Source organism: Enterococcus eurekensis (genome assembly GCF_042654605.1).
Taxonomy (GTDB): domain Bacteria; phylum Bacillota; class Bacilli; order Lactobacillales; family Enterococcaceae; genus Enterococcus_I; species Enterococcus_I eurekensis.
The window spans coordinates 1-57126 of the sequence record NZ_JBHSGT010000043.1; the positions used below are offsets into that span (position 1 = coordinate 1).

Annotated in this window: 64 protein-coding genes, 4 tRNA genes, 6 pseudogenes and 1 other annotated feature (1 of these 75 only partly in view); of the genes and pseudogenes, 53 read left to right on the forward strand and 21 right to left on the reverse strand. The window is 37.2% G+C overall.

The annotated features are described in order from the left end of the window. The first annotated feature begins 82 nt into the window (after positions 1-82). The 10 genes from ACFO3L_RS06440 to ACFO3L_RS06485 all read left to right on the forward strand — a co-directional run bounded on the left by ACFO3L_RS06440 (position 83) and on the right by ACFO3L_RS06485 (position 5745). Positions 83-154: transfer RNA gene (locus ACFO3L_RS06440), tRNA-Gly, on the forward strand. A 14-nt stretch (positions 155-168) separates the two neighbouring features. Further along, positions 169-254, forward strand: a tRNA-Leu gene (locus ACFO3L_RS06445). Positions 255-260: 6 nt separating this feature from the next. Next, positions 261-334 (forward strand) — tRNA-Arg (locus tag ACFO3L_RS06450). Between the two features lie 14 nt (positions 335-348). Next, positions 349-422 (forward strand) — tRNA-Pro (locus ACFO3L_RS06455). Positions 423-537: 115 nt separating this feature from the next. Further along, positions 538-1419, forward strand: a complete 882-nt coding sequence (gene rsgA / locus ACFO3L_RS06460; RefSeq protein WP_379965024.1) for a ribosome small subunit-dependent GTPase A — start codon at positions 538-540, stop codon at positions 1417-1419. Positions 1420-1434: 15 nt separating this feature from the next. Further along, the gene (gene rpe / locus ACFO3L_RS06465; RefSeq protein ID WP_379965026.1) at positions 1435-2088 is read left to right on the forward strand and encodes a ribulose-phosphate 3-epimerase; all 654 of its coding nucleotides are present in this window, start codon (positions 1435-1437) and stop codon (positions 2086-2088) included. After that, a complete protein-coding gene (locus ACFO3L_RS06470; protein ID WP_379965028.1) occupies positions 2085-2723 on the forward strand; it encodes a thiamine diphosphokinase in 639 nt (212 codons plus the stop codon). The genes rpe and ACFO3L_RS06470 overlap by 4 nt, the downstream gene beginning before the upstream one ends. 129 nt (positions 2724-2852) lie before the next feature. After that, positions 2853-3710: a rod shape-determining protein MreC gene (mreC, locus tag ACFO3L_RS06475; protein WP_379965030.1), complete on the forward strand. Its 858-nt coding sequence runs from the start codon at positions 2853-2855 to the stop codon at positions 3708-3710. Beyond that, positions 3711-4214, forward strand: a complete 504-nt coding sequence (gene mreD, locus ACFO3L_RS06480) for a rod shape-determining protein MreD (protein WP_379965032.1) — start codon at positions 3711-3713, stop codon at positions 4212-4214. It abuts the gene before it with no gap. 205 nt (positions 4215-4419) lie between these two features. Further along, complete coding sequence (locus tag ACFO3L_RS06485; protein WP_379965034.1) at positions 4420-5745, forward strand: C40 family peptidase; 1326 nt, start codon at positions 4420-4422, stop codon at positions 5743-5745. Positions 5746-5790: 45 nt separating this feature from the next. Here ACFO3L_RS06485 and ACFO3L_RS06490 read toward each other — a convergent pair whose 3' ends face one another. Continuing rightward, positions 5791-6474, reverse strand: a complete 684-nt coding sequence (locus tag ACFO3L_RS06490) for a prepilin peptidase (RefSeq protein WP_379965036.1) — start codon at positions 6472-6474, stop codon at positions 5791-5793. A gap of 113 nt (positions 6475-6587) precedes the next feature. Here ACFO3L_RS06490 and ACFO3L_RS06495 point away from each other — a divergent pair, with 113 nt between their 5' ends. The 4 genes from ACFO3L_RS06495 to rpsI all read left to right on the forward strand — a co-directional run bounded on the left by ACFO3L_RS06495 (position 6588) and on the right by rpsI (position 8883). Beyond that, complete coding sequence (locus ACFO3L_RS06495) at positions 6588-7310, forward strand: DUF5105 domain-containing protein (protein WP_379965038.1); 723 nt, start codon at positions 6588-6590, stop codon at positions 7308-7310. Positions 7311-7378: 68 nt separating this feature from the next. Then, positions 7379-7849 carry a Dps family protein gene (locus ACFO3L_RS06500; protein WP_379965040.1) on the forward strand — a complete coding sequence of 157 codons (471 nt, stop codon included), beginning with the start codon at positions 7379-7381 and terminating at the stop codon, positions 7847-7849. 179 nt (positions 7850-8028) lie between these two features. Further along, entirely contained in the window at positions 8029-8475 is a 447-nt protein-coding gene (rplM, locus tag ACFO3L_RS06505) for a 50S ribosomal protein L13 (protein ID WP_379965449.1), read from the forward strand. Between the two features lie 15 nt (positions 8476-8490). Continuing rightward, a complete protein-coding gene (gene rpsI, locus ACFO3L_RS06510) occupies positions 8491-8883 on the forward strand; it encodes a 30S ribosomal protein S9 (RefSeq protein WP_379965042.1) in 393 nt (130 codons plus the stop codon). A gap of 174 nt (positions 8884-9057) precedes the next feature. On the opposite strand, the gene ACFO3L_RS06515 is transcribed toward rpsI, so the two are convergent. The 6 genes and pseudogenes from ACFO3L_RS06515 to ACFO3L_RS06540 all read right to left on the reverse strand — a co-directional run. After that, a complete protein-coding gene (locus tag ACFO3L_RS06515; protein ID WP_379965044.1) occupies positions 9058-10293 on the reverse strand; it encodes a tyrosine-type recombinase/integrase in 1236 nt (411 codons plus the stop codon). A gap of 68 nt (positions 10294-10361) precedes the next feature. Beyond that, positions 10362-10637: a helix-turn-helix domain-containing protein gene (locus tag ACFO3L_RS06520; RefSeq protein ID WP_048603186.1), complete on the reverse strand. Its 276-nt coding sequence runs from the start codon at positions 10635-10637 to the stop codon at positions 10362-10364. Positions 10638-10653: 16 nt separating this feature from the next. Further along, entirely contained in the window at positions 10654-10809 is a 156-nt protein-coding gene (locus ACFO3L_RS06525; RefSeq protein WP_379965046.1) for a hypothetical protein, read from the reverse strand. 68 nt (positions 10810-10877) lie between these two features. Then, on the reverse strand, positions 10878-11684 hold the full coding sequence (locus ACFO3L_RS06530; protein ID WP_379965048.1) for a replication initiation factor domain-containing protein: 807 nt from the start codon (positions 11682-11684) through the stop codon (positions 10878-10880). Then, complete coding sequence (locus tag ACFO3L_RS06535; protein ID WP_048603188.1) at positions 11659-12171, reverse strand: hypothetical protein; 513 nt, start codon at positions 12169-12171, stop codon at positions 11659-11661. The genes ACFO3L_RS06530 and ACFO3L_RS06535 overlap by 26 nt, the downstream gene beginning before the upstream one ends. A 536-nt stretch (positions 12172-12707) precedes the next feature. Then, a pseudogene (locus ACFO3L_RS06540) lies at positions 12708-13235 on the reverse strand (NAD(P)/FAD-dependent oxidoreductase); the annotation flags it as partial. A gap of 208 nt (positions 13236-13443) precedes the next feature. Here ACFO3L_RS06540 and ACFO3L_RS06545 point away from each other — a divergent pair. Then, positions 13444-13776 (forward strand): annotated as a pseudogene (locus ACFO3L_RS06545) (DNA topoisomerase); the annotation flags it as partial. 69 nt (positions 13777-13845) lie between these two features. On the opposite strand, the gene ACFO3L_RS06550 reads toward ACFO3L_RS06545, so the two are convergent. Together ACFO3L_RS06550 and ACFO3L_RS06555 are read right to left on the reverse strand one after the other, a co-directional pair. Further along, the gene (locus ACFO3L_RS06550) at positions 13846-14040 is read right to left on the reverse strand and encodes a Tn3 family transposase (RefSeq protein ID WP_379965051.1); all 195 of its coding nucleotides are present in this window, start codon (positions 14038-14040) and stop codon (positions 13846-13848) included. Continuing rightward, on the reverse strand, positions 14010-14348 hold the full coding sequence (locus tag ACFO3L_RS06555) for a DUF4158 domain-containing protein (RefSeq protein WP_455293578.1): 339 nt from the start codon (positions 14346-14348) through the stop codon (positions 14010-14012). Before ACFO3L_RS06555 ends, ACFO3L_RS06550 begins: the two co-directional genes overlap by 31 nt. Positions 14349-14495: 147 nt before the next feature. On the opposite strand from ACFO3L_RS06555, the gene ACFO3L_RS06560 reads away from it, so the two are divergent. The 4 genes and pseudogenes from ACFO3L_RS06560 (at position 14496) to ACFO3L_RS06575 (ending at position 17518) form a co-directional block, all read left to right on the forward strand. After that, entirely contained in the window at positions 14496-15071 is a 576-nt protein-coding gene (locus ACFO3L_RS06560) for a recombinase family protein (protein WP_379965053.1), read from the forward strand. 114 nt (positions 15072-15185) lie between these two features. After that, positions 15186-16031, forward strand: a complete 846-nt coding sequence (locus ACFO3L_RS06565) for an AraC family transcriptional regulator (protein WP_010731423.1) — start codon at positions 15186-15188, stop codon at positions 16029-16031. A 138-nt stretch (positions 16032-16169) separates the two neighbouring features. Further along, positions 16170-16247: pseudogene (locus tag ACFO3L_RS06570) on the forward strand (topoisomerase DNA-binding C4 zinc finger domain-containing protein); the annotation flags it as partial. Between the two features lie 92 nt (positions 16248-16339). Continuing rightward, positions 16340-17518: pseudogene (locus ACFO3L_RS06575) on the forward strand (IS256-like element ISEfm2 family transposase). 142 nt (positions 17519-17660) lie between these two features. On the opposite strand, the gene ACFO3L_RS06580 reads toward ACFO3L_RS06575, so the two are convergent. From ACFO3L_RS06580 to istA, 4 genes and pseudogenes are all read right to left on the reverse strand, one after another. Beyond that, entirely contained in the window at positions 17661-18020 is a 360-nt protein-coding gene (locus ACFO3L_RS06580) for a DUF1304 domain-containing protein (RefSeq protein ID WP_033918653.1), read from the reverse strand. Positions 18021-18108: 88 nt separating this feature from the next. Then, positions 18109-18276 (reverse strand): annotated as a pseudogene (locus tag ACFO3L_RS06585) (site-specific integrase); the annotation flags it as partial. 121 nt (positions 18277-18397) lie between these two features. Further along, a complete protein-coding gene (locus ACFO3L_RS06590) occupies positions 18398-18586 on the reverse strand; it encodes a hypothetical protein (protein ID WP_048603197.1) in 189 nt (62 codons plus the stop codon). A 10-nt stretch (positions 18587-18596) separates the two neighbouring features. Then, positions 18597-19823, reverse strand: coding sequence for an IS21 family transposase (istA, locus tag ACFO3L_RS06595; protein WP_379965056.1), 1227 nt, complete (start codon positions 19821-19823; stop codon positions 18597-18599). A gap of 177 nt (positions 19824-20000) precedes the next feature. Here istA and ACFO3L_RS06600 point away from each other — a divergent pair, with 177 nt between their 5' ends. The 17 genes and pseudogenes from ACFO3L_RS06600 to ACFO3L_RS06680 all read left to right on the forward strand — a co-directional run bounded on the left by ACFO3L_RS06600 (position 20001) and on the right by ACFO3L_RS06680 (position 35334). Next, complete coding sequence (locus tag ACFO3L_RS06600; RefSeq protein ID WP_048603199.1) at positions 20001-20972, forward strand: helix-turn-helix domain-containing protein; 972 nt, start codon at positions 20001-20003, stop codon at positions 20970-20972. Between the two features lie 20 nt (positions 20973-20992). Beyond that, a complete protein-coding gene (locus ACFO3L_RS06605; RefSeq protein ID WP_379965058.1) occupies positions 20993-21340 on the forward strand; it encodes a TIGR04076 family protein in 348 nt (115 codons plus the stop codon). A gap of 338 nt (positions 21341-21678) precedes the next feature. Next, positions 21679-22368, forward strand: coding sequence for a hypothetical protein (locus ACFO3L_RS06610; RefSeq protein WP_379965060.1), 690 nt, complete (start codon positions 21679-21681; stop codon positions 22366-22368). A 133-nt stretch (positions 22369-22501) separates the two neighbouring features. Beyond that, on the forward strand, positions 22502-22714 hold the full coding sequence (locus ACFO3L_RS06615) for a hypothetical protein (protein WP_048603201.1): 213 nt from the start codon (positions 22502-22504) through the stop codon (positions 22712-22714). A 626-nt stretch (positions 22715-23340) separates the two neighbouring features. Further along, a pseudogene (locus tag ACFO3L_RS06620) lies at positions 23341-24534 on the forward strand (chloride channel protein). A 142-nt stretch (positions 24535-24676) separates the two neighbouring features. Next, a complete protein-coding gene (locus ACFO3L_RS06625; RefSeq protein WP_379965063.1) occupies positions 24677-26143 on the forward strand; it encodes a DUF3114 domain-containing protein in 1467 nt (488 codons plus the stop codon). Positions 26144-26586: 443 nt separating this feature from the next. Continuing rightward, positions 26587-27813, forward strand: a complete 1227-nt coding sequence (locus tag ACFO3L_RS06630; protein ID WP_379965065.1) for a hypothetical protein — start codon at positions 26587-26589, stop codon at positions 27811-27813. 251 nt (positions 27814-28064) lie between these two features. Beyond that, a complete protein-coding gene (locus tag ACFO3L_RS06635) occupies positions 28065-28736 on the forward strand; it encodes a glycerophosphodiester phosphodiesterase (RefSeq protein WP_379965067.1) in 672 nt (223 codons plus the stop codon). Further along, complete coding sequence (locus tag ACFO3L_RS06640) at positions 28702-29538, forward strand: ABC transporter permease (protein WP_379965069.1); 837 nt, start codon at positions 28702-28704, stop codon at positions 29536-29538. The genes ACFO3L_RS06635 and ACFO3L_RS06640 overlap by 35 nt, the downstream gene beginning before the upstream one ends. Before the next feature lie 17 nt (positions 29539-29555). Next, a complete protein-coding gene (locus ACFO3L_RS06645) occupies positions 29556-30515 on the forward strand; it encodes an ABC transporter ATP-binding protein (protein WP_379965071.1) in 960 nt (319 codons plus the stop codon). 10 nt (positions 30516-30525) lie between these two features. Beyond that, positions 30526-31689, forward strand: a complete 1164-nt coding sequence (locus tag ACFO3L_RS06650; protein ID WP_379965073.1) for an extracellular solute-binding protein — start codon at positions 30526-30528, stop codon at positions 31687-31689. After that, positions 31686-32597, forward strand: a complete 912-nt coding sequence (locus ACFO3L_RS06655; RefSeq protein WP_379965075.1) for an ABC transporter permease — start codon at positions 31686-31688, stop codon at positions 32595-32597. The genes ACFO3L_RS06650 and ACFO3L_RS06655 overlap by 4 nt, the downstream gene beginning before the upstream one ends. Positions 32598-32669: 72 nt before the next feature. Beyond that, complete coding sequence (locus ACFO3L_RS06660) at positions 32670-33125, forward strand: hypothetical protein (protein WP_379965077.1); 456 nt, start codon at positions 32670-32672, stop codon at positions 33123-33125. Next, positions 33122-34084: a CehA/McbA family metallohydrolase gene (locus tag ACFO3L_RS06665; protein WP_379965079.1), complete on the forward strand. Its 963-nt coding sequence runs from the start codon at positions 33122-33124 to the stop codon at positions 34082-34084. Before ACFO3L_RS06660 ends, ACFO3L_RS06665 begins: the two co-directional genes overlap by 4 nt. A 355-nt stretch (positions 34085-34439) precedes the next feature. Continuing rightward, on the forward strand, positions 34440-34598 hold the full coding sequence (locus ACFO3L_RS06670; RefSeq protein WP_379965081.1) for a hypothetical protein: 159 nt from the start codon (positions 34440-34442) through the stop codon (positions 34596-34598). Between the two features lie 27 nt (positions 34599-34625). Further along, entirely contained in the window at positions 34626-35153 is a 528-nt protein-coding gene (locus ACFO3L_RS06675) for an ROK family protein (RefSeq protein ID WP_379965452.1), read from the forward strand. After that, a complete protein-coding gene (locus tag ACFO3L_RS06680; RefSeq protein WP_379965083.1) occupies positions 35098-35334 on the forward strand; it encodes an ROK family protein in 237 nt (78 codons plus the stop codon). The genes ACFO3L_RS06675 and ACFO3L_RS06680 overlap by 56 nt, the downstream gene beginning before the upstream one ends. Positions 35335-35385: 51 nt before the next feature. Here ACFO3L_RS06680 and ACFO3L_RS06685 read toward each other — a convergent pair whose 3' ends face one another. Beyond that, positions 35386-36600, reverse strand: a complete 1215-nt coding sequence (locus ACFO3L_RS06685) for an NAD(P)/FAD-dependent oxidoreductase (protein ID WP_379965085.1) — start codon at positions 36598-36600, stop codon at positions 35386-35388. Between the two features lie 190 nt (positions 36601-36790). Between ACFO3L_RS06685 and folE the strand changes: the two genes are divergently transcribed. The 6 genes from folE to ACFO3L_RS06715 all read left to right on the forward strand — a co-directional run bounded on the left by folE (position 36791) and on the right by ACFO3L_RS06715 (position 41521). After that, the gene (folE, locus tag ACFO3L_RS06690; protein ID WP_455293575.1) at positions 36791-37354 is read left to right on the forward strand and encodes a GTP cyclohydrolase I FolE; all 564 of its coding nucleotides are present in this window, start codon (positions 36791-36793) and stop codon (positions 37352-37354) included. Between the two features lie 104 nt (positions 37355-37458). After that, entirely contained in the window at positions 37459-37593 is a 135-nt protein-coding gene (locus ACFO3L_RS06695) for an SDR family NAD(P)-dependent oxidoreductase (protein ID WP_379965087.1), read from the forward strand. Positions 37594-38091: 498 nt separating this feature from the next. Then, positions 38092-38493, forward strand: coding sequence for an IS200/IS605 family transposase (gene tnpA, locus ACFO3L_RS06700; RefSeq protein ID WP_379965089.1), 402 nt, complete (start codon positions 38092-38094; stop codon positions 38491-38493). A 23-nt stretch (positions 38494-38516) separates the two neighbouring features. Continuing rightward, positions 38517-39635 carry an IS200/IS605 family element RNA-guided endonuclease TnpB gene (tnpB, locus tag ACFO3L_RS06705; RefSeq protein WP_379965091.1) on the forward strand — a complete coding sequence of 373 codons (1119 nt, stop codon included), beginning with the start codon at positions 38517-38519 and terminating at the stop codon, positions 39633-39635. A 65-nt stretch (positions 39636-39700) separates the two neighbouring features. After that, positions 39701-40369 carry an SDR family oxidoreductase gene (locus ACFO3L_RS06710; protein ID WP_379965093.1) on the forward strand — a complete coding sequence of 223 codons (669 nt, stop codon included), beginning with the start codon at positions 39701-39703 and terminating at the stop codon, positions 40367-40369. A gap of 120 nt (positions 40370-40489) precedes the next feature. Continuing rightward, positions 40490-41521, forward strand: coding sequence for a M42 family metallopeptidase (locus ACFO3L_RS06715; RefSeq protein WP_379965095.1), 1032 nt, complete (start codon positions 40490-40492; stop codon positions 41519-41521). 181 nt (positions 41522-41702) lie between these two features. On the opposite strand, the gene ACFO3L_RS06720 is transcribed toward ACFO3L_RS06715, so the two are convergent. After that, positions 41703-42668: a phosphoglycerate dehydrogenase gene (locus ACFO3L_RS06720; RefSeq protein WP_379965096.1), complete on the reverse strand. Its 966-nt coding sequence runs from the start codon at positions 42666-42668 to the stop codon at positions 41703-41705. 138 nt (positions 42669-42806) lie between these two features. Here ACFO3L_RS06720 and ACFO3L_RS06725 point away from each other — a divergent pair, with 138 nt between their 5' ends. After that, a complete protein-coding gene (locus ACFO3L_RS06725) occupies positions 42807-43325 on the forward strand; it encodes a hypothetical protein (protein ID WP_379965097.1) in 519 nt (172 codons plus the stop codon). Positions 43326-43364: 39 nt separating this feature from the next. Here ACFO3L_RS06725 and ACFO3L_RS06730 read toward each other — a convergent pair whose 3' ends face one another. Next, entirely contained in the window at positions 43365-44216 is an 852-nt protein-coding gene (locus ACFO3L_RS06730) for a VOC family protein (protein WP_379965099.1), read from the reverse strand. Positions 44217-44359: 143 nt separating this feature from the next. On the opposite strand from ACFO3L_RS06730, the gene ACFO3L_RS06735 reads away from it, so the two are divergent. The 5 genes from ACFO3L_RS06735 (at position 44360) to ACFO3L_RS06755 (ending at position 48855) form a co-directional block, all read left to right on the forward strand. Continuing rightward, on the forward strand, positions 44360-45388 hold the full coding sequence (locus ACFO3L_RS06735) for an oxidoreductase (RefSeq protein WP_379965101.1): 1029 nt from the start codon (positions 44360-44362) through the stop codon (positions 45386-45388). A 164-nt stretch (positions 45389-45552) separates the two neighbouring features. Then, positions 45553-46149, forward strand: a complete 597-nt coding sequence (locus tag ACFO3L_RS06740) for a nitroreductase family protein (RefSeq protein WP_379965103.1) — start codon at positions 45553-45555, stop codon at positions 46147-46149. A 258-nt stretch (positions 46150-46407) separates the two neighbouring features. After that, positions 46408-46639: a binding site (T-box leader), on the forward strand. Positions 46640-46703: 64 nt separating this feature from the next. Beyond that, complete coding sequence (locus tag ACFO3L_RS06745) at positions 46704-47180, forward strand: S-ribosylhomocysteine lyase (RefSeq protein WP_379965105.1); 477 nt, start codon at positions 46704-46706, stop codon at positions 47178-47180. Continuing rightward, positions 47181-47954 (forward strand): SDR family NAD(P)-dependent oxidoreductase, encoded by a 774-nt coding sequence (locus ACFO3L_RS06750; RefSeq protein ID WP_379965107.1) that lies wholly within the window; start codon positions 47181-47183, stop codon positions 47952-47954. Between the two features lie 16 nt (positions 47955-47970). Then, positions 47971-48855, forward strand: coding sequence for a MetQ/NlpA family ABC transporter substrate-binding protein (locus ACFO3L_RS06755; protein ID WP_379965109.1), 885 nt, complete (start codon positions 47971-47973; stop codon positions 48853-48855). 59 nt (positions 48856-48914) lie between these two features. Here the strand turns inward: ACFO3L_RS06755 and ACFO3L_RS06760 are convergent, their stop codons facing one another. Then, on the reverse strand, positions 48915-49697 hold the full coding sequence (locus ACFO3L_RS06760; protein WP_379965111.1) for a PHP domain-containing protein: 783 nt from the start codon (positions 49695-49697) through the stop codon (positions 48915-48917). 164 nt (positions 49698-49861) lie between these two features. Between ACFO3L_RS06760 and mgrA the strand changes: the two genes are divergently transcribed. The 5 genes from mgrA to ACFO3L_RS06785 all read left to right on the forward strand — a co-directional run bounded on the left by mgrA (position 49862) and on the right by ACFO3L_RS06785 (position 54250). Continuing rightward, positions 49862-50851: an L-glyceraldehyde 3-phosphate reductase gene (gene mgrA / locus ACFO3L_RS06765; RefSeq protein ID WP_379965113.1), complete on the forward strand. Its 990-nt coding sequence runs from the start codon at positions 49862-49864 to the stop codon at positions 50849-50851. Between the two features lie 17 nt (positions 50852-50868). Then, positions 50869-51357, forward strand: coding sequence for a GNAT family N-acetyltransferase (locus ACFO3L_RS06770; RefSeq protein WP_379965455.1), 489 nt, complete (start codon positions 50869-50871; stop codon positions 51355-51357). Between the two features lie 90 nt (positions 51358-51447). Next, positions 51448-51930: an RNA polymerase sigma factor gene (locus ACFO3L_RS06775; RefSeq protein ID WP_379965115.1), complete on the forward strand. Its 483-nt coding sequence runs from the start codon at positions 51448-51450 to the stop codon at positions 51928-51930. After that, entirely contained in the window at positions 51923-53119 is a 1197-nt protein-coding gene (locus tag ACFO3L_RS06780; RefSeq protein WP_379965117.1) for an anti sigma factor C-terminal domain-containing protein, read from the forward strand. Before ACFO3L_RS06775 ends, ACFO3L_RS06780 begins: the two co-directional genes overlap by 8 nt. 81 nt (positions 53120-53200) lie before the next feature. Further along, the gene (locus tag ACFO3L_RS06785) at positions 53201-54250 is read left to right on the forward strand and encodes a DUF6933 domain-containing protein (protein WP_379965119.1); all 1050 of its coding nucleotides are present in this window, start codon (positions 53201-53203) and stop codon (positions 54248-54250) included. 53 nt (positions 54251-54303) lie between these two features. On the opposite strand, the gene ACFO3L_RS06790 is transcribed toward ACFO3L_RS06785, so the two are convergent. The 4 genes from ACFO3L_RS06790 to ACFO3L_RS06805 form a co-directional block, all read right to left on the reverse strand. Continuing rightward, on the reverse strand, positions 54304-54969 hold the full coding sequence (locus ACFO3L_RS06790) for an HI_0552 family protein (protein WP_379965121.1): 666 nt from the start codon (positions 54967-54969) through the stop codon (positions 54304-54306). A gap of 30 nt (positions 54970-54999) precedes the next feature. After that, positions 55000-55479 carry an AraC family ligand binding domain-containing protein gene (locus ACFO3L_RS06795; RefSeq protein WP_379965123.1) on the reverse strand — a complete coding sequence of 160 codons (480 nt, stop codon included), beginning with the start codon at positions 55477-55479 and terminating at the stop codon, positions 55000-55002. 251 nt (positions 55480-55730) lie between these two features. Then, complete coding sequence (locus tag ACFO3L_RS06800; RefSeq protein ID WP_379965125.1) at positions 55731-56888, reverse strand: Gfo/Idh/MocA family protein; 1158 nt, start codon at positions 56886-56888, stop codon at positions 55731-55733. Positions 56889-56906: 18 nt separating this feature from the next. Then, on the reverse strand, positions 56907-57126 hold the final stretch of the coding sequence (locus ACFO3L_RS06805; protein ID WP_379965458.1) for a Gfo/Idh/MocA family protein. It continues 641 nt past the right edge of the window; 220 of the gene's 861 nt are visible here — the last part of the coding sequence; the start codon falls outside the window, past its right edge; its stop codon occupies positions 56907-56909.

Below are 57126 nucleotides of genomic sequence, written 5' to 3' on the forward strand. Positions count from 1 at the left end.
GAGCATCTGATTTGTAATCAGAGGGTCGAGGGTTCAAGTCCTTTAGCCGGCATTTGAAAAATAAATAAATTTAATTAAATTTGCGGAAATAGCTCAGTGGTAGAGCACCACCTTGCCAAGGTGGGGGTCGCGGGTTCGAACCCCGTTTTCCGCTTAGCCAATTCTAACGCCGGGGTGGCGGAACTGGCAGACGCACAGGACTTAAAATCCTGCGGTGAGTGATCACCGTGCCGGTTCGATTCCGGCCCTCGGCATTATTTGCACCCATAGCTCAATTGGATAGAGTACTTGACTACGAATCAAGCGGTTAGAGGTTCGACTCCTCTTGGGTGCGTTTTTTTTTATTTACGGGAAGTAGCTCAGCTTGGTAGAGCACTTGGTTTGGGACCAAGGGGTCGCAGGTTCGAATCCTGTCTTCCCGATAATTAAAAATTGTTAACAGAATCGATTTGATGAAAATCAATCGATTCTGTTTTTTTGTTTACTTAGAAATATGATACAATACAAGAGGAAAGAAAAAACGAAGGAGGAATCCATTTGGAAGGAAAGATTACAAAGGCATTAAGTGGATTTTATTATGTTGAAAATAGTAGTGGGTTATACCAAACACGTGGCCGTGGTAATTTTCGAAAAAGAAAGATTACTCCTTTAGTTGGCGACAACGTTATTTTTGAAAGTAGTAATCAAACAGATGGTTATTTAATGGAAATCTTGCCACGAAGAAATCAACTCGTTCGACCAGCTGTTGCAAATGTTGATCAAGGCGTTGTTGTAACGAGCTTAGTTGAACCTAATTTTTCATATAATTTACTCGATCGTTTTTTAGTTACCCTCGAATACGAACTAATTGAGCCGATTATTTATTTGACGAAAGTAGATTTATTAGAAAATAAAACATTAATTGAAGAAATCCGAAGGACTTATGAAAAAGCGGGTTACCTTGTCATTGTTGCAACGGAGAATACGGACTCTTTAGAAGCCATTAAATCGACATTTAATCAGCATTTAACGGTCTTTATGGGTCAATCCGGTGCTGGAAAATCGACTTTATTGAATCGAATTGTACCAGGATTAGCTTTAGAAACTGCGAGTATTTCTGAGTCTTTAGGACGGGGAAAGCATACGACGCGCCACGTAGAGTTAATTGAGATTGCTGGCGGGTTAGTAGCAGATACCCCTGGATTTAGCTCAATTGACTTTATCACAATCGAAGCAAAAGAATTACCGAAGCAATTCCCTGAATTTTTAGAGGTCGCTCATGATTGCCGTTTTCGTGAATGTAGTCACGTCAATGAGCCAAATTGTGCGGTTAAAGCAGGGGTTGAAAAAGGACAAATCGCTTTAACTCGTTATGAAAATTATTTACAGTTTTTAGGAGAAATTGAAAACCGAAAACCAATTTACCGTAAGAAAAAATAGGAGATGACGTAAGAGATGAAAATAGCCCCATCAATTTTAAGCGCGGATTTTGCAAATTTACAAAGAGATGTAGCCTTAGTTGAAAAACATGGTGCGGATTACATTCATATTGACGTAATGGATGGCCAATTTGTCCCCAATATAACTTTTGGTTCCAATGTGGTGAAAGCATTACGCCCTCATACAAAGTTACCACTGGATGTTCATTTAATGGTCGCTAATCCAGAACGTTTGATTAATGGCTTTGCAGAAGCTGGCGCGGATATTATTGGAGTACACGTTGAAACAGATCCTCATATCCATCGAACCATTCAAGCGATTAAAGAAAAAAATGTTAAGGCAGAAGTTGTACTGAATCCTGGAACACCAATCAGTGCCATTCAGCATGTTTTAAGCATGGTCGATCAAGTGTTAGTGATGACGGTGAATCCAGGATTTGGTGGACAAATATTCATTAACGAAATGTTAGATAAGATTAAAGAACTTGCTGCAATTAAGGAAGAACGAGGTTATCAATTTGATATTCAAGTTGATGGAGGGATTGGACCTGATACAGCGAAACTATGTAAAGATGCCGGCGCAAACGTTTTTGTTGCAGGTAGTTATATTTATGATTCAGAAGATCCAGGTCAACAGATTGGCTATTTAAGAAAGGCGCTTAGCGAATGAATGTTTTATTAGTAGCAGGCGGTAAACCGGAGACATGGCCAATTTTTCATAAAGACTATGATGCCTATATTGGAATTGATCGTGGCAGTTTGCTAATACTCGAAAAAGGCTATCCCCTTGATTTAGCGGTGGGGGATTTTGATTCGCTGACTGAACCGGAAAAGAACCGAGTCTTTAAACAGGCTAAAACAATTGTCACTGCTCCTGCTGAAAAGGATGAGACAGATAGTCAAATGGGCCTTTCAGAAGCCTTGAGACACTATCCAACGGCTCAAATTGATATGATTGGGATGACAGGTGGTCGATTGGATCACTTTCTAGCCAATTTATGGATGGTCTTTGAACCTCGTTTTCAAGTCCACATTAGCCAACTTCGAATTTGTGATAATCAAAATACGATTGAATTCCTGCTTCCAGGTACGTATGTCATTCAAAAAGAACCACAAATGAACTATCTAGCCTATGCTTGTTTAACACCAGTCAGTAATTTGACACTGACTCGTAGTAAATATACGTTACAAAAAGCTAATTTCGCGTATCCCACATCATTAGCAAGCAATGAATTTCTGGAAGAAACAGCAGACATTACGTTTGAACAAGGAATTGTGGCTGTTATTCAATCAAAAGATGAATGATTAGATGAGACGAGCCTTTTTTTGGAAAAAAGTATTCAAAAAAAGCTTAAGAGTCTCGTCTTTTCTTTTGTTTCAAAGGAATTAGTGGTACAATTTAAGCTATCAGTCAAGAGATCCGAGGTGCCTTAGGTGAAAAAATTTAATCCAAATAAAAACATTATTATCATGCTCCTTCTTGTTATTATTGCTGTAACGACGCTTAGCGTGACCGTTGCTAGAAGAGCGGTATCAGATAAACCAATCTTTCCCCAAGCAGTTATGAATGATACCATTTCTTTTATTGATCGCACCCTATCTGCTCCGATTCGTTGGATTGAAAAAGGGGCAAGTGCTGTTGAAAACTTATTTGTAACCTATGAAGAAAATGAAAAGTTAAAATTAAAACTTGATACCTATGATGAAATGGTACAAGAAAATAAAAATAAAACACGTGAAATTGCAACACTAAAAGATGAACTTGAATTACAGTCCACACTGACTAATTTTGATAAGATTACAAGTAACGTGATTACCCGCTCTCCCGATACATGGCAAGAAATAATTGTTGTTGATCGTGGCAGTCAAGACGGAGTAGAAGAAAATATGGCTGTTTTAGCTAATCATGGCTTGATAGGCCGCGTTATTGAAGTTAATAATTTCTCTTCAAAAGTCGAATTATTGACGTCGAGTAATCAAAATAGTAATCAATTCCCGGTTCGTATTTCTGGAAAAAAAGGTGAAACTTTTGGTATCTTAAAAGGCTATGACCAAGAGAAAAACGTCTTAATCGTAGAACAATTAACTGGGGAAGCGACGATTGAAGAAGGTTCTGTAGTCCAAACATCGGGGCTAGGCGGAAGTTCACCGGCGGACTTACCAATTGGAATAGCTCTGAAAGAAAGTAAGGACCGTTTTGGTTTGACGCGACAAATTTATGTTAAACCGTATGCCCAAATGACTGATTTATCGGTTGTCACGATCATAAAACGTGGGGTAGGTGACGAATAGTTGAACCAGACATATACAAAATATTTCGCTCCAATTCTATTCTTTTTTTTGATGCTCCTTGATGCACAGTGGACTCACCGCTTACTAAATGAGGGAGTCGATCCTGTTATTTGGCGCGTCCATTTAATGTTAATATTTATGATGTTTGCCACACGTTATTTACCTAAAAAATATATGATCATTGTTTCGTTATGTCTTGGTATTGTCTTTGATTTGTATTACTTAGGCCTAATTGGCATTTATGCGGTCATTTTGCCACTAATCATTTGGATGATGTATCTTGTTCATAAATTTTTATTTGAAAACATCTTTAATTTATTTTTTGGGCTGATTATTTTTATCACTTCTTTTGAAATTTTAAACGTGGGCTTACAGCTAATGTTTAATTTAATTACGGTGAATCCTTTATATTTTGTTACTAAGGTCTTAGGACCAACCTTATTATTAAATATGGTCTTGTTTTGTGTGAGTTTTTTTCCGGCAAAAAAATTATTTTGGAACTAAAAAAAGTGACCTTCTATTGCGAATTATAGAAATAGAAGGTCTTTTTTCTATGAAAACACTTTAAATTGAAATGTATTTGTAACATTTGTTTTATGTAATTGTCATATCGCTATGTTACAATCTGATTGTTGACACAACAGTTATGAAAAAATTAAACTATCTAAAGAATTTATAAATAAAAAGAACCGAGTCGGAGGAATTGAACTTGAAAAAACGAATTTTATCGTCAATCTTAGCATGTTCATTATTATTTACCGCGGTGGGTACACCTGGAATTGCATTTGCAGATGATTTTGATAATCAAATTGAACAAAAAAATAAAGAAATTAATGAATTAAAAAGCCAACAAGCAGGTTTGCAATCACAAATCAGTGAATTAGAAGGCGAAGTAGCATCAATTAATGCAGAAGCAGAAGCATTATTTGCTAAATTACAAACACTAAACGAAGAAACAGAAGTTTTAAAACAAGAAATTGCTGATTTAGAAGTACGCATTGAACGTCGCGAAGAAGCAATCCGCAAACAAGCACGTGACGTACAAGTTAATGGTAATCAAGCAAACTTAATTGATGCTGTTTTAAACGCTGATTCATTAACAGATGCAATTGGCCGTGTACAAGCGATGTCAACAATTGTAAACGCGAATAACGACTTAGTTACACAACAAAAAGAAGATCAACAAGCAGTTAAAGATAAAAAAGCTGAAAATGATCAAAAAATGGTTGAAATTAATGAGAGCCAAGTAGCTTTGGAAGCTCAAAAAGGCGAATTAGTTCGTAGCCAGGCGGATTTAGCTGTTGCAAAAGCGGACTTAGCTATCCAGCAGTCATCGAAAGAAAGCGAAAAAGCAGATTTAGCTGATCGTAAAGCAAAAGCAGAAGCTGAGCGCGCACGTATCGCTGAAGAAGAACGTTTAATCGCTGAAGCGGCAGCAGAAGCTCGTCGCCAGGAACAAGCAGCAAACAGCAGTAACTCAAACACAAATGAGTCTACAAGTAATTCAACAATAAACAATAGTGGTAACACGAACACTAATACTGGTAACAGTAACAATAATAGCAACAATAACGTTGAAGCTCCTTCGACACCAGAAACACCGGTAACGCCGGCACCATCTGTTCCTGAGACACCAAGTGTCCCAGAAACACCAGCTCCAACGCCAGCACCAGCACCGTCAGGCAACTCAAGTGCCGTGATTGCAGAAGCATACAAACACTTAGGCAAGCCTTATGTATGGGGTGGAAAAGGACCAGATGTCTTTGACTGTTCAGGCTTTACAAGCTATGTTTACCGTAATGCAACAGGTCGTGAAATTGGTGGATGGACAGTTCCTCAAGAAAGCGCTGGAACAAGAATCTCTGTTGGCGAAGCACAAGCAGGCGATTTATACTTCTGGGGTTCTGCTGGAGGCACACACCACGTTGCGATTGCATTAGGTGGCGGACAATATATCCACGCACCATCACCAGGCCAAAGCGTATCTGTTAGTTCAGTTGGCGCATGGGCACCAAGCTTTGCAGTACGTATGTAATTGAATTTCAAGCTGACGAGTTCTCTCGTCAGCTTTTTGTTGTTTCTAAAAAAATAATAAAAAGAGCAAACCCAGTGAAAGAAAAGGAACAAAAGGTAAATGGTTAATACTTTGCTGTGTTAAACGACTATATAGGTAGCTAATGATTAAGCCCGAAAGACTAGCGACAAACAGTAAGATGAATAATTGATGAATAGTAAACCAAGGCCCCCAAAACAGTAGTAGTAACATATCACCAAAACCAAAGTAAGCTTGTAAAAAGAAATAAATCAAGAAGGCAACCAGTAATAAAAAAATTAGTGTTGCAGGGTAGAAGGACCAGTCAAATAAATAGAGCAGACTCCATAGTAAACAGCCAAAGGGATATAAAATTTTAGGCTCAACAATCCAGTAAAATAAATCAGTTAACGAAAGTAAAAAAGCCATCGTAATCCAGATAAAATAAACGAGCGCAATCGAACCAATAAGTGATTTAAAAACGATGAAAAAGAGAAAGCCGTAAAGACATTCAACTAAGAGATAAGTGATTGGAATCCTTTTTTGACAAGCCGAACAGCGAAATTTCATGAATAAAATTGAAAATAGAGGAATCAGTTCGTAAAAACGGAGTGTTTTTTGGCAATGGTGACAGTGAGAACGAGAAACTAAAAAATCCTCACCAATTGGCAAACGAGTAGCGACAACCATTAAAAAAGAGCCGAGACAACAACCAAAATAAAAGAGTAACATGATCCATCTCCTTAAGTATTTTTAATAAAGATACGCAAAAAAGGCGGAATACTAGACAAGGACTTGAAATTCTTCAATAATAAGAACGTAAGAAAATTAGAGGAGGAAATTCCGTGAAGAAAAAATGGCTAGCAATGGCTTTATTTATTTTGACGCCATTATTTATTGCAGGTTGTGCGAAAGCCATTCCTGCAAAAGAAGCTGCCCCGTTACTAATCGATGCAATGATTTACCAAAAAGAAGATGAATCATTTGAAACGAATTTTGCCAATAGTGAGACCCTAACAAGTGCTTTTGAGAAACACCGTTCTTCGTTTGAAGATAATTTTACAGCAGGTTTGTTGCAAAGCAATGACCAGATTGACGAAACCGTCGCCAAAAAGATTTCCGAGTTGTTAATGACGCAAGTACAAGAAGTGACGAGTTATGAAGTGAAGAAAATAACCGAAACAAAACCGATTCATCATGTGACCTATGAAATTAAAGGATTTGATTTAAGTGGCTTATTGACTCAAACAACGCAAGAGTTATTAGCTCGTATTCAAAAAGATAATCAAATTACTAAAGATGAAAAGAAAATAATCGAAATTACCATTGAGATTGTGGAAGCTCAAATTCCTCAAACTAAAGCGAAAGAAATAGCTACTGAAGTGACCTTACAATTAAAAGAAAATCGTGGAAAATGGGAAATCGTTGCTGGACAAGATGATGCTCTAGCTAGTCTATACCTATCTTTCTTTGCTGGAGTTCGCGATGAAGAATCTTTAACGAAAGAAATGGCAGGAGCCGTGACGAAAGTTGCTGTACCATCGATGGGAGAACCAGAGGAAAAATAGTAGATTATGATTGTACTTTATTGCACTTTGTATTATGCTAGTAGTATGGAAAGTGAGGAGAGATTTAGATGAAATATGGAAAAACAAAAGAAATTTTAAACCAATTGGTGGCGGATTTAAGTCAGTTTTCAGTTGTGATTCATCAAACGCATTGGTATATGCGCGGACCAGAATTTTTATCACTACACCCATTAATGGATGAATTCATGGATGAATTAAATGCGCAATTAGACGTGGTTTCAGAACGTTTAATTACATTGGATGGTGCCCCTTATTCAACCTTACAAGAATTTATCGACCATACGAAAATTGCCGATGAAGTAGGGACATACGAACGCACCATTCCTGAAAGAATGGCTGTATTAGTTAAAAACTATCGTTATTTGGCAGACCTATACAAAAAAGGGATTGAAGTTGCTGGTGAAGAAGGCGATGATAGCTCACAAGATATCTTCACAAGCTTCAATACAGATATTGAAAAGAAAATTTGGATGTTGCAAGCCAAATTAGGCTATGCACCAGAAATTGACCCAGCTTAGACCTGGAAATTTGAAACAAGAAAGATGGAAAATCTTTCTTGTTTTTTTATTTTACCAGAGAAAAAGATTGACATTAATGAATATTTTATGTATCATGTTAAATGGTATTGTTTGCCCCATGAGAGCCCCGGAAACTCAAGTGATTGTCAAACATTCGATATTGAAATTGGAGGAAAAAAATAGTGCGTACAACATATATGGCCAAAGCAGGCGAAGTAGAACGTAAATGGTACGTAGTTGATGCAACAGATGTACCAATGGGTCGTCTTTCAGCAGTAGTAGCATCAATCTTACGTGGAAAAAACAAACCAACATTCACTCCTCATGTGGATACAGGTGACTTTGTAATCGTAATTAATGCAGATAAAGTAAAATTAACAGGTAATAAAGCAAGTGATAAATTATATCACCGTCACTCAGGTTACATCGGTGGACTAAAAACAATCTCAGCTGGAGAATTACGTGAGAAAAATTCACGTCGTTTAATCGAGAATTCTGTTAAAGGTATGTTACCTAAGAACACTTTAGGCCGTGCTCAAGGAATGAAATTACACGTTTATGCTGAAGGAACTCATCCACATGCAGCACAACAACCAGAAGTACTAGATATCACAAACTTAATTTAATAGGAGGACATTTCATTGGCACAAGCACAATATATCGGCACAGGCCGTCGTAAAAATGCCGTTGCTCGCGTACGTTTAGTACCAGGAACTGGTAAAATTACTATTAACAAAAAAGAAATTGAAACTTATATTCCACATGCTGACCTACGTGAAGTTATCAACCAACCATTTGGCGTAACTGAAACAAGAGGTTCATATGACGTTTTCGTTAACGTTAACGGTGGTGGTTATGCAGGACAATCAGGTGCAATCCGTCACGGAATCGCACGTGCATTATTAACTGTAGATCCAGATTTCCGTACAGCTTTAAAACAAGCTGGCCTATTAACACGTGATGCTCGTATGGTAGAACGTAAAAAACCAGGTCTTAAAAAAGCTCGTAAAGCTTCTCAATTCTCTAAGCGTTAATATCCCTTATATATCAACGTTTCAGGCACTTTCCAATTTTTGGAGAGTGTCTTTTTTTGTACGCTTAGGTACGAAAAAATGTACGAGATTTTGAATTGGCTGTTTTTAAGACCTAGGTCAGACACTATATCATCGTTCTTTTTAGGTTGTATAATTGTTATTTTAAATAGTTATTTATTTTGCTTGTCGCGCTTCATCTAGGCGTTTCTCGAATTTCTCATAAGTGGAAAGATCGACAATATTTGGGGTATTGACGTATATTTCTGTCGTTTTGATATCCGAATGGGTTAGGGCTTGAGAAATTTGCGCCATTGTTGCACCACCTTCACGAGCCAACGTGCTAAAGGTATGTCGTAGCTTGTGTGGATTTATCTGGGTTAGTTCCTCATGTCTTCGGTGAATGGATTTTAGCCGATAATTTAAGTAATCCACATGAACCGGAATATTTACTTCGCCACTTCGATTGGCATAAGTGAAAAGAAATTGTTCTTTTATCTGCTTAATCCCAAGTTGTAAAAGTTCTTCCTTTTGTTTTTGCTTCCATTCTTTCAATAGTTTAATAAGGAATGTCGGAATCTTGAACTTCGTGGCTTTTCGACCTTTTGTGGATTTTAAATTACCAAATTTATCCTTACTTTGAATCAAACTGACATAACCATTTTCAAAATCAATATGCTTCCACTGAAGGGCATAGGATTCGCTCTTGCGGTCACCTAGGTTCAACGTTAGCATCAAGAGAACATAGTCTTGCATGATTAGTAAACCTTTGCTGTAATCCTCATTGACTGCGTCTAACCAAGCAATCAATTCTTCGGCTGTCAGTGCTTCACCGTTTAGCTGACGCTCCGCCTTTAGTTGTTGTTTCTTGGGATCACCCACGTACCGAATCACTTTTTCAATCCGATTGTATTCGATATACTCTAATAGCTCCGCAATATCAAAAATCTGATTGACGTAACTTTTGATGATTTTGATATTGGCGTAAGTTTGGGATTTTTTCATCAAAGCGCGAAGCACAAAGTCTTTATTGTCGTTTAAGAACTTGATGGAATATTCACCAAACATCGGTAGAATATGAAGACGGAAGACATCTTTCGTATTGCTAACGGTTGTGGCAGTTGGTATTTGCCTAGATCGTCCAGTAGAACCAGCAATATACATATCCAACCAAACTGTCTCATAAAACTCTTTGAATTTGATATGACCGCTTAATTCAAATGAACGAGCACTCTTTTCATTAAGCACACGTTGAATTTTTTGAGACAGGTCTTTTTCAGCCTGTTCCGCTTCTTTTTTCGTCCTAAATGTTTTGCGGTAGCGCTCGGTAGTGACACCGAGAATTTGTCGCACCCCCTTGGGGTAAAACACCTCCAATTTGTAGTGGTTGTTTTTCAGTTTAGTAATTGCCATGTTATTTCCTACTTTCTTATACGCAAACCAGAACGTAGGAATGACTACGTTCTGATTATAAACCGCTTCTAGCGAGTATAGCAATGGAGCCATTCGTCTATAGCTTGCCGATCAAACCGCACAACACCTTGAATCGTAATTTTTGGCAGGCCTTGTTCGACCCATTTGTCCAAAGTGTTGTTCGCAATATGGAGATACTGGCAAGTTTCTTTCTTGGTTAAATAGCGTTTGTCAATCGCAGTATCTTGTCGTACTTGATTCACATTGTTTAGAAGAAGTGTGTACACACTATTTCCTAGCTGTTTCATCTGCTCATCGTTCAGTAAAAATTGAACTTCGTGCATAGGCAACCTCCTTTCTCTAGTAAGAATCTTCATTTTCCAATTCCAGTATTTTTTGTTCGATAAAGGTCTGATCTGTTTCCGTGAATTTTTCTTTTCCTGTGGCTAGTAATTCTCTCAAATAAACTTCTGCTTGTTCTGGGCCATAGGCTTGTAGAAAAGCTTCATAAATCATGGCGAGCGATTTCGAAGTGGCATTTTCTAACCAAGCTTTCTTTTTGGAAAAGGTTGGCTTTTCACGAACTACACGTAAGGGGACTTTGGGAATGCCCCCACAAATTTATCCCACCATTTCATGTTCGACCAACGAGCTTTGTTGTGATAGTTGACGGGGCCTTTGGGTTTGGTCTTGAAGCTGTAGTGGGAAGCTAAAATGCCACGAATCACCGTATTGAGTGGGATTCCATGAGCAATCTTTTCTATTGCTTGCCGAGCTTTCTGATCGGTTAATTCCAGCTCCCAGCGAACCCACTCGTTGACTTGGGCAATTTCCCCCGTTTTATCGCGGATTTCTTGCTTTTTGTCATAAATCCGCAGTAGTTGCGGCTGAGCGCCAATATAAAGCGTATGGCCAGTTAGAATGCCTTTCTGTAGTTGCCCACTGTTTACTTCCCGAAAGTGGCGACTTTGAGAGCTGAGTTGGCCGTTCTTCACGTATTTTTGCAAGGTAGACACAGGAGGAGAGGAGCCGTCAAATAAATCCATTGCCAAGTCGGCACGAGTAATGGTTCCTTTGGCTTTTAGAATGGTGGCTAAGAATTTCTGCCAATGCCACCCCTCCACGCTAGACATATATTCTTCATATTGGCGACACCCTTTACCCGATAAGTTTACTAACAGATTATTGTGGTGATCACTCTGGTGAATGATAATATCTGCAAAGGAATAGTGAGAATCGTAAGTGGGAAAAGGACTCCCTTTCTTTTCCGAAGTGAAGTCAGAAAGGGCAATTCCCAATAAGTCCGCAACTTTTTCCATTGAAGAATCTGGTAATGAAAAACGTAGAAAATCGATTAGACATTCGTTACTTTGCCGGTGTGTTTGGTTCATTCACTTCTCCTAGTTGATAGGAGGTGGCACTGATTTTCAATGCTGCAAATTGCCAGGTATCAATCATTGGTTGACCTTCTCCCACAAATGATTTTTTCTGAATTTTTCGGGGATAGACATTTAAACCAGTAAAACGAATGGGAATCAACTCGCCGTCTTCATAGTTATCTAAAATGGGCAGTTCTTCTTGATGCTCGACCACAATGGTGATAGGGGAGCCGAGTTCTGTTCCGCCGTTATTCAGAACCAGTTCGACAAAAGCCCGATCATAGACTTTGAAGGTGAGGATCATTAGCCCGGTCTCTACACGTTCGCCAACATGATTCTGTTCACGTTCCATGCGCATTTGAATATCACTTTTGGCTACAACAAAACGTTGCGGGAGTTTGAATTGTTTGAGATCGAAACGTAGGCTGGCTAGATTGACAGTTTCTGAATCGTTTAGTGAGATGCTGGTTCCTTTTTGGATCATTAATTTATTTGACATGTGTATTTCTCCTTTGATTTTGAATTTAGTCTTTGTTTTAATTGGTTGAAACAAAGTAGAGTGGGTGCACGAATCAGTTGCATAAAATTTCCTCCTTTCACTAACAAGAACAATTTGGAACTCCCTATTTTCCAAAAAATGTGGAATTTCTCATAATTTTCTTTGTGAGTGATTTCCCTTCCATTACTACTACAATCTGAGGAGGGTAATTTTTCGAAACAACAGGCAATTGAATTAACGTGTAAGAGATTCTTAAACTATTTGCTTCTTAATCGCCTCATTTCGAAAAAGTTTTTTTGAGAAAACACAAAAAAGACGTGTAAACGAACTCGGCTCTGCCGCTGGCAACGGGTCCGTTCACACGTCTTTTGGTTTTTTATTTAGCTAATTTTGACAAAAATCGAATCTTTGAAGAATGCTCATGAGGCCTTTTGTAGCAACCTTCAGAGAGATTTCTAATGAGTTCGGTACCCCCGTGTTACGTACGGTGGTGTGAGAGGGGTGCGAACCTAAGCGTTCGGACCTCTACTCGATTGTTAATTTGCTTCATTCATTGCCTTTTGAGCTAAGAGATTTAAATAGTTCCAAGGGCGATCAAAATGTGGTTGGAAGAAGAAGTCGCTTATTGCTAAATCTTCAATCGTAATCTTATTTTGGATGGCCAATGACAAGGTGTTAGCAGATTGGGTAATATCATATTTTGACATTAACTGGCCGCCGACAATACGATGAGTCCCTTTTTCAAAGACTAATTTCATTTGGACATTTTCCGTTGTGGGCATAAATTCTGGACGGTAGTTATCTTCCAAATAAGTAGCCTGAACTTCTAATCCTAAATGAGGGGCACTTGCTTCTGTCACACCAGTGGAACCGATATTGTAACCAAACAAGTATAAACCTGAAGTTCCCTGAGTTCCACGGTAGGCTAGAGTCGGCTTGACAATATTTTTACCAACTAGCAGACCTTGGCGCACAGCGTTGGTGGCTAAGGGAATGTATGAATGTTCACTTGTAGGATTGTAGTGAACGACTGCGCTATCACCAGCGGCAAAAATATCTAAATTACAATATTTAGTGTTGGTGGGGAATCTACGGATTTTCCACCAACTCTTTTTTTGTAAAAAAAGATAGCCTAACTGGTAGAATTTAGTCGACTAAAACAAAACTACGCCAAGAAAGGACATCTCCATGGATCATTGTACTAGAAAATTGGCTGGTTCAAAAAGAAGCTCTCTTTTTTGAACCAGTATCGAACAGGAATTACTAACAGTGTTAATTATTGAAGCCTTGAAACAAAAAGAATATATCCAAGTCATTAAAAATAAACTTGTTGCGACTGAAAAAGGTAAATTATTGTGCCAGGAAGTCGAAAGTCAGCACCTTTTAACGAGTGCTGAAATGGCAGCTAAATGGGAAACGTATTTAAAGAAGATTGGTAAAAGAGAAGGCAATCAAGAAAACTTTATCAATAATATCAAGAAGTTTATCTTTCATTTATTGGAAAATGTACCTAACGATATAGAGAAATTAAGTTTTGCTGATTACCAGGTACAGAAAGAAAAAGAAGCAGAAAAGAATATTGTTGGAAAATGTCCTAAGTGGGGTACCGTCAGGAAAATGCGGATTTACAACGTTAAGCACATTTTCGGGAAGATTCCCCCATTTTTTACAACGTTAAGAAAGTTTCAATGGTCTTAAAGAATCTAACGAGACCACTTTCTCCAAATTAAAATGATATTCCCCTAGTAAATTAATATGTTCCCAACCTAGAGGCGACATATGGTGCAATAATTCTTCATTAAAACGACCAGACCGTTTTTGATATTCAACTGCTTTTGTTAGATGTAAAGTATTCCAAAATGATCCCAAAGTGTATTTTCTCTTTGAGGATAAAGACTAATCGAAGATGGAGTGGCACCGATTTGTTTCGATATATAATGTATGACTGATTCCGGGATGCTTTTGATATGAGTGTATGGCCAACCGGGATACCGAAGAACAGCTAATTGAACAGCAAACCCTAAACGGTTTTCTTCTCTCCTTCGCTTATTAACTATTTCTAAATCCCGTTTGGAAAAAGTGAAGTAGGTCCCCAATATCCATTCATCTTCAGGGATTTGCATAAAATCCTGCCTCTGTTCCAGTGTAAGCAATTCTCTACCTCTCGCAATTTTCATTCAGTATCATCCCATTTCCATAATTATTCAGTTAATTAGTCCAATTATATATCAATAGAGTGTACTCTATTGATACAAGTGTAGTAGACTGATAAAATCATAGTTAAGAGTGTCTCATAAGACTTGTCTCAAAAACGAGGTGATATTTTGCGAAAAATCGGTTATATACGTGTCAGTTCGACTAGCCAAAATCCTTCAAGACAATTTCAGCAATTAAACGAAATCGGTATGGATATTATTTTTGAAGAAAAAGTTTCTGGGGCAGCAAAGGATCGCGAGCAACTTCAAAAAATGTTAGAGGATTTACAGGAAGGAGACATTATTTATGTTACAGACTTAACTCGGATCACTCGGAGTACGCAGAACTTATTTGAATTGATTGATTTAATACGCAGGAAAAAGGCAAGCTTAAAATCACTCAAGGATACATGGCTAGATTTATCAGAGGATAATCCATACAGCCAATTCTTAATTACAGTAATGGCTGGTGTGAACCAATTAGAACGAGATCTTATCCGTATGCGTCAACGAGAAGGGATTGAGCTGGCTAAGAAAGAAGGGAAGTTTAAGGGTCGTTTAAAGAAATATCATAAAAAACACGCAGGAATGAAATATGCAGTAAAACTATATAAAGAAGGCGGTATGACTGTAAATCAAATTTGCGAAATTACTAATGTGTCTAGGGCTTCATTATATAGAAGGCTATCGGAAGGAAACAAATAGTTTGTCCTGATTCTATCAAAAGGTTTATTTTTTGATACCAACATTTTTAGGCATGAAATGTCGGCAATTATTATCTATTTTGTTTTAAAGTAAATATTGAAAGGGAGTAAACTTATGGATTGGCTAGAAAGAATGAACAATGCGTTAAACTACATTGAAAATAGCTTGAATGAAGAAATAGACTACAAAGAGATTGCAAAAGCAGCTAATTGTTCTGAGTTTCATTTTTCAAGAATGTTCTCTTCAATCTCAGGTATATCGCTATCAGAATATATTAGACGTAGACGGTTAACACTCGCAGCATTTGAAATTCAAAAAAGTGATATTCGGATCATTGATGTGGCAATTAAATATGGTTATGTTTCTTCTGATACTTTCTCACGTGCTTTTCAAAAAATGCATGGAGTAACCCCTTCCAATGCTCGTAATAGAGGGGTACAGTTAAAAGCCTTTCCCAGAATTTCCTTTCAAATTTCTATTAAAGGAGATACCGAGATGGAGTACAGAATTGAAAACCTTGATTTTGAATTAAGAATTGTTGGAAAAAGTAAGCCAGTAAAAACAAGCAGAGCATTTAAAACAATCCCTACGCTTTGGAACACTGCGAAAAAAGATGGATTTATGCAAGAACTAGTAGATATGTCATGGGAAAATCCAAAATGCACGCTTGAAAGCCTTCTGGGGGTTTGCGGAAAAGAAGCTGCCATAACAGATGAACAATTTTCCTATTTCATGGGCGTAAGATACGATGGGGAATCCCCAGAAAATATGGAGACGCTTATTATTCCCGCAAGTACATGGGCAGTTTTTCCGAACATAGTGGATGCATGGAAACGTTTATATTCCGAGTGGGTCCCTACCTCCGAGTATGAACTTGCAAATTTACCGTGTATAGAATGTTATTACGGTCCGAAGCATAAACCAAGACACGAACTCTGGGTCCCTGTTATCCCGAAGTAAATTACATATTCAGTAATAGAATGCTGTTTATGGAGTAACGAAAAAAGAGCCTAATTTCTCAATTTAGGTGATGGGAAATCAGGCTTTTTATATTGGAAATTCCTTATCGTTGTAAATCCGCATTTTCCTGACGCTACCCCTAAGTGTGGAAATAATATTGTATTAAAAAAATCGTTTTATGGTTGTTCTAATTATCCTGAATGCAAGTTTACTTGAGAGTGTAAAATATTTTGTGTAAATAGAAAAAAGGAAGTCCCTTCTGTAGAATAGAGTTACCACAACACATTCACAGAAAAGAGGACTTCCATATGAACGATTTTACTACAGAAATTCTAAAGACTCTAGCGAACAAAGGCGATTTGAATGAATTATTCCGTGTCCATTTGGAAAAAGCTGTCAATACGCTTCTCAAAACGGAGTTAACGGCTTTCCTCGATTACGAAAAGTACGATCGCATTGGTTTTAACACGGGTAATTCTCGTAACGGCTCCTATGACCGTACGGTCAAGACCGAGTACGGGGAACTTCATCTCCAGATTCCGCGCGACCGCAACGGCGAGTTCAAGCAACAGACTGTTCCTGCTTATAGACGGACGAATGATACCTTAGAGGAGACCGTCATTCACCTCTTCCGAAAAGGTATTACCATGTCGAAAATCGCAGACTTGATTGAGAAAATGTATGGGCATCACTACACGCCCCAAACCATGTCCAACATGACTAAAGTGCTGACTGAAGAAGTAAATGCATTTAAAGTTAGAACTCTAAATGATAAGTATGTCGCTATTTTCATGGATGCTACTTATATTCCTTTAAAACGGCAAACCGTCTCCAAAGAAGCAATCTATATTGCCATTGGTATACGAGAAGACGGCACTAAAGAAGTACTAAGTTATGCGATTGCTCCGACTGAATCGACCTACGTTTGGAATGAGTTGTTACAGGACATTTACTCCAGAGGGGTTCATGATGTCTTACTGTTTATTACCGATGGCTTAAAAGGCATGAAAGATACGATTCACCAGATTTATCCTAAAGCTAAATACCAACATTGCTGTGTTCACGTTTCCCGTAATATTGCTCATAAAGTACGTGTCAAAGATCGAAAAGAAATCTGTGATGATTTTAAGGCTGTTTATCAAGCTAGCTCAAAGGAAGAGGCAAATACCTTTTTAGGGAGTATGATTGAGAAGTGGCAGAAAACTTATCCTAAAGTGACGCAGTCACTGATAAAAAATCAAGATTTATTGACTTTTTATGAGTTTCTGCCTGGTATCCGCCGAAGCATTTACTCAACTAATTTAATCGAATCTTTCAATTAACAAATCAAGAAATACAGCCGCAGAAAAGAGCAGTTTTAAAATGAAGAATCATTAGAGCGTTTCCTAGTATCCATCTTTGATACATACAATCAAAAATTCTTAAATAGAAGCCATAAAGGCTTCCAACAAGTGACGGATACATTAGCTTCAATGTTTACTGAGTAACCCATTATTTTGCAGAAGGACGAGTTATTTACACAAAATTATTGACGCTCCCAAGTGATTCAAATAGACGGAAATATAATACGGTTCAGATAAAAAGAAACAAACAAAAAGCACACTCTTAATTGACTGTGCTTTTTATTGCTTAAAAGAATGTTGAAATAAGTGCTAAAATAGCTAAACCACCTTGGGTTAGAATAATTTTTTTATCACTTGTAATACTGCCATATAATGCCACTAAAATAATATAAATTAATAGTAATCTACTAATTTCGATTGGATTACTTGAAAGAAAAACACTATATAATAACCCAACACCAATCAAACCATTATAAATACCCTGATTTTTAAAAAGTGTGTTTAAAGCTTTGCTTTTTAACTCTTCTTTTGTCATGTTAAATACTCGACTTGTAGCGTCTGAAGTTGTAGCAAATGTTTCTAAATATAGGATATAGAAAAATTCCAAAGCTACTAAAACAATCAATACTGTTGATAATATTGACATTCTTTCTCCTTTCTTAACTATTTATTTTGATTACTATCCAACTATACGTTATTTTAAGTGAGTTGTAAAATATCTTGTAACCACCAATTTAATCTAAGGGATTGAACTTATCCAAGCTAGCTCGTATTTCTTCTTCTAATCCGATGTATCGGATAGTCACTGCTTGACTAGAATGATTCAAAATTTTCATCAATGTGGGAATATCCCTGAATTGTCGATAATACTTATATCCGAATGTTTTTCTCATGGTATGTGTGATGTTAGGATGATTTCATGGACACGATTTGGTAGAATCTAACTACTAAGAAAAGGACGTGTCCACGATGGCAAAAGCCAAGAAAAAATTTGATGAAGACTTTAAGAAGACGATCTTAGATTTAAACCAGTCTGGCCAATCGGTCGAGGAACTGGCAGAGCAATATTTCTTGATGTGTTAATTCAAATAAAGAATCAACTAGAGATTGTTCATTTTTAGCTACTTCATCTAAATGGGCAGGTAAAATTTCTTTGATACAGGTAAGATTTAAATCTGATAATTGATTTAATAACTGATGGTAATTTGACATATGAGCCTCCTTATAATTCATCGTAAGCATCTAAATTTTCTTCTGCAAAGCGCTCCAACTCTTCGTCTTCTAAGTATTTGAAGACATCAGATCGAAGAATCTCAAGAGAGTCATCACGTTGATAATTTAAGGTTTTTTTGCTTAATGGGTGCGAGCGAATACATTGATGGCCATACCAAATGAATAGACTGTCCTTACGGACATCTAAAGTTACCTCTTTACCAATATATTTCACGGGAACAGAATACTTTGAGTTTTGATATTGGACCATGGATTCAATGGAAACTTTTCTAATTACGTGTTGGGTTCTAGAAACATATCTGACTAATTCTAAACGATTGAAAGGACGCAACACCGATTGTTCATCTATAAGAAGCTTAGAGGGATGATTATTCACTGCTTGAGAACGTTCATTATTTAAGTCATTCATAAACTCATATACGATTCGTTTTAGCTCCTGCTCATTTTCAAACTCGTAGTTAAAGACCATTAAGCGGTTAACAGTACGAGCTAAAGCTTCAACTTTGCCTTTGGTTTGTGGACGAAAAGGGCGACAAGCAATCGGATTGAATCCAGCATCTTTAGCAAATTGACGAAATTTTTCGTTAAAAACGGTTTGACTAAATTGGCTTTTACTTCTGTCAACAACTGTTTTCATATTGTCAAACCAAATTTCTTGAGGAATACCATTCCCGCAGTACTCAAACGCATTGACCAAACAATTGAAGACATTCGCTTGGGTTCGATCAAAGGTTACCTCTAAGTATTTCATGCGAGAATAGCCTAGAATATATAGAAAAAGATTGAAGTAAAAGACTTCACCATGTTTACTCACCATCTTAATATTTTCTTTCCAATCGACTTGAGCAGAAAGACCTGGCGTCGTTTCAATTCGAATGGTTGCTTTTTTTACACGCTTTTCTCGATAGTTCCGACAATATCGTTTGACGGTGGTATAGCCACCTTGATATCCTTTTTTCTTAATAAAATAATAAATTGAAGAAGCGGAACAGCTTAACTCCATTTTATCTTTAATAATTTCTTCAAAACCGCTTAATAAAAGGGGAGCAGAAGATTGTCTCTTTTTGATCTGTTCTACTTCCCCTTTAGTTCCAGCTTCATAGTAACGCTTGACTGTTCGGTAATCACAATTATATTGCTTGGCCATGGCTGCATAGTTAGGTTGAATATCGTTCATAATGTGTCGTAAGACTCCTTCTAAGACATCTTTTCGCATGAGTCACTCTCCTTGAATGTTTCATGAAAAAGAATATCAGATTTTAAATCTAACCTACATTTTCGATGGCCCTTTTCCTACATTTTATCATGGCCCTTTACAAAATTAACAAATAAAGTCAAGTATTAAAGTTCTTTTCTTAGTATAATGAAAAGTATTAGAAAGAGGTGATGATGAGTGTATGAGTGGGAAAAATCATTTCAAATGATTATTAATGAGATTGATAAATCTATTTCAAATTATAGCAATGAATCTTTAACACTTCGATTTCTTTCCAAAAAATTAGGGTATTCTGAATTTTACACAACCAAAAAGTTTAAAGAGATTCTAGGGATGACATTTCGGGACTATCTTAGACAGAGAAAATTAGCTTTTGCTTTTAAGGAAGTTAGAGATAACAATAAATCTATTATAGAAATTGCTTTTGACTATGGTTTTTCGTCGCATGAAGCTTTTACTAGGGCTTTTAAATCAACTTTTGGAATAACTCCTAGCGATTATCGAAAAGACCCCATACCTATTGTACTTCGAACAAAGCTAACGCCATATGATCGTTATTTCTTAGGCTTAGAGGAAATTGGTAAAATTAAAAAATCAGATAACGTAAAGACTTATTTTGTTACAATTTCCGCACATAAATTTTTATACATTGAAAATAAAGAAAGTAATGGGTATTGGGATTTTTGGGATAAGCAAAAAGATATTAAAGGACAAGATTATGAAACTATTTGTGGATTGTTAGATAGTGTAAAGGGAAAGCTCGACGATTATAGTGGTGAAGAAGCAAATAGTGGAAGTGGACAACTCATGGCTTATATCAGTAATCCTGAGGGACGGTTGTGTGATTGGGGATTTTCTAGAACAGAGTGTTATGGTGCTCGACTCCCTTCTAATTATCAAAAGGCTATCCCTTCACAAATGAAATTAATGGATATTCCTGAATCAGAATATTTAGTCTTTGAACATGGCGAATTTGATTATGAACAAGAAAATAGAAGTGTTGAAGAAAAAATGGAAATAGCTATGGAGACATTTGATTTTAATGAAACAGGCTATACTTATGACACTTCTGTCGGACGAATTATGTATTTTTACTTTGACCCGAGTAAATACTGGAAATATATTCGTCCCGTAAAAAAAATAAAATGAGATTTCTAAAGGAGATAATAATGAAAAAATGGTACGAAGAAGAATATGAATTTAACATTGAAGTGACTGGATTTTTAAGAGGAAATCAAACGGAACGATATTGTAGAAATGGAGAAGAAATTGGAGATACCTATTCTTGCACATATGGATGTCCTGTTAATCAAGATGGCTATGGTATCTGTTCTAAAATGATGATGATTATGTTTCCAACTATGGAAGCTGTTAGAAGTGGCGGGAATTTAATAAATATTGGCGGTCAAGATGAGTTCTCTAAAAACCTTGTATGCCCTGATGGTTGTGTTATGTTTAAACTGACCGTTAAAAAACTAGGTAATGAAAATTTTTATACAGGTGATTTCTTTGATTGATATTCCATTATTAAATTTTTCAACTTATAAAAAAAATAGTTCTAAGTGAAATTTAGAATAAGCAAGGAGAAGGTATGAAGTGGATTTGAGTCAATACCTCGGACACGATTTGTGAGAATTTTTTCGAGATTCCAGCGGGTGAGTATCTCATCGTTTCGACCAGCCGTCAAACCAAAACCGTTTGACCGCTGATCGAAGCGATGAAGTTGAAGCCCTGTGGAAATCTCGCCAAAAAAATGTAGGTGGTAGCTAGGAACTAAGCTTGCAATGCCATCTTGCATGTCGCAAATAGTAACTGTGTGTTTCTAGAAGCCTTTAAAGATTATTCGGATCGTTATGTGATAATTGGTGGTACTGCTACATCACTTGTTTTACATCAAAACGGATTGAACAGTCATTCAACAAAAGATTATGACTTAGTGATTATCGAAGAAAAGAAAGATCGGTTGTTTCATCAGGCATTTGTTGACTTTATTCATGTAGGTGGGTACACACCAAATAAAATGGATGAAAAGGAAAAATTATATCGCTCTAAAACAGATAATCCAGATTATCCAGCAATTATAGAGCTATTTTGTGTAACACCAAATTGGTTTAGTAGTACATTAAGAACAGCCCCAGTACATTTTGATGAGGATACGAGTTTATCTGCGTTATTACTGGATGAAGACTATTATGATCTTCTCGTAAAAGGAAAAATTATTGTAGATGGCTATTCAGTGCTGGACAGTAAATATCTTATTGTGTTTAAAGCAAAAGCCTGGTTGGATTTAACTAAAAAACGTGAACAGGGAACCATGCGCGTGGATAGTAGAAACATCAAGAAGCATTTAAACGATATAGCAAGACTATTAGGTTCTTTGAAAAATCTCGATCCGTTGTCCGTTAATGAACATGTACAAGAAGACATGCTGGAGTTCTTAGATGAATTACAGACACGAATAAATGAAATTCCTCAAAATGAGGATATTCCTTTTGATAAAACGCAGACATACGAGATGCTAACAGTATTGCTGCAATCTAAATAATAATTCCATCCCTCAAAGGATCTGTTATGGTTTTAATGATTTTAAACTATTATGTAATCAAAAAGGAGTAGTTTAATACAGAAAAAATGTGTCAGCATTTTATTAGTAAGCAACCCATAAGGAGTCGTAGGGTATGACTGATGACGAACATAATGTAAGATACACCACGAAAATTGAGCGGCAAAAACTTCGAGATACTGCTTTGGCATACTCAGCATTAGATGCAGTAATGCCTTCCGAAGAGACGATGAAATTAGTAGAAGAATATGTAGATGGAAATATTGAAATTGTTGAGATTTTAAAAATAGTCATTGAGAAATATCACTCGTCTGAGTTAGAAAGCTGATGAGATATAATGTTGTTTAAGGCGGCTGTAGAGAATTAATCTTGAATATTTCTAGGTATGATATGTCAAACATAAATAATTATTAGTTCGTTATTTATGTTGAGTAGTCGTGTTCTGGTTTGCGTATTTTTTTGATGTACGTTGTGATGTACGAGTTGCTTGAAATCAGTTGAAACTGATTGATGTAAAGACTTTTAAAAATTTATAAAACCCTTGAAATTAAACAATAAACAATCTGTTTGCGTTATTTATAAGCGAAACCAGGTCTTAAAAAAGCTCGTAAAGCTTCACAATTCTCAAAACGTTAATATATTCTATATATCAACATTTCAAGACACTCTCCATTTATTTGGAAGGTGTCTTTTTTGATTTATTCCAAGCATCTTACTAGCTGAGTCGATCTTCATTTTTCCTGTAGTAAAATTTTCTAAATTTATCAAGTTGTCTGGCTAGTCCTACTAAAATTTCTATGGTAAATTATTTATGGGAATCATGAAGAGTCGCTATTTAGAGTGCTATTGGCTACGAATTTGCTGAATAAAATAAGTCGTAGTTTGATGAACAGGAAGTATTTTTTATGTCGATATCAATTCTCCAAGATACTAAATCGGTTAAAGGGGAAACGTATGAAATTCAATAGAATTTTTTTATTTTATATCACGGTTCTAAGCTTCTTTGTAGGGATAGTCTCTGCTTTGTTCTTAGTGCTGGTCAATTTTTTAATTCATAACTTATGGGAAACAATTCCTGCGACTTTACAGTTAGGCAATTATTATCCATTAATTTTAGGTTTGATTGGGGGAATTCTTGTTGGATTTTCACAACGCTTTCTCGGACCTTATCCGCATACGCTAGAGGAAACTCTCCAAGAGTTTAAAGCAACGAATGCGGTAGCGTACAAACATGCAGTTACTCGAAATTTCTTTGCAGCAACAATCGTTTTAGCTTTTGGTGCGAGTCTTGGACCAGAAGCCGCGTTATCTAGTATTTTAGGTGGGATGATTAGTTGGCTAGGGGATCAGATGAAATTAACGCTAGCTAAAAAAGAACAGTTAGTCAATTTGAGTATTGGGACAATGTTATCAGCTATTTTCCATGCACCGTTTGTTGGGATATCAGATTCGTTAGAAGAAGAATTAAAAAAAGGCTATATTTCAATTAAGCGGAAAAAAGTTTTGGTGTAGGGTTTTGCAACAGTCTTTGGGATTATTGGCTTTACAATGATCAATCAAATTTTTCCTAAAGAATCGGTATTGGGGATTCATATTCCCATAGTTATTTGGCAATTGAAAGTCCTTTTTCTAATTATTCCGGCCATTGTAATTGGTATTTTGTTTGGCTATTTATTCTTAACGATTGAGAAAATTAGTAATCGAATAGCAAAAAGTTTCAATTATCCATTTATCTTAGCGATAATAGCAGGTACTTTGATTGGTTTACTAGGGATGATTTCACCTTATTTCTTGTTCTCAGGCGAGCATGAATTATTACCATTGTCTAAAGATTACAGGGAAATGAGTCGTTGGTTTTTATTATTTATAGCGATTGGAAAAGTGATTTTAACGAATCTATGTTTTGCATTTGGCTGGCGTGGCGGGAAAATTTTCCCGGCGATTTTTTCAAATGCAACGATTGCTTTTGTTATGGTTAGCTTTTTCCCCTACACACCAGGCTTAATTGTCAGTATTGTAGTAGCCGCTAGTGTGACCATTATTTTGAAGCAGCCTTTAGTAACGGCAGCACTTTTACTATTTTTATTTCCAGTTCAATTTTTCCCAGCGATTGTCCTTGTTTGTTATTTGGCTCAGTACATTGATTAACGGGTGGCTAAGCGTAGTAGATAGGTTAGAAAAATTATTTGACTCTCAGATGGATAATCTGGGGGTTTTTCTGTTTTTTGGTGCTTTTTTTGAATTGGTGTTAAAATACAATCATCAAGTAAGACGGGATAGGAGTGAGAGTATGATAAGTAAGAGTAAGCAAATTTCGGAAGTTGAAAAAACTTTTACAAAAGCAATAGCAGCGGGAAAGCATTTAATCAAAGTCGTGGAAAAAATCAGCTCTCATCCAGATCAAGCTCATAATATTCAGTTAAATCGGATGTATTTAGCACTAGGGCGCACGCAAATTCTTTATATTGAAGCACTTCAAAAAGGCTACCAAACTTATTTGAAGGAGAATCGACTTTTGTTTCGCACAAAAGCGAAGTATTTGAAAGAACCTCGAGAATCGATAGCTAAGTATTTAAGCGAGGCTGAAGAAATTGAAGAGCTCTTAAAAGTAGGAATCAAAATCATTGAAACAAAAGACGAAACAGATCTGATGAGGAGTGATTGTGATTTGGGGTGGCTTCATAAAATCGATCGACTTTGGCATAATCGTGAATTTATAAAAAAATATCAAATTAAACAGCCAAGCGCGATGCCAAATCAAGTATTCAAACGCTATGTCGAGGAATTAATTATTCATGAAAAAATATTGCGGATCGAAGAAGGCTGGGATCAGCAGGCAGTTTTAGGTTACTTCAAACAGCTAAGTACATCTTTGAAAAATACCGAAACTACCCAAACCATGCTTGCACAACTATCGCTTTTAAAGGCTGAAACTAAAAGAGTCGGTTCAACGCTTTATACGAAATTATTTAATGCTAGTACTTATGCAGATAGAGAAAAAATTGCGCTCATGATGCAGCATTTGCGAGCGAGGATTGATACCAATGGCATGTTACAGCTAGAAGGTACGTATCAATTGGATCCAGAGATGCCGCCACATAGTTTCTTTCTGGAAAATTTTTCTCAATCGGTAACGAAAGCCTATCCTAACGGGCTTGTTCCTAAAAATAATCCAGATATTCCTCAACAAACATTAAAAATCATTCATCAATTTCGAATGTATATTGATCGACAAAACATTAACTATATTCGAACGCATTATTCTGGCGTGACTGATCTAGATAAATTACTAGCCTACGGGAAAGAGCAACGCTTGAGTTTTTGCCAAACTTCAAGATTGCACAATCGTTATTCAGTGGACTATCCCTTTAAGGGACAAGAAAATGACAAAATTACCACCAAGAACGGTTTATCCGAATTTATTGTTAATGTCAAAACAGGGCAGTTTGTGACGCAGTGGGATGTTTTACAAGAAAAAGATGGTGAGGTTGGGATTTTTTCAGGAGATTATCATCCGAATACTTTAAAAGGAAAAACAATTGTCGAAACAGAATCCTTTAATTATTCGAATCAAGCAAAAATGCATCAACTTTTTGATGTCGATCCAGCAGGTGCGCATCACGGGTTGGAACATTCGATTAAAATCGCGGCTAAAAAATATTGGAAGAGTGAAGAGTGGAGATTTCTTGGAGGCAACTACTTTGAACGTTATAAGAAAAAATCGGACTATCTGTATTTAAAGGCAAGGAAAAAATAGATAGGCATACCAACTGAGACATTTATTCGTAGTGAGTGAATGTCTTTTTATATTTCTCCCATGATACTTGTCCACAGGTCTCATTACGAAGGAAAGAAGAAAATCTGTGGATAACTGTTTTGAGGAGGAAAAAGGCTTATCCACAGGTTTTTATGTGGATAATTGAAAAAATGAATTTTGCTATCGATTTTGAATTTATTTTGAAATTTGAACGGATTTTCGAGCGTTATCAGGTAAAATCTTTAGCAATTAGTCGTTTTCCGAAATCTATTAAATTTATTAATAGGCCCTCTTAATATTACTAAGTTGTAATCGCTTACTCTCCGGGATAAAGTAAGCTTGTCATCAGCGCGATTTATTTTGAAATTATTATATGTTATGCGCTAGATAAAAAAGAGGGTTTGAAGTCATAAGTGCTTCAAGTTTAGAAGAGGGAGACGATTATGGAAAAATTTGTTATGGAAAAAAGGATTAAGCATCCACTACTAAGTGGGATCGCAACCGTTGCACTGTTAGTTGCAGTGGCTTCCGTATTTTGGGTTGTGTGGTCACTTGTTTGGAAGATGATTATTTTATTAATTGGCGGCAGTGCAGTGGCTAATTTAAGTCCAGATGTTCAAGCGCACTTCTTAAAAGAATCAGTTGAAGGCACGTTCTTTTGGATGGTCATTTCGACTTGGGTTTGGTTTACGTTAAGTTTAGGAAACTATGGCAAGTATAAGAAAACAACAAAACAGCCAATTGCTGGTTTACGTTACACAGGTTTAGCTTTATTAACTGGTTTTGTCGGCTTTGCAGTGTTTGTATCGCTCTTAGGCATGTGGTGGGAGCCATTTAGTTGGCAAGTCCTATTCCGTCCAGTAGACGACGCACAAGCGCTTTTAGCAATTAAAGGTTGGGCAGCGATTAACTTCTTCGCATTAGCGGTGATCTTAGCACAAATTCCAGTCACAAGTCTGTTTGGCAGATATCCATTCAGTAAACACGCAAAAGATGATTGGGCTGTTAGCTTTGGAACAGTATTCTTTGGATTATTTTTAGCTTTACTTGTTTGGATCTTCTTTATTGTTCCAAGTTTCTTCTCATTACAAATCGACGGAGTGGCGATTACAAGTCAACCATTTGGTGATTGGAGTACCGCGCTTGCTTGGTGTCAGTTGTTTATTTTCTTCTTCTTATTCCCTGCAGAAGGTGGCGAAGGTTACCCGCAAAAATGGATTACAACGAAACAACCTTGGTCAGGTTTCGTAGGACTAGCGATTTCTTTAGCTGGTGCATCAATCATGTTACCAATTTTAAGAAATGTCTTAACGCCATTAGCAGAATCTGCTGGTATCGCACCAGATTTAGCCGTTGCTTCATTTGTTTTAACGATTATTAACGTCATGTTAGCATGGCACCATCATTTTGATGATTATCCAAATCAAGCCCTTATGCCATCTGCTTTAAAACGTATTGCTGTTCAATTTGGCGCAGTAATCATTGTTGGTTCTGTTTTAGGTGTTCTTTGGATTAAATACTTACACATTTGGCCGTTTGGTGCGAACGATCTAGGCTTAGGTTATCCTGTATTAGGAATCTTAGGTGGTCAATTCGTCTACATGATGCCAATGTTATTTATGAATACTTTCTTTGACAAATGGCCAATGGCTAAAAGCGTGAAAGAATAAAAAAATCAATCGCATTCACTATATTTAAGGTGAATGTGGTTTTTTTTTGCATTTTTATTGACAAAAAGGCGACCTTCTCTGAAAAGATAAGAGTCTCAAAATAAAACATAGGCCCCCTTTATGAATAGTATGTATATTTTCATTTCAAGAAATTTACAAAAAAAATTTCAATTTACCGTTCATTTACAATAAATTGAATCAAACTCAATATTACTCTACTAGAGTGGTGATAGAAGAAAGGTGGGAATACAATGACTCAGATAACTGCACATTCAGGCAGTGATGGAACAGCGGATAATTGTTTATCCTTTATTCAGTTTTTTCTCGGTAAGCCAATCGATGCTTTAGAAGTTGATATTCGAAAAAATCATTTAGGTGAACTGGTATTAAACCATGATGCCTTAGAGTTACGAGAGTATCCAAGTTTAAAAGAGGCGTTTTTATTATTAAAAGGTTCAAAAATTTTATTGAATTGTGATCTCAAAGAATCCAATTTGGAGACAGAAGTCGAGCAATTAGCCCGAACCTGTGATTACTGGGATTTTGTTCAGCTTAGTGGCGCGGTTTCAATGGCATTCGTGCAACGATGGCCGGAAAAAGTCTTAGTCAATATTGAAAATACGAATCCAGTCTTTTTACTCGAGGATTGGTATGAATCCGATGTTTTTGAAGCATTGAGCTTTTTGGCGAATCAAGGTGCTAAAGTGATAAATATCCATTATAAGCAGTTAACTAGCAACATTTATCAAAAAGGACGCAGTTTGGGACTGAACTTTTCTGTATGGACAGTCAATGATTTGGATAAGATTCAAGCGTTTCAAGAACAAGGGGTTTACAATATCACGACGCGCTCGGCGTGGGTTTATTTACAATTGAAGGAGGATCAACATGAAGTACTTAAATCCGAAGCGATTGTATCATAGTTTTGGTAAAAAATATTTTTTTGAGACAGTTTTTTTTGCCGTTTTTTTATTGTTCTTTTATGGACCGCTAGTGAATACCTTTATGTTAGCTTTTGCGGAACAGTACCAAGTGCCAAACGTCTTACCAACCAAATTTGGTTTTCAATGGTGGGTTTATATTTTTGAACAAGACAATTTGATTCAATCAATGGTCAATTCCTTTTTAATTGCTTTATTAGCGACAACGTTATCGATGCTTGTTTGTATTCCAGCCGCTTATGCCTTAGCACGTTATGAATTTAAGGGAAAGAGTTTTTTTATGTTCTCGTTTCTATTATCAAATGCCTTCCCTAAAATTGGCTTATACACAGCGCTTGGTATTTTATTTTATAAATTTAATTTGATGGGGACACTCGTTGGCGTTATTATTGTTCACATTTTAAATACAATGATTTTTATGATTTGGATTCCTTCAAGTTCGTTTCAAAAAATTCATGTTCAGCAAGAAGAGGCGGCACGTGATGTGGGTGCAGGCCCATTTCGAACTTTTTTCAAGATTACGTTACCAGCAGCAGTACCAGGGATTGCGGTCTCTGCGATGTACACGTTTTTAGGTTCGTTAGAAGAAGCCCAAGGAACCTTGTTGGTTGGTTTTCCTGAAATTAAAACAATGGCGACGTCGATGTATGGTGTGATTTTAGACTACCCACCAATGGCTGGTGCGGTATTTTCATTAATCTTAATTATTCCAACGATTATTTTATTACTACTTTGCCGTAAAATTTTCGGTAAAGATTTATTTTCAGGTGGTATCTCACTATAAAAGGAGTTAGAAAACTAGTGGAAGAATTTAAAGTACGTATCAAGAACATCTCAAAAGTTTATGACAATGGTGATGGGATTCAAAAGATTGATTTAAATATTCGTTCGGGTGAAATTTTAACTTTATTAGGTCCTTCTGGTTGCGGAAAAAGTACGATTTTACGTTGCCTAGGCGGCTTTCAGCCGATTGATTCTGGTGAAATCTGGATTGATGACAACAATGTAACGGATCTTCCAGCTGAAAAACGTCCAACGAGTATGGTCTTTCAAGGCTACAATTTGTGGAGCCATATGACCGTTTATGAAAATTTAGCATTTGGTTTGAAACTACGTAAGTTCTCTAAAAGTGAAATCAAACAAAAGATAACCGATATGTTGGCATTACTTAAATTATCCGATACAGAAAAAAAATACCCGAGTCAATTATCGGGTGGTCAACAGCAACGCATTGCGATTGGACGTTCGCTATTGTTGGAACCAGCTGTCTTATTACTGGATGAGCCCTATTCAGCCCTTGACGCGAAGATTCGTCAGCAAATGCGCGAAGAACTGAAACGAATACAAGCGGAAACAAAAGTCACGGTCGTTTTTGTGACCCACGATCAAGAAGAAGCGATGTCTTTATCGGATCGGATTGTGGTAATGGAAAAAGGTAAGATTGCTCAAATTGGTACGCCTTCCGAGATTTATGACAACCCGATCAACCGCTATACGGCTTCGTTTATTGGTGAGATGAATTTCTTACCATTAGAAACCGAGCAACTTCAGGCGTTTCGACCAGAAGACGTCTCGTTATCTGAGACAACCGGGGAACATTCAGGTGTGGTGTCGGATATTATGAATGCGGGGCATTATTCGGTCGTTTATTTATTACATAAAGAACAACCGATTAAATTGTATCTCAGTAAAGAGCAAGCCAAACAGTATCAAAAGCAACAAGTTCTCTACTTTACGATTAATAAATTCAAGGTCTATTAGGAGGAAAACAATGAAAACTTGGAAAAAATGGGCAGTACTAGGCATAGTAACGACAATATCTACAGGTATTTTAGCCGGATGTGCATCAAGTGGTAACGCGTCTGAAGAGCATCAAAAAACCGTCACGCTTTGGGCAGGTGGTTCGGATAATGTTAAAGTCGGGATGGAGAAGATTGTTGAAGCGTTCAATAAAAGTGAAGCCGGTAAAGAACATCAATTAAAATTGGAATTTATTATGTCCGGCGCTGGCGCTCAGACGGTTAGTGATCGTATTGTTGCAGCGAAAAAAGCTGGGGAAACAAAGACGAACTATGACTTAATTTTAACTTCGGATGCGGAATACGGTGCGTATATTCAAGAAGGTGGTTCGGATTTATTTACTCCTTATAATGCCGAGAAAATTCCGAATTTAGCTAATGTTCAAACGGAAATTTCAACAGGCAAAGGCACACTTGTTCCTTATCGCGGAACAACCGTTGTCTTAGCTTATAATTCTGAAAACGTCCCGAATCCACCACAAACAGCCGATGAGTTGTACACTTGGATTAAAGACAATCCAGGACGATTTTCTTATAACACACCTGGATCGGGTGGCGCGGGTGGTTCCTTTGTTCAAACGGCAATTTATAATTTCTTACCAGAAGAAGCGATGAATTCTAGTGATGAAAAATGGAAGAGCGAGTGGGAGCAAGGCTTTGATCTATTAGCTGATCTGCACGATTCAATGTATCAAACAGGTGGAAAAGTCATTTATCCGAATAAAAACCAAGGGACGTTGGATTTACTCATTAATGGCGAAGTCGACATGATTCCGACTTGGGCAGATATGATGATTACGAATTTATCGAATGGCATGTTGCCAGAAACGGTCAAAATGACACAAATTGATCCTGGATTTACCGGTAATGTGGATGGATTAGTGATGCCAAGCATCGGTTCGAACCAAGAAGGTGCACAAGCAGTCATGAATTTTATGCTGAGTGAAGAGGCACAGCAAATTTTATTAGACAGTATGGCAGCAATTCCAGTCATTGATAGTACCAACATTACGTCAGAAAAATCCAAATATCTGGCTGAATTAAATGTTGAAAATTTCCGTACCAGTAGTTTAGGAAGCTTAGGCAATGAGTTAAATGAAATATGGGATCAAAAGATTGGAACGTTGTCTAAATGATGCAAAAAGAAGCGATGATTCAAAAGTCGACCATTGAACTGCCAATCAAATCACAGACAAATGAGCTGAAAAAATTTAAAAACGTCAAAAAAATGCTCGTACCTTATCTCTTGTTGTTCCCGGCGTTTAGTATTGTAATGTTATTTATTGTCTATCCAATAGTAACAACGGTCATTCGAAGCTTTCAAGACGGCCAGACCAAGGCTTTTACCTTGGCTAATTATCAGTACTTTTTGACCGATCCGATTCAACAAACCAATCTAATGTACACGTTGAAAATCGTGATTATTACGGTCGTCCTATCCTTATTTTTTGGTTATATTTTAGCCTTATACATTCGTTTTAGCACGTCGAAAATCAGTAAAATTGTTAGTAGTTTGAATTTACTTCCCCGTTTTATACCTGGCTTAGTCGCGGTCTATTCGGTGATTATGGTCATTCGCGATTCAGGTGTCGTCAATCGCGTCAGTAAGCTTTTTGGGATGGATATTAAGTTGGGATGGATGTTTAATGAAACAGGTATTATTATCATGAATTTATGGTTTAATATTCCCTTTGTTTCACTCTTGATTTTAGCAAGTTTATCCGCAATCCAACGTTCATCGATTGAGGCAGCGAAAGATATTGGTGCAAATCCGTGGGTGATTTTCCAAAAAATTATTTTCCCTGTGACTAAAAAAGAAATTTTAGTAGCGATGACCTTTGTATTTATGGGCAATGTGGGTTCCTTTACAACCCCATTTTTAATGGGAGGAAACCATCCAAAGATGTTAGGTATTTCTTTATACGATCAATTTAATAGTTACATGGATTATGAAAGGACAGCAGCCTTATCGGTTATTATGTTTTTAATTTGTTTTTTTTCCGCAGGATTTTATATTGTGAGTAATATGAAAAAGAAATATTAAATAATCAAACAGGCTCGCTAGAATCTTTGGATTTATAGTGAGCCTGTATTTTTTAGGAGGAATATTTAAAAGATGAGTGCGCAAGAAGAAGTACTTTTTCAACAGACCCTGATGTTAACAGAATTAGATAATCAACAACATAAAAAAATAAAGATCTTTCTTGACCAAGACTATGAGGCTCTGCATATAGCCTTCTCCTATAACCCACAAGAGGTGCCAAAAGAATTGGCCATTCGTGTGATTGAAGAGACATTACCCCAATATGATTGGGAGAAAAATTTACAAGCGATGGATTTTTTGCCATTGCAAAATTTGGTTACCATGTCATTAGCTTACGAAGGCGAATATCTCGGATGCCGGCATAATAAAGAAACACAACAAGAGATTCTTATTTCTGAAAAAGAAAGTTCATGGGGCTTTATTCCCCAAAAAGTTTCTAGTGGCCAATGGGAAATCCAGTTGAATTTGCACTGCGTACAATCGGAAGTCACAGTAGAGTTAGTGGTTAAAGGAGTGTTGTCAAAGTGAACTATTATTTAGCCGAGTTGCATTCGCATACACGTCATAGTGACGGGGACTTTTCAACAGCAGAACTGCTAGAACAAGCCCATGCCTTTGGTTACGATATTTTAGCCATTACCGATCATAATACGATGGCGCCAGTTCGAGAATTTGAGTCGCTAGAAATAGGAGAATTACTTGTATTGTCTGGGATGGAATGGACGACTTTTTTTGGTCATTTATTAGTAATCGGTGTAAACCGGGTGGTTGATTGGCGCAAGGCAACGATTGAGACAATTGATGAATCATTAACCGAGGTCAAAGAGGCACAAGGCCTTGCAGGGATTGCCCATCCTTTCTCGATTGGGAGTCCAATCTGTACCGGATGCCATTGGGATTATCATGTCAATGACTATCATTTAGTTGATTTTATTGAGGTGTGGAATCGATTAAACCCAGATGAAGATTATCGTAGTCAATTGGCCTATGAGATGTGGGTCGATTTACTCAATCAAGGCTATCGCATTTCATGTAGTGCTGGGCGTGATTGGCATCGTGAAGAAGCAGCTAAAGACAATACCGCCTTAACCTATATCGGTGCTAGGGAAAAGACGACACAGGCGATTTTAGCCAGTTTGAAAGAGGGAAATTATTATATATCTTTGGGACCTAAAATGACACTTCACTTACAACAAAATGGGCAGGTCTATTACATGGGGCAAGAACTTTTACCAGGAAAAGCTCAACTAGAGATAACGGTGGACGCAACAACACAAGTGAAATTAAAAACGTTTAACTTTAATCCAACGACGGTTGTTTTATGGCAAAACAATCAAATTATCGGCTGTGAAGAAATGGTTATAGGAGAAGCTATTCACCTACCTATCGAACTGGAAAGTGGTTATTTTAGAATCGAAGTATTTGGAACGGGTAAGGGAAAAACCGACAAACGATTGATGATAGGGAATCCTTTTTATATTGCTTAAGAGTATTGAAATTTTAAGATAAATTAACAGAAATATTTAAATAATGAGCTGATCTGCAAAAGTTAGATTTTTAAATCTAACTTTTTTTGGTTACTACGTGACTGTTTTTTGTACTTTATTTTAGCTAGTTTTATCATCATAAATCATTAATGTTTGGTTTTTGTGTCACAATAATTCGGTGGATGAATCCTTGATTGATTCTTGCCGATAGTCACTTTCTTTTTGATTAAAAAAGTTTCATAAATCAATAAAATCTCTTATATAGAACGTGCAAGCGTTTTATTCCCATTACTATCAAGAAATGTTAAAATGAATGGGAATAAAATGTAATTAGTTATTTTAAGGAGGTTATCGCGTGAAAAAATTAATTGGTGTCGATATCGGTGGGACTAAAGTCGCGGTGGGTTTAATTAGCCCCAATGGTGAAGTTTTGGAAGAGTTGATTGTGCCTAGCGATGGTACGAATCGAGAAAAGATGTTTGAAATTGTAGTAGCGGCGATTCAATCTCTGTGAGAAAAGACGAATCTGACGGCGGAAGAAATAGCCCTAGGTGTCGGTGTTCCAGGAATTGTTGACAGTAAAAATGGTATTGTCGTTTTTCAAAATAATTTAAATTGGGAAAATTTTCCAATTCGTGAACGATTACAAGCCACATTCCCAGGGGTTGAAACGATTCGAATGGATAATGATGTGATCCATGCGGGTTTTGCAGAATGGAAGGCATCCGGTCTGTCGGCTGAAGAATCTCTCGTTTTTCTAACGGTTTCAACCGGGATTGCGAGTCCAATTTTTGAAGGCGGTGTACCGACTCGAGGACGTGGATTAGCGGGGGAACTCGGCTTAGTTCCTGTAAGAACACAAGATCGGACGAAAACTGAGCGTTTGGAATTTGTTGCGAGTGGTTCAGCACTACAAGAAAAAGCCCGAGTGCGTTATGGCGACGCGACGATGACAACGGCTTTACTTTTTGAAAATTATGAGAAAAAAGAAGAACAAGCAGTGGCAATCATCGATGATTTTTTTAGATTCTTTAACGCATGGGATTTATGTGATTGTTTCACTGGTTAATCCGACTCAAATTGTCTTAGGAGGCAGTGTGATGATGTTGAATCCGCATTTATTACCGTTACTAAAAGAACGTCTCATTAAAGAAATGTTGCCGGTGCAACAAGAAAGTGTCGCTTCGCTTGTTTTAAGTAAATATGAAAATAATGCGAGTTTGGTAGGTGCCGGTTTATCTGCCTTATAAAAAAAGACAAAAAACAGAGAAATTTTCCTCTGTTTTTTTCTTTTTAATTGCTTATGCTTCTTGAATGGGAATGGTTGAATTTTGGAATTTGACAGGGTCAATTGGCCGATTCTTATCCATTAAAGCCGCGACTTCTTTGCGTTTTTCAGCGTTGTTTGCAAAGAGAATCGCTAACGGCCGCTGCTCGTCATCAAGATAGGCGATGCTAAATTCACGTTCGTCTAATGAGCCGCGAATGACTGCCTGTTTCCAAGACATGGCATGGCCTAAGTATTCAAATGTTTGATCGTATTCATCTGTCCAAAAGTATGGCCGAACAGCATAAGGTTCACTTTCAGGATTAATAATATTGCGAGCGACATAGCGACCATGGGCGCGTGCGTGCTCCCAATGCTCGACGTGAATGAGTTCACCGTGGTAAGGCCAAACCGTACAGTCACCAGCCGCATAAACATCTGGTAGCGAGGTTTGACCGTATTCATTGACGACAAAACCACGTTGGACTTCAAGTTCAGGGTGACTGATGGACGTATTTGGAACGACGCCAATTCCAATAATAACCATTTGACAAGCAATTGTTTTACCACTGGCTGTAACGGCAGCTTTTACGTTGCCGTTTTCATCTTTTTCAAATTCAGTCACATCCTCAGCGGTTAAAATCGTCACACCTCTTGCACGATGCATTTTTGTAAAATAATGCGAAGCTTCGGTACCGATAATTCGGCCAAGTGGGTATTCGGCATGTTCGATAACCGTCACGTTTAATCCGACTTGAGCAAAAGTTGACGCCATTTCTAAACCAATAAATCCAGCACCGACAATGACAACGTCTTTGGTTTTTTTATCCCATTGTTTAATTTTAGAAGCGTCTTTAATATCGCGTAAATAGAAAATTCCTGCGGCATCGACACCTGGAGCATCAAGAATGCGTAAAGTTGAACCAATTGCTAAAACTAATTGATCGTAGGGAATTTCTTCTTTGTTCGCTGTTTGAATTCGATGTTCTTCCGGAAGAATCGCGACGATTTCGGTCGCTAATTTTAGTGTAATGTTTTGATTGTGATAAAAGGACTCATCTTGAAAAACAGGAGGGAGTAAATGATCTTGTGCAAGCATCCAGTCTTTTGACAAAGGTTTGAGGTCGTAAGGGAGACTTGTTTGTTTACTAATCAATGTAATTTTTTCCTCGTAACCTTTTGCCCGTAATTCTTTTGCAACATTATAACCAGCAACTGAGGCGCCAACTATGACAACACCATGGGCCATTTTAATCAACTCCTTAATTAATAATAAAAAAAATGAAGTGTCCGTACTACTTTTAAGTATACTGTTCAAGTGAATTTTTGGTACGTAAAGCGATTGAAAGGCGCATTTCTTTGTGAATGCAGTATTTCGTTCTATAATAAAAAGAAAATCGTATTTTTAATTAAATAATGAAACGAAGAGGTCGAGAGAAATGAGTCGAAATGTAAACGATTACGATAAAGAGAAACAATTATTACAGGCATATTTTCCCTTTATTCAAAAGGATTCTGAGGAAATGACTGACAAATTAGATAAAGTTGTAGCTTTTGAACAAGCTTTACAAGGTTTGATGACGGTCTGTGGCGATGATGCCGAGCGCGAAGGTGTGCTTGAAACACCGTATCGTATGACAAAAGCCCTTTTAGAGTATACCGAAGGCTACCGTGAAGATCCGAAGCAACATTTAGAAAAGACGTTTGATGTGCCTTACCAAGAACTTGTTTTAGTAAAAGATACTGAGTTTTATTCGATGTGCGAACATCATTTGGCGCCTTTTTTCGGGGTGGCACATGTGGGTTATTTTCCAGGTGAAAAAATTACTGGATTATCAAAGATTGCACGAATGGTTGAAGGTTATGCACGTCGTTTCCAAGTTCAAGAACGTTTAACTACCCAAATTGCGGAAGCATTAGAAGAGGTCTTAGCACCGGTCGGCGTGATGGTTGTGGTTGAGGCAAAGCACTTATGTATGTGTAGCCGTGGCGTGAAAAAATAAAGTGCCGTGACATTAACGTCGGCTACGCGTGGGGCTTTTACAACCGATTCGGCTTTACGTGCTGAATTTTTATCACTAGTAAAAGAACACTAGGAGGGCGAGAGATGAGTCAAAAAGTAGCGATAATTACTGGAAGTGCGACAGGGATTGGCAAACGAACAGCGCTAGCTTTAGCACAGGATGGAAATCATGTCGTGATTAATTATAGAATTTACGGGCGAGAAAACCCACTATTTTAATGGTAGGATGATAACCCGTAAACAACCTGTAAGAATGTAGGGAAACTTGCATTTAGAGAATATAGAAAATCTCCTATATTCCAACTAAGAAACTGAATTGCTGGGAATTCGTAAAGCCGATTGAACCACAACGTAGAGATAACCAAACTCAAGCGTGATGGTAGCGAAAGCAGAAAAAATCAATCAGATGACATAAGGTTAAATCCTAAGTGTTTAATAATCGGAAATCAGCAGCCAAGCCTAGAAATAGGAAGGTTCAACGACTATTCCTCTTGAGGGAAGTACACACAAGCGTGTGGAAGTGGTTTCGCCATACTGGGTAAGGCCAATGGATAAGATATAGTCTGTGCTTTAGGGAAAACCTAAAGAAGTTCATCAGAGAACTGCGTAGGAAGTAGCGAACTTACGTGAACAAACTCCACACAAAAAGTCAATAGTTTTAATATTTTAGTGTATATAAATATTGGTTACGTACACGATTTGATGTATAATAAGGTCATGGATAACGATTACAGACATTCGAAAACGACTGTATCGTTAATCAATTACCACTTTGTTTTTTGTCCAAGATATCGCCGGAAAATATTTGTAGATTCCGATGTGGACGCTAGATTTAAATCACTCGTGGCAGAACTTTGCCAAGAAAAAGAGTGGACTATCATTGCAATAGAGACAGATAAAGACCATTGTCATTTGTTTGTGAATGTTCAACCAACGTATTCACCTTCAGATATTATGAAAGTGATTAAAGGAAGAACGTCACGAATATTAAGGCAAGAGTTTGAACACCTAAGCAGAATGCCTAGTGTTTGGACACGCTCCTATTTTGTTTCAACGGCAGGAAATGTATCTAGTGCCACTATCAAGCGATATGTTGAAGATCAAAGAACGAGATATTGATTACGTTAAGGAGGTGTACAGAAGTGAAAAAGGCACATAGAATTCGAATTTACCCTAATGTTAGACAACAGATTCAATTTCAAAAGACTTTTGGCTGTGTTCGTTTCTACTGGAATTTCCTATTAGATCAACGAATCACCAATTATAAGATGAAAAAAGAAAATGCTGACTATCAAGAAGACAAGACGACTTATGCATCATTAAAAAAGACAGATGAGTATTCTTGGTTAAAAGAAGTTGAAGCTCAACCTCTTAGTCAAGTTGCTATGGATTTAAATAAAGCATACAAGAATACATTCAAGTCAAGTTTTGGATTTCCAAAATTCAAAAGTAAGAAGTATTCTAAGAAGTCTTATCGAACAGCTATGGGCATGAAAGTAAATAATAATTACTTTTATGTATCTAAGGTTGGTTGGGTAAAAATGGCTGAAACATTACGCTTCAATGGTAAGTTAATGAATGTGACGATTAGCCAAGCAAAATCAGGTAAATACTTTGCGACGTTCTTAGTTGATACCGAGAATTTTCAAAAGAAACCTATAGATAACACAATCGGATTAGATTTAGGACTTACCCACTTCTGTATAGCTTCCACAGGTGAAAAAATAGACAATAAGAAGTTCTATCGCTCACTAGAAAAACGTTTGATAATCGAGCAACGTAAGCTTTCTAAACGCTTAGAGGTAGCAAAAAAACACAATCGTAAATTAGATGAGTGTAAAAACTACCAAAAGCAAAAACTGAAAGTTGCACGTATTCATGAGAAGATTTCTAATCAGCGAAATAACTTTTTACACCAGTTGTCTTCAAAACTAACTGATGAGAATCAAATCATATGTATTGAAGATTTAAATGTAAAAGGAATGGTTAAGAATCATAAATTAGCGAAATCAATTAGTGATGTATCTTGGAGTGAATTTGTTAGACAACTAACCTACAAGTGCGAGTGGAAGGGTAGAACCTTAATTAAGGTTGACCGTTTCTTTCCTAGCTCACAAATTTGTTCTTCTTGCGGTCATAATGATGGAAAGAAAGAATTGGATGTTCGTGAATGGGTTTGTAGTCAATGTGGAAGGGTTCATGACCGAGATATCAATGCGAGTATAAATATTAAAACCGAAGGACTTTCGGGGATAGCTTAGTAGATTTACGTCCGTTAGGGTGTATTACCTAAGAACCCCATGACTTTAGTCATGTGGAGTGTCAGGTGCATAGTCAGAAAGCCGCTGAAGAAACGGCGGACTTCATTAGACAAACATACGCTGTTCAAGCGTTGGCTATCCAAGCTGATGTTAGTCGGTATGCAGACGTTCAAAAGTTAGTCTCTCAAACCTTGGCGACTTTTGGCAGAATTGATATTTTAGTCCATAATGCTGGCCCTTTTATTAAAGAACAAAAGTTGTTACGTGACTATCAGTTGAGCGAATGGCAAGCGATGGTAGACGGCAATTTGAATAGTTACTTTTATTTACTTCAAGCGATTTTGCCAGAAATGACAAAAAATCATTGGGGGCGCATAGTGATGTTAGGATTCGAGAAGGTCGGTAACGCTCCGGCTTGGCGTTATCGGGCAGCCTATGCAGCGGCTAAAAGCGGGGCGGCTTCACTGACCCGTAGTGTCGCTCTCGAGGAAAGTCGCAATGGCATCACCGTAAATATGGTTTGTCCAGGCGATATAAAAGGCATGTTCAAAGAAATGACGATTCAAGAGGCAAAAAACCAGTCGATTGAGGGAGAAAAGCGCTCTGGATCGGGTGAAGATCTTGCACGAACGATTGTTTTTTTATGTGAAGAACAATCTGATTTTATTACAGGAAACATTATTGAAGTCACGGGTGGCCAAGAAATTTTAGCTAAAAGAAATCAAATGGAATAAAGAGAAAGAAAGCAAGGAATTGTAAAAAATCCTTGCTTTTCTTGTTTGTTTTACATAGGCATCTGATTCGAAGTCGGCTATAATAGAAGGCGTGAAATAGAGAATTCGAGGAGTGTTTTTATGGAAAATTTATTAGAATTAACAAAAGAATTGACGTTGATTCCTTCGCCAACTGGTTATACGCGAACAATTATTGATTATGTAGCCAATAAACTAACAGCAATGGGTTACGAGCCTTCTGAAAATCGTAAAGGTAGTTTAATTGTGACAGTTCCTGGTGAGAATACAAAAGAGCATCGTTTTATTACGGCACACATTGATACATTAGGTGCGATGGTTCGCGGGATTCGTCCGAATGGTCGTTTAAAATTAGACAAAGTTGGCGGCTTTACTTTTAATGCCATTGAAGGCGAATATTGTACGATTCATACGCAATCAGGTAAAGAAATTACTGGTACCATTTTAATGCGTCAAACAAGTGTCCACGTTTATAAAGATGCTGCGACAGCAGAACGCAATCAAGACAATATGGAAATCCGTTTAGACGAAAAAACAACTAACGCAGAAGAAACATGCGCTTTAGGGATTGAAGTGGGTGACTTTATTAGTTTTGATCCACGCACAGAAATTACGGATAGCGGCTTTATTAAGTCACGTCATTTAGATGATAAAGTCAGTGCAGCGATTTTATTGAGCTTTTTAGAAAAAATCAAAGCCAACAATCAAACGTTACCTTATACCACACATTTCCTTTTTTCAAATAATGAAGAGATTGGTTACGGTGGCAATTCGAATATTGATGACAAAGTTGTCGAATACGTGGCAGTTGATATGGGTGCAATGGGCGATGATCAACAAACAGATGAGTACACGGTTTCTATTTGTGTGAAAGATGGATCAGGTCCTTATCATTTAGGGTTACGTAATCATTTTGTTGCGCTGTGCCAAGCCAATAAGATTCCTTATCAATTAGATATTTATCCGTTTTACGGTAGTGATGCTTCAGCGGCAATGCGCGCAGGTGCTGATGTGAAACATGGTCTAATTGGAGCAGGAATTGAAGCCAGTCACGCATATGAGCGGACACATCGTGATTCGATTGAAGCAACTTACCAACTAGTTGAGACCTATTTATTTAGTGAAATGATTTAAAGCTTATACATTATTGATTGAACCCCTTTGGGAGCACATATGAGTATAATGTCGCTTGTGATTGGTATCCACTCTTCTGGAAACTTCTAGAATGACTCGCCTATCAGGTGCAAAACATATAAAAAGAACGTTGGCTGTATAGAAAAGTGTAAAAACCACACACATACAGCACAACGTTTTTTTAATAGCCTGAGGTTAAATCAACTTGGTTACGTGCTAAATCTTGTGTAGCGAGGTAACTCTTTAAATTTTCGGAATAAATCTCACTAATAAGTTTTTGGAAATGGCGGACTAATCCTGAAATATGTGGTGTAATGAGTACATTTTCCATTTGCCAAAGAGGACTGTCAGCAGCTAAAGGTTCTTCTTCAAAAACATCGAGACCGGCAAAGGCAAGTTGTTGAGTTTCAAGTGCACGAATCAAAGCGTCTGTATCGACACTTGGGCCGCGACCGACGTTGATAAAACTTGCGCCAGGTTTGACTTGATTAAAGAAAGTTTCGTTATAGTAATGATGCGTTTCGTTTGTCAGTGGTAAAATATTAACGATAATATCAAAATCGCCTAAATGTTGCTGTAAAGTGTCTTGTCGATAAACAACGTCAAAATGCTCCAATTGGCGACCGCTACGGCTCATGCCAGAAACATTGACACCAAGCCCTTGAACGATGAGTGCCAAACGTTGGCCAATTTTTCCAGGACCGATAATTAACATTTTTTTACCGTTCAGTTCATCATAAGGAACATGCTCGAAGGCGAGCCATTCGTTTTTTTCTTGGGAGCGAATCGATGCTTGAATGCCACGATAACGGGCTAAAAGCATCGCCAGAACAGACTCGGCAATTGGAATGGCATGAATCCCACTCATATTGCTTAGTAAAATGCCTTGTTTATCAAGTGCGGCTAAATCAAGATAATCGACACCCGCACTATTGGCTTGAATCCATTTTAAGGAATGATTTTCTAAAGCTAAAATTTGATTTCCAACTTTAGGGTCCCACCCGAGCATGATTTCGACTTGTGGGATTTCTGCTTCAGAGAGTGGGTTTTCCGCATTACGAAATTCGTAAGTAGGGGCAAGTGCCTGTAAACGTTCTTGATGTTTGGGACGTAAAATAATGGCGGTGTAAATAATTTTAGTAGACATGAGAACCTCCTTTTACTTGTTAATTTAAGTGTAACAAAAAAGTAGCTTGTATGATAGTTTGACAGGTTGAGGCTCGTTAAAATCTGAAGGAATGTGGTAAACTATGAGTAACTAGAGAATGTTTGGGAGGAGAGAGTAATGCGGCGAAAAAGTATTTATTTAAATCTTCGTTGGACCGGCATCTTGTTAATGGGAATGGGACTAATTTTTTTATCTGTTGCGATTGGAATGCAGTTTATCACAATTGATTTTGACACGGCAGGCACAATCACAAACGAGTCAATATTCCGTCTTGTCTTTTTGTTATCTTTTGGTTTACCAGCACTGATTTTAATCGGTATCGGGCTAGGGATTTTTATTTTTTACAGTCGCCAAAAAAGAAAAGAACAAGATTTACGAAATCGCGGACGCCAAATTATTGCCAGCAACTTAGCCATTGCCCCTTCAAATATTCGAGTAAATATGCAGTATCAAATGTATTTGACTTGTACGTATCAAGATGCGCGTGGTCAACAATACATTTTTAAAAGCCGTTTACTACGTTTTGACCCACTGCCTTTTTTAAATAATCAAGTGACTGTTTATTACGATCCTGATAAAATGAGTCGTTATTTTGTTGATGTTGATGCTAGTATGCAAAACGTTTATGAACTATAAAAAATCCCCGATGACTACCAACATCGGGGATTTTTTTCATTATAGAGTTGTTAAATATAGCTGATTTCCAGATGGATCGGTTGTGATAGTGAGACCGTTGATTTCTTCTAAGGGAGCACCGATTTGCTCTAATTGTTGCTTTGCTTGCTCAAGTGACGCGGTATTAGGATATTGCAAGGTATAAAAAGCCATCCCTAGTTGATTGGGCTGAGCTTTTGGTGCGCCAACGCCCATCCAAGTGTTGATTGCGATGTGATGATGATAGTTGCCGGTAGACAAAAAGAGTGCTTGATTGGCATAGCGACTAACGATGTTAAAGCCTAATCCTTTCGTATAAAAATCTTTCGTTTGTTCGAGTTCAGAAGCATATAGATGCAGATGGCCCATGATAGTGTCAGAGGGCATTCCTTTCCAGCCAGCTTTTGTTTGTTGTTCGAATAAATCATTGAAATCTAAAGGATCAATGGTCATCTCAACTAGTTCACTTTGCCAAGTCCACTCTTGCGGAGAACGATCCGTATAAATTTCAATTTCATTGCCTTCAAGATCACTTAAATAGATTGCTTCACTGACCCCATGATCAGAGGCGCCAAAAGGATAGCCAATTTTTTGTAAATGGGCCGCGAAATTAGCTAAATCTGCTCGCTGTGGCAGTAGTAAAGCAAAGTGGTACATTCCAGCGGAGCGTCGTGGTTTAGGTAAGAAATCATCGTGCTCAACGAGTGTGACAAGTGTGTGTTGACCATCAGCTGAAAGGGAAACGCTAGTCGCTGTTTCTTGTAATGGCCTTAATCCTAAAACTTGTATATAAAATTCCTTCATATGTGTCAGGTTGTGGACGTTTAGTTCAACTTGGGTGACGAAAATATTCGGTTCTTGATGAAAATTCATGATGAATTCCTCCGTTTCATAACTTCTGTTTTCAAAATAACACGCATCGTTTTTTCGGTCAACGAACTCAACTTTAGCCGAGACATGCAAAGTATCGACTTTTTTGGTACAGTAGACTTAAAATTAAGAAAGAAGGAGTCTAGATGTCATTATTATTATCGCCAGTTGAAATGGCTCAGCTATCTTTAAAGAATCGGGTAGTGATGCCACCAATGTGTATGTATGAAGTTCAAAAGGAAGATGGCGTTGCGACGCCTTTTCATTTCGCTCATTATGGTGCCCGAGCAATTGGTCAAGTCGGTTTAATTATTATTGAAGCGACCGCGATTCATCCAGATGGTCGTTTGACCAATCAAGATTTAGGTTTATGGAACGAGGAACAAGCCCAAGAGTTAAAGAAATTAGTTGCTAGTTTGCATTTTTTAGGTGCGACAGTCGGGATTCAATTAAATCATGGAGGAAGAAAAGCTAAGGATGCCGTTCAAGCGATTGCTCCGAGTGCTAGTCGATTTAATGAGGAATACCAAATTCCGACTGAAATGACCATTGCGACAATCAAACAAACACAAAAAGATTTTATTGAGGCAACAAAACGGGCGATAGCAGCGGACGTTGATATGATTGAAATTCATGGTGCTCATGGTTATTTAATTAATCAGTTTTTATCATCCCTGACCAATCAACGTCAAGATGAATATGGTGGGAGTTTAAAAAATCGTTATCGTTTTGTTAAGGAAATCATTACTGAAATTCGTCAGTTTTATCAAGGATCGTTGTGGATTCGCTTATCCTTAAGTGATTACGTAACAGAACAAAATAGTTTGAAACAGTGGCAAACCTTGGCTCAATGGTTGGAAGCGGATGGGATTGATTGCATTGACGTATCAACTGGGGGTTTACTTGATATCAAACCGAATATCGCTCTTCATCCAGGCTATCAAGTACCTTTTGCAACTGCCCTCAAACAAGCGATAACGATTCCGGTTGTAGCGGTTGGTTTGCTGGATGATCCAGGTTTATGTGAATTCCTATTACAAACGAAGCAAACGGATTTAGTCGCAGTAGGGCGAGGCTTAATTCGTAATACTAATTGGTTAGCGGATGCGGCGAAAGAATTAAAAGATACAAATTTTAAAATGTATAATCATTCCTATTTTCGCGGGCAAAAATAAATGCTTGTGATATATGGGAACTAGGTGGGAAGTCTCTTGCTATGTTTTTAATCTAAGCGGATTGTTTGACTATGTTTTTATTATCACTTATAATTTGTTACGAATTCGAGATAAAAACAAGCTCGTTCACAAACTATAATTGTTTACTTAAAGGAGAAAATAATATGTCAAATTATATTTCAATGTTAGAAAACCGTCGCTCAATTTATGCATTAGGGAATGATTTACCAATTTCTGAGGAAGCAGTGACAAATTTAATTAAAGCAGCTGTCAAAGCTAGCCCGTCATCATTCAACTCACAAACTTCTCGTGTAGTGATTTTAATGGATGATGCACATGCAAAATTATGGGACATTGTTGAAAATACGTTGAAACCATTAACACCAGCAGAAGCATTCCCAAATACACAAGCAAAATTAGCAAGTTTTGCAGCTGGTAAAGGTACAATTTTATTCTTTGAAGACACAAACGTTGTGAAAGCTTTACAAGAACAATTCTCTTTATATGCAGAAAACTTCCCAATCTGGTCTGATCAATCAACTGGAATTGCACAACATGCAGTTTGGGTTGCTTTATCTGAAGCAAACATTGGTGCAAGTTTACAACATTACAATCCAATTATTGATGAAGAAGTGGCAGCAACTTGGAACATTCCAGCCAACTGGAAATTAACTGGTCAAATGCCATTTGGTTCAATCCAAGCACCAGCTGGTGAAAAAGAATTCATGGATGACGCTGAGCGTTTTATGGTTATTAAATAATTAATGAAATCCCCCGAATTATTGGCTCAATAGACCAATCTATCGGGGGATTTATCTTGTCTTGAATGGGCGAAGCAGTGAAAGGCTCATACAATAATCCGGATTATTCCAGATGATTCAGAAAAACCTTGCAACATTTGCGGGGAAATTACCTAATAGTGAGCGCGAATATGTAGTAGGTGTGAGATTAATTTTTGAATAAATCAGATTTAATTCTTGACAATTAAAATATGATTCGTTAAAGTATGGTTAATTTAATATGAAACGTTGATGAGAAGAGTAGCAATCAATTTTGTTTTTAGAGACCTCTGGTTGGTGAAAAAGGGGAGCAAAAGAGATGGTGAAGATGAACTCAGAGTTTTCCATAAGGTTCACGCTTTATGGACGGGAGCAACCGTTATATTGTCAGGTTTTATTTGAAACTGTAGAGGTGTTATTTGTAAAAATAGCATAAATTTGGGTGGTAACACGGAAAATATCCGTCCCTTTGTCAATTTAATTTGGCAAAGGGACGGTTTTTTTATTTTATAATCTATTTTTGGAGGAGAAAAAATATGGCAGAAGTTGAAAGTTTTACATTGGATCATACAAAGGTCAAGGCACCGTACGTACGCCTAATTGCTGAAGAGAAAGGCACAAAAGGTGATGTGATTGCGAATTATGATATTCGTTTTTTACAACCAAACGAAAAAGAATTACCAACCGGCGTTGTTCATACTTTTGAACACTTATTAGCGGATTTATTACGTGATCGAATTAATGGGATTATTGATATCTCACCATTTGGTTGTCGGACAGGTTTTCATTTAATTACATGGGGCGTACCAAGTGCTAGGGAGATTGCGGTTGCTCTAACAGAAGTCTTAAATATTATTGCTTATGAAACAAAATTTGAGGACATTCAAGGAGTGTCGATCGAAAGTTGTGGTAATTATCGCGATCACTCGCTTTTTGGTGCAAAAGAATACGCCAAAATCGTATTAGCTGATGGGATTAGTGAAGATGCATTTGAACGCCGAGTGGTAGGGTAAATGTATTTTCCTAGTTTGAATTCAAAAATTATCCTTGTCATTGGTACGAATCAAGGAATAGGAGAAGCTATTGTTGAAACGTTTTTAGCAGAGGATGCTGTAGTAGTAGCTGCTGACATTGCTTATCCGAATGAAAGTTTGCAAAAAATTTCTGAGAATTTATTCCATATTCGAGTCGATATTGCCCAAGAGGATAGCCTAATTGTTCTGGTTAAACAATTAGAAGGATATCAGTTGGTTCCTGATATCCTTGTTGCTGTCGCAGGTATTTCAACGATGGGATTTTTAATTGAGAGCCAAACGAGTGATTACGATCGAGTCCAATCGGTTAATGCTCGTGGTGTTTATCTAACCTGTAAACACATTGTCCAATTGATGGTTAAAAAACAAAAAGCGGGTCGAGTCATTTTAATTGCTTCTCAAGCTGGGAAAAATGGCTACCGTGGGATGTCCGCCTATGTCGCATCTAAACATGCAGTACTGGGACTGACTAAAACATTGGCAATTGAAGTTGCTTCAAAAGGCATTTTGGTCAACGCGGTTTGTCCAGGGATTATTGAAACAGCAATGAAGCATCGTGAGCGAGTCGAAGGCGGGGAACTACGTGGGATGAGTGCTGCGCAAGTCTTGGCGGAAGATCAAAGTCAAATACCGCTCGGTCGGACCGGAACACCGCAAGATGTTGCAAATGTGGTTTTATTTTTGGCAAGTCCACTAGCCAGTTATATGACAGGACAAAGTATCAATGTGACTGGTGGTATGACAATGAATTAAACAAAGGAGAATGAAAATGAAAAATAAAAAGGTTGGTTATGGGTTATTATTGTTAGCGAGTATTGCGGTAATTAGTGGTTGTGGTAAAACATCAAGTGCTGAGACACCTGAGAAAGAGTCAGATGTTTCAGAACAGTCAGTTGAAAAAGTGATTGTTGGATCGGTTGGCTCCGATGCTGACATTTGGAACTTTATTGCAAAAACAGAGGCTGCCAAAGAAGCAGGACTCGCGATTGAAGTAAAAAATATTACGGGCGGACCTATTACTAACGCGGCAACGGTTGATGGTGACATCGATGCTAATGCTTTTCAGTCGATTGGCTATTTAGAAAGTTTTAATGAATCGAGTCCAGATAAATTAGTACCGATTGCGACAACGTATGTCGAACCGTTAGGGATATATTCAGAAAAATTTGCATCTGTTGAAGAAATACCAAATGGTGCAACAATTGCGTTAGCCGACAATCCATCGAACACCACTCGCGGATTACGATTATTAGAAACAGCCGGTTTAATTAAGTTGAAAGAGGATTTTGATGATGGGATTGGAACACCCGATGATATTATTGAAAATCCTAAATCGCTCAAATTCACTTTAATTGATGACTTAACGGGGCCAAGAATTTTACCAGACGTAGATGTCGTCTTAATTAGTAATACCATTGCGTTAGAGGGCGGTTTAAATGTCTTAAAAGATTCAATTTTTCATGAGGAAGCAAATACGGCAATTCGTACAACAATTAATGTCATTGTTGTCAAAGAGGGGCGAGAAAATGAAACGGCATTACAAAGACTAGGAGAACTGTATCACTCGCCAGAAGCTCAAAAATATTTTGAAGAAACCTTCGAGGGTACTAAAGTCGAAGTGGATCAACCAATTAGTGAGATTTGGGGAGAATAAAAAAGAGATTTAGGTAGCAGTTCTGCCTAAATCTCTTTACTGTTTCACGTGAAACAGTTTTACGGTAATTCGGTAAAATAACGTTCGTTCCCTTGGAAAACAACGAGTTGATTGACGTCAAATTCTTTTAACAATTGACTCATTTCCCGGAAGAGTAAACGATAGTCTTCGGCTACATGAGCGTCGGAACCTAGAGTAAATAGTTTGCCTCCGAGGCTTTGGTATAACGGAATGCCATAACGATATAAGTGGGCGTTTTTATAGCGACCAAAACTTTTAGCGTTGACTTCAAAGGCGAGTTCGCGTTCAATCACTTTCTTAAAAATAGCTGTTAATTCTTTTTCGAAATGTTCTTCTAATTCCTTGGCAGTAAAATCGAAGCGACGCAAACCATATTCAAAATGGGTCAAAATATGACCATCTGGAAAATTTTCAACTACGGCTAACATTTGATCAAAATAGGTTTTGGCCACTCTAAATTTATCCATCGTTAGTACGCGATCATCCATGTAATCGAATTGTTTATTTTGATGGATGCTTAAAAGTTTTAAATCGTAAGGATGGGTAGCCAGATAATCTAAGATTCGCTGCTCTTGCCCTGGAACGACACCTAGTTCAATCCCCCGTAAAAATTTTGTCGGAGATTGCTCTTGTAATGCGGCTAATTTTTCCGCCAAAATGTGATAATCGGGTATATCATCTTTGAAACCTGTGCCAGCATTTTCTAAATCAAAATGATCAGTTGCTACAAAGAATTCAGGTTGATGAGTCAAATAATTTTCAAATTGTTCGTTGGAATCAAACGATAAAAAAGTATGCAAATGTTGGTCGTAATATTTCATAAAATCCCCCCTAATGATGATAAGAATAACATATCTGGAAAAGAAGCGATAGCTCCTTGTTTTTAAACAAACGTAGGAAATACCCTGTTAAGATTTCATAAGAAAGGGTATACTGAAAGGGTATACAAAGGATGTATATCAAAAAATAATAATGAGGTGGAGAAATGTATCAAGCAAAAGAAAAACGTTACGAAACAATGCAATATCGTTCGGTTGGAAAATCAGGTCTGAAACTTCCTCTAATTTCGTTAGGATTATGGCATAATTTTGGCGATGTCGATCCGTTAGATAATCAAAGAAAATTAGTTTTCAAAGCTTTTGATGAAGGAATTACTCACTTTGATTTGGCTAATAACTATGGACCACCAGCAGGCTCTGCAGAAAGTAATTTTGGACGCATGTTAAAAGAAGATTTAAGTGCTTATCGGGATGAAATGATTATTTCATCGAAGGCGGGTTATTATATGTGGCCCGGTCCATACGGTGAGTGGGGGTCTAAGAAGAATTTAATCGCGAGCTGTGATCAAAGTTTGAAACGCTTAGGCTTAGATTATGTCGATATTTTTTATCATCACCGTCCAGATCCGAATACACCATTAGAAGAAACAGCACATGCTCTAGATTTATTAGTTAAACAAGGTAAGGCTTTATATGTTGGTATTTCAAATTATTCAGCCGAACAAACCGCCGCGATGATGAAAATTTTAAAAGAACAAAAAACACCTTTTATTATTCACCAACAAAAATATAATATGCTTAATAGAGAACCAGAAGAAGGCTTGCTTCAAGTTTTAGAAGAAGAGGGTATTGGTGCAATTACTTTTTCTCCGCTCGCACAAGGTTTGTTAACCAATCGCTATCTGAATGGCATTCCAGAAGATTCACGAGCAGCGAGTATTAATAGTCCGTTCTTATCAGAAGACCGAGTGACAGAAACATTGGCAACAGTCAAAGAATTAAATGCCATTGCAGAAGCAAGAGGCCAAACCTTAGCAGAAATGTCGTTGGCTTGGAATATTCGTCAAGAAGTAGTGAGCAGTGTCTTAATCGGGGCTTCTAAAGTTTCGCAATTGGAAGATAACTTAAAAGCTTTAGATAATCTGACATTCTCAGAGGAAGAGTTAGCTAAAATTGATGCCCTAACATTGAAATAAGAGAGTGGGAATTACCTATTTTTAAAATTGAAAAAGTAACAAACAACGATCAAATACTAATTGTCGATCAATTAGTTAAAGAAATTTGGCCAGAAATTTATACACCCATTATAGGGGAAGAACAAGTGAATTATATGTTGAGAACCTATCAATCGTTGGAAAATATTCAAAAAGAAATTTCTGAAGGCGATCAATATTTTATTTTGTTGGCCAATAATCAACCAGTAGGCTATACGGCTTATCGCGACTTAGCAGACGAAGTTTATTTAAGTAAATTGTATTTGACTAATGCTACTCGTGGTAAAGGTTATGGGAATCAAGTTTTTTCTTGGTATGAGCAAGTTGCTGCAGGAAAAAAATTACGATTAAATGTGAATAAATTCAATCAGCGAGCAATTGCCATATACGAGCATCGGGGATTTAAATGTGTTGAATCTTGTCAAAATGATATTGGCTCAGGCTTTGTAATGGATGATTACGTATACCTGAAAGATTTAAGTAAATAAGTAATGAAAACTGAGAGGGAAAGTTCTTCTCAGTTTTTTGTGACCTTTTAAGACTTCAAACGTTTATATAATGAAGGGAGGGGGAGTCGATTGGAGCAAAATGAGTTAGCCAAGCTCTATCAAGCTTATGGTAAAGGCATGATACTCTATGCTTGGAGTTTAACAAAACAGCAAAGTGATGCAGAAAGTCTTGTGAGTGATGCTTTTTATCGTTTGTCGTTACAAGAAGAAGCACCTAGAGATATTAAATTTTGGTTGTTTCGTGTCATCAAAAATGGCTTTATTGACCAACAGCGGCGAAAAAAACGTTGGCAATTTTCATTATTGAATCAAGAAGAAAAAAGCATACAACAGCAGCCAGATGAAAGACTAATTGAACAAGAGCAACATCAAGCGTTATATGATAGTATTGAAAAACTGACTCCCCCTTACAAAGAAGTTCTAATTTTTTTCTATTTTTTAGAATGGTCAATTCAAGAGATTTCAAATTTTTTAAACTTGTCAAATGGCCAAACAAGAACGATTTTGTACCGTGGACGTAAGAAGTTAAAGGAGGATTTAAGTCATGACTGATTGGCAGGAATTAATTGAGCGAGTCAAAAACAAACAAGCAAGCCCCGAAGAGCAGGAAATTTTAGATGAAAAAATGGCTGAATTTCAAGCGTTACAAGATTATTTAATGGAGGAAGAATGGACAGAAATACCCCAAATGCCTATGAGTGATTTACCAAAAGTCTCGTATCAAAAAATTAAACGGGAGACGAATCGTCGAATTGTAAAGAAAGTTCTCTTGATACTATTGATTGTTTTCGGAATTGTGGGTGTTGGTCAATATTTTGGCAAGAAATTGTTGGATCGAATTTATTTTGATCCGACAGTAACAATGGAAGAGAGTGATACTTCAAATTTAGGGATCTATGAAATGCTCTATACGGAATTAACTCGACCCCAAATTGAATGGCGTGGCACACAAGCGACTCCTTTATCAGGTGGAAAATATCAGATTGAACATTATTATCAGAAAAAGTATGCAGAGGATTGGACACCCAGTTTACAGTCATCTTACCAATTGGAAAGAGGGAAAGTTGTCTATTCTGATCATTATGAGAATCAATTAGTAGCGATGGAACGTTACCCAATGTTTTTAAATGCAGATCGTGAAGGACTTGAATCGATGATTGACAATCAACGAGAAACAACTTTGGAAAAAATTCAAGAACTTCCTAAAAGTGGGGGTGTTTATGGTTTTCTAACGTTTAAACAAGCATTATCGACACAAGAAATGCTTGATTTTTTTGATCGGTCAAACGAAATGGATATCCATAGTTTATTGGTGGAAAATCGAGCAATAGAGGATAGCAAAGAAAATGGGCATTTACAATTTGGAATGGATTTAATGCATGGAATGTCAGCACAACATAGTAACAAAGCATTAATGAAAATAAATAAAGAATACCCAGAGCTTTTTCCGTTCGCTTTTTTATACAGCCGTCCATCTTTTGATGCGATAACTTATGAGCAACATTATTTGTCTTTATTGCATTACTTGATTGATAATCAAATAATGTTTAATTACTTATCGGATACATCTACAACGATTGAAGAGATAAGGCAGGCACTAACGTATGTTGAGAAAAATGGTGTAAAAATTAGCGGTGTGTATCTATCAGGGAGTGTCGACGAGTTTTTAACATACTCGCAAAAAGAAGAAGTATTAGTAATGGAAGTCTTTGAGGCAAGTTTGTATCGTAGTGGGGACTAAACATTCAATCTTAATTTGTCGGTTTTTTCAAAATGCGTTAAACTAAAATCAACATAAAAATTTAAAAATGGAGGCAATCGAATGATTATTAATCCGACGAAAAAAACGTTACCGTTATTTTCATCCTTACCAAAAATAAAAGACAGTAATTGGGGTAAGGCCTATTCAACTGTTAATCCGCTATTTTCTTGGCACGCAAATTATTACAATGTAAATCGGAAAAAGATATTATTGTTAGTCAATGATTTGACAATGATCTCGATTGTTATTAGTGATGTTAATGCCCAACGAAAAAAGGAGTTGGATAGTCTAATTAGAGAGGGCATTCAAACGGTTTTAAAGGACGCAGGTGCATCCAAACAAGAAATTCAACGCTATTTTGATTTGGCTGGGGAGATTGAAATAAACGCTGGCTTTAATCGTCAAGTGACCGGCGTAACGACGAGACTGATTGAAGTTTTATCCTATGATGCACCGATTGATTTTAGCAATCCGTTACAATACCATTTAATGACTTATTTAAGCCATTATGGGATTAGTAAATTACCTCATTTTCATCCTCAAGATGAACTAAAAGCTGTTTTAAAAGAAGGCTTTGAAGTGTTAACGGTCAAAGAATCCGATTTACCTGTAGCAAAGAAAAAAGAAAATCCAGTGATTGATGTGACATGGAAAGATTTTAAGACTTGGGACACAGGAAAAAAACTAAATCCTTGGAATCCTGGATATGAAAAAAGAATGGAGGAGTTAATTGAAAATAATCAACTCGTTTTAACTGCTTTTGAGAAATACTTAAGTGAAGACTTAGGATTGAGTAAAAAAGTTGTGAATCGTCACGTTGAAAATACGTTATTTTATATCAATGAGTTTTTAGTCTATCGTTTTTTACGTACTCCTACTAGTGATTTTAGCGATACGATTGATTATTTATCTGATTTTGTGCCACGTAAAATGTGGATTGATTCACCCGCAGGAATTCAGCGCGTTGGGGCATCGTTAAAGAAATTTTTCGATTTCTTACATGTTGCAAATGTAATTGATCAAAAACAATTGAAAGATGCTAAGGAAGAAATTGTTGTGGGAGTTGAATTGGGCAGTAACCAATTAGAAATGATGAGTTGGAAGTGGTGAGAAATACAAAATGAGCGATAGTCTTAACGAAAAATCGTTGGGCTATCGCTCATTTATGTTTGATTAATGGTTCTTTGAAATAGAGGCATCAATTCTTTGAATCCTTCTAAAATAAAAGTTTTCTCATCATTTAAAGTTTCCGAAGTGTAATGTAGCTTTCCGATTTGAAAACTAGTTTGTTCAATTAAATTAGCTAATTCGACTTGTTTTTGATTGTCGGACAAATAATCGGTCAATAATAAATGATTTTCTAGCTCATGCGCTTGTTGGGGCCAAATATAATAATCGGTTAAATGAATGCTTTTACTCCATTCGTAAAGTTGCGATAACGCTTGATTGTATGTCTGGGCATCACCAACTCGTAGGTCACTCTTATAATGTTGATACATCAAGTAAACTTGTAGTTGCCTTCGATTCAGTAAAACAGCAAGACAAGCATTGCTGTTTGGTTCGTCTGTTAAGCGATAGGCTGACCAAAAGTGATTCCGTAAGTTCCAACCATTGGTCCAACTTTCAATTTTGGGTTTCTCAAAAGAAAAATCAGCAGATAATTCCTCAAAGACAGATAGATGTAATTCTTTCCATGCGTGCCAAACTTCCTTGTATTCTAATTTAATTTGCTCAATCTCTTCAGACGTTCGATTTTCTTTTAGTTGTTTAAAAGCAAATTGCTCTCGTTCAAATATTCGATGGGCATTTTTAGGTAAGTAATGAGTCATAAGCACTCCTTTTCGTTAAAAATAAAAGGTTTAGGCGATTTTAGCATGTGCACGGACATTGCCCAATGCTAATTGCTGTAAGAATGAATAAATGTCCTTGGAAGTCGTCAAAGAATTAATTTGGTAAGATTTATATCTTTCAAGTGTTTGCACGATCCAATCCGTATAAGAATATTTATCCATATTTTCTCCTAAAATCCATTGATCCGTTCCTAAGATTTTTGGAATTTGTTCTTGGATGGTGCCGTTAAAAGTAGCAAAGCACGTTTCCCACGAATCAGTTGGGTGATAGGTATGTGGCATATGTGGGGGGATTAAAATCCCTTGACCTTCTTTTAAGAGGATATTTTGGCCCTCAATCCAGATTTCACCTTGACCAGCTGTTGTTTGTATCCAGTGATAGAGTGGGTAGCCATCAGGGCGTTCGATGGTTTCTTGGATCCAATCATTGCCGATGCTCTCAAGGGAGAGTGGCAATGCGGATGAAATAATTTGGCAGTAACTAGGCATAATAATCTCCTTCGCTCAATAATTTTATTGCTTACGATATTGATAGTAGCAAATTTTGAAAGGGTTTTCAATATTTTGGTTTAGAAATTTAGACTTCATGAAAAGATTGTCAAAGATGCCGAATATACAGGTGATTATTTATCATATTGCACAATAAAAAAAGTCCTATGACACATATCACAGGACCGAATTATTATAGGAACCGTTGAGTGATAAACGGATGACAAAAATTTAATTTTTTTTAGGAATTGTTATCTTATTGTCTCTATAGTTTCGTAATCAATCGAACGTTGAGCAGCTAGCGCTAATTTTCCTGCAAGAACACTCGATTCTAAATTTGAAATAGGTGTTTTTCCATTTTGGATTGCATCAAGGAAATCTTGTAATTGTTCCTCGTCGCCAGGCTCCATATTCTTTTCTTCGTGCTTATTTTCATAAGTGAGTGTCTCAGATTTTAAACGATCGGTAATGACGATTTTATTGCTAACATCATCAAAATATAATTCTCCTTCTGTACCAAAAAAGTGGAATTCCCGTTGATAGAATGCTGCAAATTGACAAAGCTGATAGGTTGCCTTAGCTCTGTTTGCGTATCGAATCATTACAGTTTGATGGTCATCAACATCGACTTCACTATTAAATACACAGTTGTCTGGCCAACTATCAGACCAAGAAATATTCTTTTCTTTCGCTAGATTTTGAATACTTTCCTCACAAGTATCGCTAATTGGGCAGTTACCACAGTGTAAATCATTTGGAACAGGCTTGCCGAATTTTTGGATAGCCCCAGTTTCACCAAAGACCATTAAGTCACCAAAGGCCACTACTTTTTCGGGTTTGCTATCTAAGTACCAATTAATTAAATCAAGTGAATGGGTTGATTTTTGTAAAAGTAAGGAAGTCGATTTTTCACGTGTTCGATGCCAATCATGGAAATAAGCGTAGCCGCCATATTGAACATGGTCCGTTACGTGAGCCATAATCACTTGTCCAATCGCACCATTTTCAATAAATTCTTTGACTTTGCTAAAACTACGAGCGTAACGTAAAACATAACCCACTTCAAAAGCTTTATCATATCCTTCGAGTGCTTCTTCAATTTGAGTGACTTTCTCATCGCTAATTTCCAGTGGTTTCTCACATAAGATATGCTTATTTGCTTTGACAGCTGCTAAAATAATTTCTGCATGTGTATCATCTGGCGTTGCGATAAAAACAGCATCGACTTCAGGATTTGCTAATAACTCAAGATAGTCGGTTGTGTTTGCAATTTCGGGAAAATAGTGAAAATTATTGCCAAAGGCGTCGCAAACCATTGTAATTTCAACGTCCTTGTGGTCCTGAATGGTCCGTAATGCATATTTGTAACCTCGGTTTCCTAATCCAATAATACCAAAACGAATGGGCATCTTTTTCTCTCCTGTTCTTTATCGATTTAATGTAATAATTTTTTTCGTGTGGGCAGATTGATAAGCTAAATTGGCGATTTCAACTGGATAAAGTCCATCTAGACCGGTAACGGGTGCGGGTAAATCTTCTTCAATGCAACGTTTAAAGTCTGCTAACATCGTTGTATTCATATCATTTTCGTATAAATGGTTCATGGCAGGTTTGTTTTCTAGATAAATATCTGCTCGACGACCGAAA

Coding starts and splice junctions, on each gene's coding strand:
- rpe (WP_379965026.1), top strand. CDS start 1,435: ATGAAAATAGCCCCATCAATTTTAAGCGCGGATTTTGCAAATTTACAA.
- ACFO3L_RS06470 (WP_379965028.1), top strand. CDS start 2,085: ATGAATGTTTTATTAGTAGCAGGCGGTAAACCGGAGACATGGCCAATT.
- ACFO3L_RS06490 (WP_379965036.1), bottom strand. CDS start 6,474: ATGTTACTCTTTTATTTTGGTTGTTGTCTCGGCTCTTTTTTAATGGTT.
- ACFO3L_RS06500 (WP_379965040.1), top strand. CDS start 7,379: ATGAAATATGGAAAAACAAAAGAAATTTTAAACCAATTGGTGGCGGAT.
- ACFO3L_RS06515 (WP_379965044.1), bottom strand. CDS start 10,293: ATGGCAATTACTAAACTGAAAAACAACCACTACAAATTGGAGGTGTTT.
- ACFO3L_RS06520 (WP_048603186.1), bottom strand. CDS start 10,637: ATGCACGAAGTTCAATTTTTACTGAACGATGAGCAGATGAAACAGCTA.
- ACFO3L_RS06525 (WP_379965046.1), bottom strand. CDS start 10,809: ATGATTTATGAAGCTTTTCTACAAGCCTATGGCCCAGAACAAGCAGAA.
- ACFO3L_RS06530 (WP_379965048.1), bottom strand. CDS start 11,684: ATGAACCAAACACACCGGCAAAGTAACGAATGTCTAATCGATTTTCTA.
- ACFO3L_RS06535 (WP_048603188.1), bottom strand. CDS start 12,171: ATGTCAAATAAATTAATGATCCAAAAAGGAACCAGCATCTCACTAAAC.
- ACFO3L_RS06555 (WP_455293578.1), bottom strand. CDS start 14,348: ATGAAAATTGCGAGAGGTAGAGAATTGCTTACACTGGAACAGAGGCAG.
- ACFO3L_RS06565 (WP_010731423.1), top strand. CDS start 15,186: ATGGATTGGCTAGAAAGAATGAACAATGCGTTAAACTACATTGAAAAT.
- ACFO3L_RS06580 (WP_033918653.1), bottom strand. CDS start 18,020: ATGTCAATATTATCAACAGTATTGATTGTTTTAGTAGCTTTGGAATTT.
- ACFO3L_RS06590 (WP_048603197.1), bottom strand. CDS start 18,586: ATGTCAAATTACCATCAGTTATTAAATCAATTATCAGATTTAAATCTT.
- istA (WP_379965056.1), bottom strand. CDS start 19,823: ATGCGAAAAGATGTCTTAGAAGGAGTCTTACGACACATTATGAACGAT.
- ACFO3L_RS06605 (WP_379965058.1), top strand. CDS start 20,993: ATGAAAAAATGGTACGAAGAAGAATATGAATTTAACATTGAAGTGACT.
- ACFO3L_RS06615 (WP_048603201.1), top strand. CDS start 22,502: ATGACTGATGACGAACATAATGTAAGATACACCACGAAAATTGAGCGG.
- ACFO3L_RS06625 (WP_379965063.1), top strand. CDS start 24,677: ATGATAAGTAAGAGTAAGCAAATTTCGGAAGTTGAAAAAACTTTTACA.
- ACFO3L_RS06630 (WP_379965065.1), top strand. CDS start 26,587: ATGGAAAAATTTGTTATGGAAAAAAGGATTAAGCATCCACTACTAAGT.
- ACFO3L_RS06635 (WP_379965067.1), top strand. CDS start 28,065: ATGACTCAGATAACTGCACATTCAGGCAGTGATGGAACAGCGGATAAT.
- ACFO3L_RS06640 (WP_379965069.1), top strand. CDS start 28,702: ATGAAGTACTTAAATCCGAAGCGATTGTATCATAGTTTTGGTAAAAAA.
- ACFO3L_RS06650 (WP_379965073.1), top strand. CDS start 30,526: ATGAAAACTTGGAAAAAATGGGCAGTACTAGGCATAGTAACGACAATA.
- ACFO3L_RS06655 (WP_379965075.1), top strand. CDS start 31,686: ATGATGCAAAAAGAAGCGATGATTCAAAAGTCGACCATTGAACTGCCA.
- ACFO3L_RS06660 (WP_379965077.1), top strand. CDS start 32,670: ATGAGTGCGCAAGAAGAAGTACTTTTTCAACAGACCCTGATGTTAACA.
- ACFO3L_RS06680 (WP_379965083.1), top strand. CDS start 35,098: ATGATTTTTTTAGATTCTTTAACGCATGGGATTTATGTGATTGTTTCA.
- ACFO3L_RS06685 (WP_379965085.1), bottom strand. CDS start 36,600: ATGGCCCATGGTGTTGTCATAGTTGGCGCCTCAGTTGCTGGTTATAAT.
- folE (WP_455293575.1), top strand. CDS start 36,791: ATGAGTCGAAATGTAAACGATTACGATAAAGAGAAACAATTATTACAG.
- ACFO3L_RS06695 (WP_379965087.1), top strand. CDS start 37,459: ATGAGTCAAAAAGTAGCGATAATTACTGGAAGTGCGACAGGGATTGGC.
- tnpA (WP_379965089.1), top strand. CDS start 38,092: ATGGATAACGATTACAGACATTCGAAAACGACTGTATCGTTAATCAAT.
- ACFO3L_RS06715 (WP_379965095.1), top strand. CDS start 40,490: ATGGAAAATTTATTAGAATTAACAAAAGAATTGACGTTGATTCCTTCG.
- ACFO3L_RS06720 (WP_379965096.1), bottom strand. CDS start 42,668: ATGTCTACTAAAATTATTTACACCGCCATTATTTTACGTCCCAAACAT.
- ACFO3L_RS06725 (WP_379965097.1), top strand. CDS start 42,807: ATGCGGCGAAAAAGTATTTATTTAAATCTTCGTTGGACCGGCATCTTG.
- ACFO3L_RS06730 (WP_379965099.1), bottom strand. CDS start 44,216: ATGAATTTTCATCAAGAACCGAATATTTTCGTCACCCAAGTTGAACTA.
- ACFO3L_RS06735 (WP_379965101.1), top strand. CDS start 44,360: ATGTCATTATTATTATCGCCAGTTGAAATGGCTCAGCTATCTTTAAAG.
- ACFO3L_RS06740 (WP_379965103.1), top strand. CDS start 45,553: ATGTCAAATTATATTTCAATGTTAGAAAACCGTCGCTCAATTTATGCA.
- ACFO3L_RS06745 (WP_379965105.1), top strand. CDS start 46,704: ATGGCAGAAGTTGAAAGTTTTACATTGGATCATACAAAGGTCAAGGCA.
- ACFO3L_RS06750 (WP_379965107.1), top strand. CDS start 47,181: ATGTATTTTCCTAGTTTGAATTCAAAAATTATCCTTGTCATTGGTACG.
- ACFO3L_RS06755 (WP_379965109.1), top strand. CDS start 47,971: ATGAAAAATAAAAAGGTTGGTTATGGGTTATTATTGTTAGCGAGTATT.
- ACFO3L_RS06760 (WP_379965111.1), bottom strand. CDS start 49,697: ATGAAATATTACGACCAACATTTGCATACTTTTTTATCGTTTGATTCC.
- mgrA (WP_379965113.1), top strand. CDS start 49,862: ATGTATCAAGCAAAAGAAAAACGTTACGAAACAATGCAATATCGTTCG.
- ACFO3L_RS06780 (WP_379965117.1), top strand. CDS start 51,923: ATGACTGATTGGCAGGAATTAATTGAGCGAGTCAAAAACAAACAAGCA.
- ACFO3L_RS06785 (WP_379965119.1), top strand. CDS start 53,201: ATGATTATTAATCCGACGAAAAAAACGTTACCGTTATTTTCATCCTTA.
- ACFO3L_RS06790 (WP_379965121.1), bottom strand. CDS start 54,969: ATGACTCATTACTTACCTAAAAATGCCCATCGAATATTTGAACGAGAG.
- ACFO3L_RS06795 (WP_379965123.1), bottom strand. CDS start 55,479: ATGCCTAGTTACTGCCAAATTATTTCATCCGCATTGCCACTCTCCCTT.
- ACFO3L_RS06800 (WP_379965125.1), bottom strand. CDS start 56,888: ATGCCCATTCGTTTTGGTATTATTGGATTAGGAAACCGAGGTTACAAA.